Here is a 44,812-nt window from a genome sequence, read left to right as displayed (position 1 = left end):
GCTTTCTTTTTGGCATAATAAAGCACCCCACTTGTTATTCAGTATATCATACTGTCTAACAAATGGGGTGCAGTTCATCTTTGAGTGGCGGAGATTTTTCATGCTTTCATGTGGGAAGGCGCAAAAAACAAGAACTAGGAGAAAAAAACGGAACTTGAAAAAGCTTACAAAATTGCTTGAGGTTTTACCCAAAAAATTGGCGATTTTTCTGTGCGCCTAGACGAAAATATTCAAAATGCCGAAAAAACATTGTAAAGTTAACCGTAATTTTGTATGATACAACTCGAGTCCTTGGGTTGGGGAGCTTTTAGGATTCACCATTTTGATAGGAGGGCTGACATGAATTCACCGCGTATCAAACAATTTGGCAAAGTCCTGCTGGTCCTGTTTACACTATCCTGTATCCTGGCTACCGTGGCTTTTGCCGAAGGTGATACGGAGCATACCAGTCAACTCTGGGGCACCGTATTTTCCTTGCTCCCGCCTGTAGCGGCTATTGTTCTGGCACTGATTACCAAAGAAGTGTATTCGTCTCTGTTCCTGGGTATCATCGTGGGCTGCCTGCTGTACACCAACGGCAATCCCATTGACGCCCTCCAGGATTTCGTGTCCCGCCTGTGCAGCAACGCCGGCGGCAACATGGGCATCCTGATGTTCCTGGTCATTCTGGGCACCATGGTGGCCCTGATGATCCGGGCCGGCGGCTCCAAGGCCTATGGCGAGTGGGCCGTCAAACACATCAAGTCCAAGTCCGGCGCTCTGTGGGCCACCTTCATCCTGGCCATCGTGCTGGGCGTGGACGACTACTTCAACAACCTGACCACCGGTAACGTGATGCGCCCCGTGTCCGACGGCCACCACATCTCCCGGGCCAAGCTGGCCTACATGTGCGACGCCACCGCCGCTCCTGTGTGTATCATGATGCCCGTGTCCTCCTGGGCCGCGGCCGTCACCGGTATCATCGGCAACGATCAGCTGGGCTTCCAGATCTTCCTGAAGGCCATCCCGTATAACTACTACGCCATTCTCACCCTGGTGTTTATCGTGGTCATGACCAGCCTGAACATTGACTACGGTCCCATGAAGAAACATGAGGACAACGCCGCCAGGGGCGATCTGTACACCACCCCCGAGCGGCCCTTTGACGGCGCGGAGGAGATGAAGTTCAATCCCAACGGTAAGGTCATCGATCTGGTGATTCCCGTCATCGTGCTGGTGGCCTGCTGTGTGGGCGCCATGACCTATGTGGGCTATCAGTCCATTCAGGCTCAGAACGCGGAGGGCAGCCAGATTGCGGTAAACATCATCAATATGTTCGCCAACACCGACGCCTTCTCCGCCCTGCCTTTGGGCTCTCTCATTGCCTTGGTGTTCTCCATGATCTTCTTCATGGTGCGCCGCTCCATAAAGTTCTCTGAACTGATGGATTGCCTGCCCGGCGGCTTCAAGCAGATGGTGCCCGCCATCCTGATCCTCTGCCTGGCCTGGACCATCGGCGACGTGACCAAGGCCATGGGCGCCCCCCAGTTTGTGGCTGATATCGTGTCCGGCTTCGGTGAGAGCCTGCACAACTTCCTGCCCGCCGTGGTGTTTATCATCGCCGCGTTCCTGGGCTTTGCCACCGGTACCTCCTGGGGCACCTTTACCATCCTGCTGCCCATCGTGATCCCGGTATTCTCCGGCGGTGTGGCGGCGGCCGACCTGACCACCGATCTGATCAACGGCAATGACATGCTGATGATTGCCATCGCGGCCACTCTGGGCGGCGCGGTTATGGGCGACCACTGCTCTCCCATCTCCGACACCACCATCATGGCCTCCTCCGGCGCTCAGTGCTATCACCTGAATCACGTGGCTACCCAGCTGCCCTACGCGATCACTGTGGCGGCTGTCTGCTTCTTTAACTACATCCTGGCTGCTTTCTTGCAGAACATGGTGCTCAATCTGGTGATTGCCGTGGTTTCCATGGTCGTGGTGCTCTTCATCATCGGCAAGGTAAACCACTCCATGCACCTCCACTCTCAGCGCGACTGATTTACACAACAGAAAAGCCGGCCCCCGAATGGGGGCCGGCTTTTTGTGCCTTCTGGGTCAGCGGGTCATCCAGAACAGATTGGAATCGGTGACAAAGTTGGGCACGCTGTAGAGCACCAGCGCCTGGTCAATGTCGTTCTGCTGAATATAGTCCGACAGAGAAAGCTTGTAATAGCGCAGGTCGATGAGGTGGATCTCGGAGAAATGGGGGGTCAGGAAGGGCACCAGAGAGTCGGTATAGGAGTCCCGCAGAATGAGCAGCTTGGGCTTATCGGCATTGGGGGTCTTGACCACGCCAAGAGACTGGTTGCCGCCCAGGAACATGGAGTACTTGTCCTTCACAGAGAGGAAGGAGGTATCGTACAGGGCCCGGGGCTCCTCCACCGGATTGCCGCTGCTGTCATAGGTGTAGCTGGTGACGGTGATGCCGGTATCGGGCACATAGGTGGTAATGGTGTCGGGATTTACCCACCGCACGCCGGAGGAGGAAAACACCGTGCCGTAGAACTCAGTGGAACGGACGGTTTCGGTATAGGTATCCAGGGGCACCGGCGTATAGCCAAGAGCGTCGGCCAGAGCGGTATAGCCGTAATAGGCGCCCAGGCTGGTCCAGTGGTGATCGGTGCGGTAGAAGATATTCTCATCCTTGTGGGCCATGAGCGGGGTGTACAGGTCGGCCCAAGTGGCCCCGGGTACTGCGGCCTGCGCCTGCTCCAGCAGAGCGGTCTGGCTGGCGTTGGGGGCGCCCTCAGGCAGCCGGTCCGCCCAGATGCAGGCCTGGGTGGGGATCAGGGAGAAGGTCACAGGGATGTCCACATTTTCCACAAAGGTGTTCACATAGTTCAGGTTTTCCGTTACCTTGGCGGCGTCGGGCTGGTCAAAGCGGGTAATCAGGGTGTTCTGGTCGCAGAAATACACATTGTTGTTTTCTTTCTTGCCCAGAGCCCGCTCCGTGGAGGATTTCAGACCGATCCATGCGTCCCGGCCCACAAACTGGTCGGTGGTGTAGGTCTCAAAATTCTTCATGAATTCTCCGCTGAGCAGGGTATTCACCGAAAGGGTGGGCATCTGCTCCAGATTGCGGTTTTCCATTTCGGAGAATTCCCGGTCGGGGGCGGCGGCGTTGGCCACCAGGAACAGGCCGATGAAGGCACAGAACAACGTGGTGATAAAGATACAGTACTTTTTCGTCATGGTCATAACCTCCAATCAGAAGCGGAAGTAGAGGAAGGGGTTGTAAGTGGCATCCACCAGATAGGCGGTGGAGAAAATCAGCCCGGCCAGCAGCACCACAGGGAGCACTACCTTGACCGCCTTCACCGGCAGCTTGCGCCACAGGGCGGCTGCCAGCGGGGTAGAGGCGATGCAGCAGATGACGAGCATGGGGAGATAGGACGTGAAGTAATACCCCACGGATGGGTCAATCAGTCCGCCCTGCGCCATGCCGAACATGGCGCACAGATAGGCGCCCAGATGTCCGAAGTCCTCCACGGCGAAGATCGCCCAGCTGACCAGCACCAAAAACAGAGTATAGATGTGCTGCACCGCAGCGGGGAGCTGTTCCAACAGCTTGCCCAGGAAGGCCTTTTCCACAATCACCAGCACGGCGAAGTAGAGTCCCCAGATCAGAAAGTTCCAGCTGGCGCCGTGCCAGATGCCGGTGGCCGCCCACACGACCAGCAGGTTGAAAAACAGCCGGGGTTTGCTCACCCGGTTGCCGCCCAGGGGGATATACAGGTATTCCCGGAACCAGGAGCCCAGGGAGATGTGCCACCGCCGCCAGAACTCAGTGACCGACTTGGAGATATAGGGATAGTTAAAGTTGCGGAGGAACTCAAAGCCCAGCATCCGACCCAGGCCCACCGCCATATCGGAGTAGCCGGAGAAATCAAAGTACAGCTGGAGGGAGAAGGCCACCACGCCCAGCCAGGCTCCGGTGACAGTGAGCTGGTCGATGGGCAGGGCCAGGTATACGTCCCACAGCTTGCCGATGTTGTTGGCCAGCAGCACCTTTTTGGCCAGACCCACCGTAAATACCTGCACGCCGGAGGCAAACTGCTCCGGGGAGTGGGTGCGGTAGTTCATCTGGTCGGCCAGTTCCTTATATTTAATGATAGGACCGGCAATAAGCTGGGGGAAAAGGGTGACGAAGGTGCCGAAGCTGATGATGTTCTTGGGCAGCTCTGCGTCTCCCCGGTAGATATCCACCGGGTAGGTCATGGTCTGGAAGGTATAGAAGGAGATGCCGATGGGCAGGGTCAGGTTGAGCACCGGCATACCCACACCGAAGTGCTGGAAGGTGCGGGCCACCAGATCCCAGTACTTGAAGAAGAACAGAATGGCCAGGTTGAGCACCAGGGCCACCGCCATGGCGATTTTTGCGCCCCTGTCGTTCCCCTGTTTTTTGTACCGGGCTACCATCAGTCCAGCGAAGTAGTCCAGCACAATGGTAAAGATCATCAGCAGGATATACTTGGGCTCGCCCCAGCCGTAAAAGACCAGGTTAACCACCAGCAGCCACAGATTCCGCCACCGCAGCGGAGTGATATAATAGACAAGCAATACAATGGGTAAATAGAGAAACAAGAAATACAAACTGGAAAAGACCAACTGCTCACCTTCTCTTTTCAGAACTCAGGATCCAGGCGGAGCCTGTCCAACAAGGCCGGAGATAGACTGTCAGGGGGGCTTTCCCATCCAGTCAAAGATCGTTCGGCAATTTGACGCCCGGCAGGCTTGCGCTGCCGGGCGCTGACATGGGGTATTATAATCGCTGCCACGCCGGAGCGCAACTTCTATTCTGCCCAAAAATACTCATTTGGTATAACTATCGAAGATAGAAACGGCCTTGTCGGCATATTCGCTGATGGCAAACAGGACATAATTCCCATTGGTTACCAGCTTATAATTCTTTACCAGCTCATACTGATCGGGCAGATATTGGGACCACTGGGCATCCAGATCGGCCTGCCGCTTGGCAATGCCCGCCTTGACGGTGTCCATCTTGCCGTCCTTTACCTCGGCGATAAAGAACTCAGTGGAGTGGACCCCCATCAGGGGCATCATGCACACGTATTCCTCCAGATCAGAGGCGTTGATGCCATACATGGCGGAGAGCGTGGCGTCGTCCATGGCGGTCAGGTTGGGCAGAGACAGCTTGGAGATATCATCCCAGGTGGACTGAACGGCGTTGGTCTGGGGCTTGCTCTCCGGGGTAGGAGTGGGAGTGGGCTTAGCAGTGGGCTTGGGAGTAGCGGTGGGCTGTGTAGTGGGTTTGGCGGAAGCGGAGGGCTTGGCCGTGGGCGTGCTGGAGGGAGCGGCGCTCTCCTCCACCGGCGCGGAGGACTCAGGGCTGGCGTCAGGGCTTTCCTCCACGATGGGGGAGGTGCTTTCCGGGGCGGGGGTGGTGCTCTCCACAGCGGGGGGCGTGGTGACGGCGTCGGGGGTCTGGGAAATACCGTCGCCATTCCCGCCTCCACAGGCGGTCAGCAGGCCAAAGGTCATGGTCCCGGCCAAAGCCAGGGCGAGAAAACGGTGGTTCATAAGAACGCTCCTTTACATTTTTTTCTGAATCGCTCTATTGGACGGCAGTGCTTGCCAAAAAGTTCCCGTCTGTTTCTAAAAAAATATCCCCGCCGGAGCGGGGATAGATTAGGCAGTAGGCGGCGAAGCGGCCCCTGTCAACGGTTCCAAGGGGAGCACCAGAGTAAAACGAGTGCCCACCTCCGGCCAGGATACCACTTCAAACCAGCCTCCGTGGCGGTCGGCGATCCATTTGGCAATGGAGAGGCCCAGACCAGTGCCGCCGGTCTGGCGGGCCCGGCTCTCATCGGTGCGGTAAAAGCGTTCAAAAATATGAGGCAGGCTCTCAGCGTCAATGCCCTGTCCCTCGTCGGCCACCGTCAGCCGGGCCAAACGGTCCTGGCCCTGGACAGAGAGGGAGATCTTTCCCCCTTCCGGCGTGTATTTGACCGCGTTGTCCACCAAAATACGCAGGGCCTGTTTGATAAGTCCCTCATCAGCCACAACCGGCACCGCGCTCAGCCAATGGCCGGAAAAACGATGGGTGTGGTCCAGCATTTTGGTCTCCCGCAGCACTTCGGCGGCCAGCTCGGCCAAGTCGCACAGCTGGGGCTCAAAGCGCACAGAATCATTGTCTCCCCGGGCCAGGAAGAGAAGCTGCTCCACCAGGGCCTTCATGGCGTCTGCCTCCTGCCGGATGGCGTCGATGGCCTCCTGCCGGGTGGCTGGGTCATCCTTGCCCCACCGGTCCAACAGACTGGCATAGCCCTGAATCACGGCAATGGGGGTGCGCAGCTCATGACTGGCGTCTGAGACAAAGCGGGTCTGGGAGCGATAGGCCCCGTTGATCCGGTCCAGCATGGCGTTGATGGCCTGCGCCAGGGTCCTCAGCTCCTTTTGGGTGCCGGTTACTGGAATACGCCAGTCCAGATGGCTGGCGTTGATTTTATCCAGCCTCCCGGCCAAGGCTTGGAGTTCCTCGGGGGACATAGCGTTTCCCAACTGACTGGCGGCGGCGGCCAGCTCCTGAATGGGCCGGAGCGTGCGGCGGATGGTACCGGCATTCTGGAACAGATGGAGAACCAGACTGACCAGTTGCCAGATCAGCACCACGCGGGCGGCAAAGAAAAAGAGCCTGACAGGCAGGGTCAGATCCAGGGTCAGGGTGTAGAGTGTTCCATCTCGTTCCAGCTGGATGGTGTAGCAGGCAGGCTGCTGATGCTGGGAGGAAAGCGCCTGAACCAAGTCCCGAGTGCCTGGCTCAAAATACCGGGGAGCGTCTGGAGGGTCCAGCCGCCTGGTGATAAAAGAGGGCAGGGCAAAGCCTTGGTCGGGGGCGGAACCGTCGGTCAGGGTGAGGCCCGCCGTCTGGGTCCAGACCTTCTCCTCCAAATTGGGCAGGCCAACCGCCTCCACCTGGGCGGCGACTTGACCGGCCTGGGTTTCACACCACACCAGCAGTCCGCCGCAGGCCAGCACCAGCAGCAGCAAATCCAGAAAAAAATAGATCCCCAACAGCCGGAAGAAAAGGCGGATGTTGAGCCGGGCCACAATGGAGGAGCGGATGGGGCCGGCGGCGCGGCCTGATTTGGCGGCCATGGCGGGCCTATTTCCGGAGCCAGTCCATCACTGGCTCCAGCTGCTGGGCGCTTACCCAGTCGGCGCCCAGCTCTATGGCTTTCAGGGCCTCCCGGGATTGGGTGTCGGTCTTTTTGGACAAGATGGCCTTCATCATGGCCATCATAAGCCGATATCTGCCCCGAATACGAGCGGGCGCATAGCCGCCCCGCAGATAGTACAGGGGGAGGGACAGGCCCAGATCGTGGGCCAGCTTCTGGGCGTAACCCTGAGAGGGCGCCATGCCCACGGCGCACACACACCGGATGAAAAAACGGCCCATGGCCTTTTTCAGTCCCTGGATTTTTCCAGCGCACAGCCAGCCGAGAAAGAGAACCTCTGTGCCGGGGGCCAAGGCGGAAGAATCCTCCAGACGGAAAAGGGGTAGGCCGGTTTGATGGGCCAGCAGAGTGGCGTACTGTGCCGTGAAGCCGGTATTGCTGGTATAGACAATGGCGGAAGCCTTCATGATAACTCCTCCCGTATCACATATCCCACGCCACGGATGGTATGGATCAGCTTGATATGGAACCGCTCGTCCAGCTTGCTCCTGAGAAAGCGGATGTATACGTCCACCGTGTTGGTTTCGCCCACAAAGTCAAAGCCCCACACCTGTTCCAGCAGCGTTTCCCGGGAGAGGACCTTCTCTTTGTGCTCCAGCAGACAGTGCAGCAAATCAAATTCCTTCCGGGTCAGGGCCACGCTCTGGCCGTTTACCGCCACCTGATGCCGGTCTACGTCCATCACCAGGGGCCCGGCGGACAGACGGGCGTCTGACAGAGCCCGGTCGGGGCGCTTTCGCAGAGCGGCCCGGATGCGGGCCAGCAGCTCCTCGGTGGCAAAGGGCTTGGTCACATAATCATCCGCGCCCATGTCCAGACCGGACACCTTATCCACCACCGTGTCCCGGGCGGTCAGCATAATGACCGGGATCTGGCTTTCCCGCCGCAGGCGGCGCAGTACCTCCATACCGGAGAGGGCAGGGAGCATGATGTCCAGCAGAACCAGGTCAAACCGGCCGGACAGAGCCAGCTCCAGCCCTGTCCGGCCGTCAAAGGCCTTTTCCACCTGATAGCCCTCATAATTCAGCTCCAGCTCCACCATGCGGGCCAGCTTTTCCTCATCCTCCACCAGCAGGATATGCTCCTCCATGCTCTCACCTCATTGCTTGGATTGCCGCTGCCGGGCGGCCTGCTCGGCCTGGGCCTTGGCCCGGTCCACCGCGTCGCTGACGGTATCGGCGGCACGGTTGACCGCCTGGCTCACCTGGCTGTGGTCCAGGTCGGGCCCGGCAAAGCGATACCGGCACCCCAGAATCAGGCCTACAATCAGCAGGGGCACCGAGATCCAAAAGGCCAGCAGGATCAGCAGCACAAAAATAATCAGCGGGATGGAGGCCAGCAGCTCCCCCCACCGCCACACCTGAAAATGGTTGGATACCGAGCGGTGAAGCAGATCGGTAAACCATCCCCAAAAGCTGCCGCCGGTCTGGGCGGCGTCCGGCTCCTGGGGCGGCGGCGGGGCAGACTGACCGCCGGACTTGGTGGAGTAGTGGGCGCTGGCGCCGCCGTCGGGGCGGATTTTTCCCCGCTGCTCCAGCAGAATGAGGGCGGCCAACAGGTCGCCGCCGGTTTCCTCCAGCACAGCCCGGGCCTCCTCATAGGAGAGGTCGGCCCGTTTGCGCAGCTGTTCCACCAGCTCCAATGTAACGTCCATAGAAACACACCCTTTCATGAGGGCAGTATACGCAGCCAGGGGTAAAAATGGAATTGAACCAATCTTAAAATTGGATGAAAATATTATACCAGCCCTGGGAGCAGGGCGCAAGCGGCCGCTTTACCGCCTTTAAAAATCATGCTATAATGCCACCAGAAAGGGGGCGGATCCATGCGCTTGAAAAAAAGACTGCTGTCTCTGGTGTGCGTGGCGGCACTGGTACTGGGGACGGGATTAGCGGGAAAGGCCTGGGCGGATACGCCCCAGATCTGTCTGCTGGCGGAGAATAATAAAATGGTGAATCTGTCGGTGGAGGCCATGCCGGCCTGGATCAGCGGACAGCTGTACACACCTTATACTGCCTTTGACCGGTCGCTGACCGGAGTGAACCTGGGGGTGTCCTATGGGCTGGTCCGGGAGGAGGGTAAATCTCTCCTCACTTTGTACAGCCTGAATGAGACGCTTACCTTTGACCTCAATCAGGGCACCTGCACCGACCGGAACGGGGCGGACCAGAATATGCGGGCGGTGTCCCGCAATGGGCTGATCTTCCTGCCGACGGCGTCGGTGTGCTCCTATTTTGGCCTGCGCTACAGTTATATCCCCACGGACTATGGCGATCTGGTGCGGATTACAGACAGTTCAAGCCATCTTACCGACGATCAGTTTATCCAATACGCGGAAAACTCCATGCGGGACCGGTACAACAACTACCTCAAGGAGCTGGAAACGACTCAAAGCAGCCCTGCTCCCTCCCAGCCTGTGACCACCGCCCGGCCCACCGCTTCCCCCGATCAGGAGGACCAGCTGACGGTGTATCTGGCGGTGCAGTGTGAAACCGGCACAGCGGACCAGGTGGCAGACCAGCTGGAGGATGCGGGCGTTTACGGCCTGTTTCTGTTCCGCCCCCAGGACATTTTGGACCAGGCCCAGACCATCCGCCGCCTGGTAGGCAGAGGCCACGCTGTGGGGCTGTGGCTTACAGAGTCCACCCAGGAGGAGGTGGAGGAGGCTTTGGCGGCGGGCGGTGCTTTTTTGGAGCAGGTAGCCCATCTGCGGACCCACACCGTCTATCTGGAGGCCGCAGGCAGCGGGGTAGCTGGGGCGTTGCAGGCGGAGGGCTGGGTCTGCTGGACTCCCCAGCTGGACTATACCAGAGATGAGCGAAGCGACAGCGTCCTGTCCGCCGCCATGGTATCCGCTGTGAACCGGCGGGAGGGCTCGCTCCGCCTGATGGTGGATGACAGCGCCGCCGGTGCCCTGAGCCGTACCCTGACCCGGTTGGAGGACTGCCGGTTCCGGCTCCCGGTGGAAACGGAGATTTCATAGTTTTATATATTATAAGGTAGGAAGGAGGCGCGGCTATGGGCAGCGTCTATCTGGATAACGGGGCTACTTCATACCCCAAGGCCCCCGGTGTGGCGGAGGCCATATCTGATTTCATCACCAATGTGGGGTGCAACATTGGCCGGGGAGATTACCAAAAGGCCTACGACGCGGCGGGCCGGGTGCTGGAGGTACGGGAAAAGCTCAACACCCTGGTCCATGGTCCTGGTCCCCGGAATGTCATATTTACTGCCGGCGCCACAGCCGGGCTCAATCAGCTGCTGAAGGGCTTGCTGCGGCCGGGGGACAAGGTACTCACGTCTCCCATGGAGCACAATGCGGTACTTCGTCCCCTGGAGCAGCTGAAGCGGCAGGGGGTAGCGGTGGAGCTGCTGCCCTGCACCGACCAGGGAGAGCTGGTTCTGGACAGCCTGGAGGACAAGCTGGCCGGAGCGCGGGCGGTGATGCTGTGCCACGGCTCCAATGTGTCCGGTGGCCTGTTTCCCATTGAAAAAATAGGCCCTCTGTGCCGGGAGAGAGGGGTTTTCTTTCTGGTGGACGGGGCTCAGACTTTGGGAGCCGTTCCGGTGGATATGGAGGAAATGGGTATAGACGCTCTGGCTTTCCCCGGCCACAAGGGCCTGCTGGGTCCCCAGGGCATCGGCGGGCTGGTGGTCACCGACGCTCTGGCGGCGGAGCTGGAGCCCCTGATCTCCGGCGGCACCGGCAGTCAGTCCCAGTCTTTGGATATGCCAGCCTTTCTGCCCGACCGGTTTGAGGCAGGTACCCTGAATTTGCCTGGCATTTTTGGCCTGGGAGCGGCGCTGGACTACCTGGAAGGGGAGGGAGAGGCCCTCCGGGTCCGGGAGCGCAAGCTGGCCGGTCACCTGTGGGCCCGGCTCATGGAGCTGGAGGAGGACGGCCTGCGGGTGCTGGGGCCCCGGGACCCGTCCCGCCGCACCGGGGTGGTGTCGGTGGATTTCCTGCACGCCGACAACGCCGAAATGGCCTTCCGGTTGGAACAGGAGTATGGCATCCAGACCCGCTGCGGCCTCCACTGCGCGCCTCTGGCCCATCAGACCTTGGGCACCTATCCCCAGGGAGCGGTCCGATTTTCGGTTGGCCCCTTCAATACCTTTGAGCAGATCGATTACGTTCAGGGGGCGGTGTACGAACTTTTGCTGAAATCGTGAAACAGAACGGATTTGCGCAATATGCACAAAAAAAGGACTGCTTTATCCCGGTTTTCTTACGTATAACCCGTTGAGGGGCAGGGGGGAGGGGCCATTGGGCGCTCCACCCCTTTCCTCTGTGTCCACCCTCTGCCCGGAAGATTACGCTTATGTTACAAAACCGCCGGAGGTGTTGACGGAACGATTTTGATGGATTATGATAATGCCAGACTCGTGGAGAAGATGTTCCCTAATACTGTCATCTAATATTCACGGTCGAAAATAAATAAGGAGGAATTCCCAATGAGAAACCTCAAGCGGACTCTCAGTCTGGTTCTGGCTGCTCTCATGCTGATGGGCATGATGGTAGTCGGCGCCGGTGCTGCGGGTGTTGACGACTTCTCCGATAAGGACGAGATCGTCAACAAGGACGCCGTTTCCATGCTCACCATTCTGGGCGTGATCAACGGCAAGGAAGATGGGTCTTATTATGCCCCCAAGGATAATGTGACCCGTGCCGAGATGGCTAAGATGATTGCCACCATCCTGAACCAGGGTGCTGATGTCAATGATCTGTACGCCAACCTCGAGACTGGCCTGACTGACATCGACAACAGCTGGGCCAAGGGCTACATCAACTACTGCTACAGCCTGGGCATCATCGCCGGCCGTGGCAACGGCACCTTCGACCCCACTGCCCCTGTTACCGGCAATGAGGCCGCCAAGATGCTGCTGGTGGCTATCGGCTACGACCCCGAGGTTGAGGGTCTGACCGGTGCTTCCTGGGCCATCAAGACCACCTCTCTGGCTTCTACCCTGGGTATCTTTGATGACCTGACTGCTCCCACCGCTGAGAACCTGAACCGTGACAACGCTGCTCTGCTCATCTACAACGCTCTGGACGTTGAGATGATCCAGAAGTACGAGGACGGCTATGCCATGATCTTCGAGGATCACCGCACCCTGCTGTCCAACAAGTACGGCGTGTACAAGGTCGAGGGTATTGTGACCGCCAACGAGTGGGCTGAGCTGAATCAGACCAACTCCGAGGCCACTGCCAAGACTGGCAAGACCACCCTGGATCATGTCAAGGTGTACGCTTCCACCACCTCCAACACCACTGTTGCTGAGTACGTGGAGGAGAAGGAGCCTGTGACCTTCAACGTGTCCACCGACGTGAGCATGCTGGGTAAGGCTGTCACCATGTACATCAAGAAGACCACCGTTCTGGCCAACTCCACCGTGCTGGGCGTGACCGTGGACGACAAGGTCAACGTGATCGAGGGCACTGTGGCCAACAGCAGCAAGGTGACCGACCTGCTGAAGGGTACCGGCCTGTCCGTGAACGACAACACCGAGTACTATGTGAACTACGGCTACGAGAGCGCTTCCAGCGCTTCCGCTCTGATCAGCGACTATGACTGGAACTCCACCGCCAGCAAGTTCAACATGAACGGTGTTGACGTGAAGCTGATCGACAACAACAACGACGGCGAAGTGGAGTACGTGCTGTACATCCGCGAGACCCTGTCCAACGTTGTCCGCACCAACACCAAGGACGAGACCGTTACCATCAACGTACCTGTTGTGGGCGCTAACGGCCTCCTGCCCACCGTTACCACCAATAAGGCCAGCACCACTACTCAGGTTCTGGACAATGCCGACGTGGTGACCAGCATGGATCTGGCTGCTGACGACCTGATCCTGTATGTCCAGTACGGCGGTCGTACTTACATCACCGAGCCCACCATCGTGACCGGCACCATGACCCGTGTGGATCGCGATCAGGCTGATGAGCAGTACATCACCGTGGACGACGGCAACACCTACAAGATGTCCTACATCCGTGAGGTCGAGTCTCAGGTTGACGCCGACATCACCCGCTTCTACATCGAGAACGCCGGCAAGAACAACGGCGCTCAGTTCGACACCAAGTACGACTTCATCCTGGACTCCAACGGCTACATCGTGGCCTTCCGTCCCGCTGAGGATGTGGTTGCCAACTACGGTCTGGTCATCGGTTCCGCTTGGACTCAGAACGCTCTGAGCAAGGCTGGCGAGATCAAGATCCTGACCGCTGACTCCCTTGAGGTTACCTATGACATCGACTGGAGCGCTTCCGTCGGCAGCGACAAGGCTTTCGCTAACGATACCGCTCTGGAGACCTACCTGGGCACCCGCGACGTGAACCTGTACGGCAACACTCTGAATGCTGCTGTGGGCACCGTGATTGAGTACTCTCTGAATGAGAACAACGTTCTGACCATCAAGAACGTGCTCAACCTGAACGGCCTGCAGGCTAACGGCGATCTGAGCGTTTCCAGCAGCTCTGATCAGGACAACATCACCATTGATGACTCCCGCGAGGCTTATGCCTACATCGAGAATAGATACAATGCCACCAACCTGCAGTACACCCTGCAGAGCAAGTACGAGACCGGCGACGGTTACCTGAACGTGCTGGTGAACGGCAACCAGAAGACCTTTGCCGTTGACAAGAACACCATTGCCTTCTACTTCGACGACAAGGACAATGATGGTCTGGCTGATTCCGGCGAGTACGGCGTGGCCACTGGCTGGGAGAACATGGGCGATGTGAATGCCGGTGTGAAGGCTCAGGTCTACCCCGTCATCACCAAGTCCGGCGGTCAGTATGTTGCCTCTACTCTGGCTGACGTGGTTCTGTTCAACGCTGAGCTGACCAACAACTCCGCCAACTACATGCTGGTTCTGAACGCCAACGCTGTTGACTCCAAGAACCTGGAGCTGAACGTTGTCTTCGAGGACGGCACCACCTCCGTGATCACCGTCTCCAAGAGCGATTATAGCTACTTCAACAGCAATTCCTCCTTCATGAAGGCCTACAAGTACAGCGTCAACAGCAAGGGCGAGTACACCATCAACACCGCCAGCGCTGTGGCTCCTGTGGCTACCTCCCTGCTGCAGAACGGCACCGTGGATGCCGGCGGCAAGTACCTGACCATCGTGGGCAACACCAACATCTGGGATGTCACCGATGTTGACAGCGCCAAGGACGAGGTCACTACCGGCAGCTTCGACTATGTCAACGACAAGTGGGCTGTTGTGATCGACACCAACAGCGGCAAGACCCTGAAGACCGCTTGGGTGTGGGATATGGACGGCGACGGCAGCTTCGGCAGCACCTGTGCTTTCGACTGGAGCCTGTCCAACTACAGCGAGGTCTATCTGACTGGCAACGCTTTCTATGATCAGATGAACATTGTCCAGGCCCTGCAGGCCGGCAAGAACGTCATGGTCATGAACAACGGCCTGACCGCTTCCCTGAACTTCAACCTGGTGATTCCCGCTGGTCTCACCGTTCAGTTCCAGGGCAACCTGAACACCAACGGCTACACTGTTACCGGTGCTGGTAACCTGCGTGTCTACGGCGACTACACCGTGTCCAACGGCAACATCACTGTTCCCACTCAGGTCGGCGGCGCTCTCACCATCAGCGCTCCCACTACCATCATTAAGGACACTCATGTTGCTGGCAATATCAACGTGAATGCTGCCACCACCGTGAGCAATGGCGTCCATGTCTGCTCCAACGGCACTCTGTATGTTAACAGCACTCTGGACATCTATGGCCACGTGCAGGCTGCTAACGTTCAGGCCAATGCCAACATCAACATCTACAGCAACAACACTCTGCTGGTCTTCGGCAACCTGGAGATCAATGCTCCCGCTGCTGTGACCGTGGGCGGCGTTATTGGTAGCACTACCTACACTGGCGCTCTGACCATGGGCGGCGCTGGCACCATCAAGGGCAACGGCTCCCTGGTTGTGAACTACGGCACCCTGACCCTGAGCACTGCTTCCGACGTGAACATGACCGGTAGCTTCACCGTGAATGCCAACGGCGCTGTGACTCAGAACTACGCCTACAACAAGAACCTGTCCGCTAACACCATCTACATTGCTGGCTCCATCAACGTGCCCGGCAACGTGGCTGCTACCACCACCCTGACCGTTACCGGTACTGCTACCGGCAAGATCGGCGGCGTCTTCACCGAGGCCGGCGTGATTGAGACCTTCACCAACGTGTCCTCCGGCACTGGCAGCGGCACCGTGACTGGTCTGGCTCTGACCAGCCTGAAGGTCAAGGGCGTGTCCGCCAACCTGGTGGGCAACACCGCTTCCGTGAACCTGGCTTACAGCGTTGCTAACGACACCACTGTGAACAAGTTCGCCTTCACCTGCAACGATGCTGGTGCTACCGTGACCGTGCTGCAGAATGGCCAGACTGTCGCTAACGACACTACCGCTATCACCGCCGGCACCTACACCATCATCCTGTCCAAGGCTGGTTACAACTCCGTCACCTACACCCTGACCGTGACCACCAACGCTGCTGGCATCAGCACTGAGGTGAGCAGCGTTGCCGTGAAGGGTGCTGTGGCTACCAAGGATTCCAATGGTAACTACACCGTGTCCCTGACCTACAACCAGGCTAACGACACCACTGTCGACCAGCTGGTTGTGACTACCGCTGACGCGAATGCTACTGTGGTTATCACCGATGCCGGTACCACCGGTATTGTGGCTGACGGCAAGGGCACTGTTGCTGCTGGTACTGTGACCATCACTGTTAAGGCTGAGAATGGCACTACTAAGGACTACACCATCACCATCACCACCACCGATACTGGTAAGGTGAAGCTGGCTACTGGTTCTTCTGTCAATGCCAACGTGTACATCACCACTGGCGACACCGTCTCCAGCAACGACATCAAGTTCACCGCTCAGGCTGTTGAGGGCTACGAGGGTCTCGTGGTTTCCTATCAGATTGGTAACGGCAGCTGGATCGTTCTGCCCGCCAACGCTGATGGCTCCTACACCCTGACCAAGGCCATCCTGGCTCAGGCTGAGGGTCAGACTCTGACCGTTAAGGCCGAGGCTAAGACCGAGATGCTGAAGGTGAACCTGGCTGGCACCGCTACTTACTGGCTGTTTGTCAACGATCAGCAGGTTGTTCCCGCTGACGGCAAGGACTACATCTATGTGAGCACCGGTTCTACCATCAAGGTCCAGGTTGCTACTGGCACCAGCGTGACCTGCAAGGACGCTCAGAACGAGAACGTTGTTGTTGGTGCTCCTACTGCCGACGGCAACTTCTGGTACTACGAGCTGGCTTCCTTCAAGCTGAATGGCGCCACTCTGACCATCGGCTAAGCGATTTGTAACACAAATCAAAAGGCCCCCCGGATTTCCGGGGGGCCTTTTATTGCTATCTGTCACTCCGGTTTAACGCATAGCCAGATAGGCATATCTGACGCCGCTTTTATTTGGGGTGCCCTCATAAAGGGGGGAAAAGACGACATTGAAGCCAGTTGTGGTAAGCGTCAAGAGATTGGAACAGTTAGAGGCATCCACCAAACCTGTATAGTTCTGACCGTACACAAAGATGGCTTTGGCCTGAAAACCAATGGTGATGACCTGGGCCGGTGATACACCACCATTACCGGTATAGCTTCCATAGATAAATTCGGCCTTGCTGCTGGATAAGCTGTTGATCTGTCCCTGCTGGGCACTGATTTGGCTTTGCAGATTGGTAATGCTGTCAAGATTGGCTTTCCCGTTGATCTGCCCCTGCTGGGTGTTGATTTGATTTTGTAAATTGGTAATAGCGTCTAAATTAGGTTTGCTGTTGATCTGCTGCTGCTGGGCGTTGATCTGATTTTGCAGGTTGGCAACAGCATCGGAGTTTGGCAAATTGTTGATTTGCCCCTGCAAGTTAGTAATGGCGCTGTTGTCGGCCTTGCTGGCCAGAGCGGTGTCGATCTTGCTCAAGTCCTCGTTGAAATCGGTCCGCAGGAAATTGTCCTCCGGGTCCCACTGGTGCAGCTGATAATTTGGTGTAAATCTGCTCATCATATTCCTCCTTGTTTTTGACGAACGTTCCTTCCGAAAAGATTAGCCGTCCGTGTCTTATGGGCTGCCGTACTTGCCAAACTGTTGCACCGGTATAAAATAGATGCATATCATCACATCCTGACGAAAAGGGTGCGCTGCATTGAGCAGCGCGCCCTTTTCGTATATATAATGTTAAGATACAAAGCGAGCAGGAAAATGGCAGATTTATGGAAATATTATGGGAAAAACCCATGGTAACATTACGCTTGTGTTACAATCTCTGCAAAACGGTTGACGGTGGCGGTGAATCCGGTATCATGGATAATAAAAACCATCAGGAGCCAAGGCTCTATTCCAGAAACCCCAAAAGGAGGGATATTTTATGCGCAACCTGAAACGGCTTCTGGCGCTTACTCTGTCCACGCTGCTGTTGTCCGGCTCTCTGGTTCTGGGCGCTTCGGCGGCCAGCAGCGGGTTCACCGACAGCGATCAAATCATCCAGACCGAGGCGGTAGACGTTATGACCGGCCTGGGGGTGTTTACCGGCAGCAGCGACGGCGCTTTTCATCCTGACGATGTACTGACCCGGGAGCAGGCCGCCAAAATCATCTGCTCGATGATGGGGGTGCAGACCAATGCCGCTTTGCTTGAGGGCGGCAGCCAGCTGTTTACCGATGTGGAGGCAGACCGTTGGTCGGCTCCCTATATCGCCTACTGCGTGGAACATCAGATTCTGACAGGAAACGGAAACGGGCAGTTTTACCCCGAGCAGCCTCTGAGCGGGGCAGCCTTTGCCAAAATGCTGTTGGTGGCCTTGGGCTATGACCCGGAGGCAGAGGGATATACCGGCACCGACTGGCTGCTCAATGTGGCATCCGCCGCCATGGAGGTGGGAATCGCCACCCAGGATATGAACCTGATCGACCATGTGACCCGACAGGATGCTGCGCTGATGTGTTACCGTACCCTGACCTGCAACATGGTACACTATACCGGTGTTAACAACCTGACTAACCGCCTTTCGGCGGTGAAGGTGGACGGCTACTATGACCGGGACTACAACGGCAGCCAGGACGGCATCCAGCAGTTTTGTGAGGCCTACCTTCCCGATTTGCTGCTGGTTACCGACTATGACAGCTTTGGCCGCCCCGGCAGCAGCTGGTGCTATCAGGATGAGTCCATCTATTATAGCGCCCGCACCCCTGCCGCTGTGTTCTCCCTGAGCACCAGTGCCAAGCAAGTGGCCGACGCGCTGCCCTCCTGTTCCTTTAAAAATACCTACCTCTACGCTGCCGGTGAGCGCATTTCCGCCACCAAACGGGTCAGCTTTAACGCTGCGGCCAATTTGACTTTTGCAGGCTCAGAGGGCCGCTCCACCCAGTCCGCCTGCTGGATCGACAACCAGACCACCGCGGGCTTTCTGGCCGACCTGACCCAGAACGGCCGGCAGGTGGAGATCTACACCGGGGAAAAGAACGTCATCACCGACATCGTTGTGATTACTTACCAGGTGGACACCCTTTCCAGCGTTACCGCTGCCTCCGGCATGACCATCTACACCATCGGCGGCAAGGGCTATGCGGATTACCGCTATTCCTCTGACGACACAGCGGTGGTCTATGGCCCGGTGCAGGCGGGGGATACCGTTACCTACGCTGTGGCTGACGGTGTGGCCCATATCTACCCCACACGGCAAGTTACCGGTATCCTCACCAGCCTGGAAGAAGATCAGGTGATGATCTCCGGGGAAACCTATCCCCTGGGGACGGCGGTCTCCGGTCTGCCCGTGCTGACGGAAGGTACGGAAGGCGTGTTCAGCCTGGACCAGTCCGGCAGCGTGGTAGATGTCTGTACCAGTGAAATCAGCTCCGGCTATGCCCAGCTGTTGTCCATAGAGGGCAGCCTACAGCTGCCCGAGGTGCCGGAAGAGCCGGCAGAGGGGGAAACGGTGGTTGACGGGGACGAGGCAGAGCTGGCTCCGGTGGCAGAGAGTGCCCAGCCCCTGGTGACCGCTTCGCTGGTGCTTTCCGACGGCACGGTGGGGCAGTTCTCCGTGGCCCTGCAAACCCTGACCGATACCGACCTGGGCGCTGGCGGCCCCTATGGAAAAAACGGCGCTTTTGGCCCGGAATCTTCCAACAATCCCGCTGGAGTGACTGAAGGTGGGGCGGGCTATGTCAGCGAGAAGGCCGTTACCTTAGAGGATGGAGACGTGGTGATCCGTAATACCAACCTGTTGGTCTATGACGTCAGTGCCGACGGGACCGAAGCCAACGGCCAGAACACCAGCCAGTCGGTCAACGATGCCGCTGCACTGTCCGGTATCTGGGCCTATACCCGGCAGGGGGATACCGTGTCCCTTTATCCGTTATCTAATGTCTCCGGCGATATGACGGCCTGCAATGTGTATCTGGAGACCGGCCTGGATATCTCCTCTATGGGTGGCAATGAGCTCACCCACGGACATTATGTGTTGAGCATCGACAATAAAACCGTGTTTGTAGTCTATGACCCGGCTGTCCAGCAGGCGGTGTGCTACCAGGGCATTGCCAATCTGCCGGCTGCTGTGTCCGGCATGGAGGATGCCAGCGTAGTCATTCGGGCCCTTACCCCCAATTCCGGCGGGGCAGCCGTGGTCTTTGCCACCGTGGCACACTGAGGGAACAGACGAAAGGGGGCAGATACTCCCCCACAAAATTGGATACAGGAACCCCCTCTCTGTACAGGTCTATGATCTGTGCAGGGAGGGGGTTCTTTTGATATGGAGCTTTGGATCTTGGGGGATGTTTCCTTGACAAACCGTGCAGACATTCCCTGTGGCAAGCTCCCTTTCTTTTTCAGGATGGGTGTGATATAATACAAAAACCTACAAAATTCTTCTGTAAAAGAGGAGCGGAAAATGCCAAAAATCCTATTTACGGCATCTACATATTCCCATATTGTGCAGTTCCACCGTCCGTATCTGTCCGCCTTCCGCGCTCTGGGCTGGACGGTGGATGTGGCCTGCGGCGGCGCTCCCATGGAAATCCCGGAGGCCCACCGGACCATCCACCTGGATTTTGAAAAACAGATGCTCTCTCCGCGCAATGGCAGGGCTCTGCGCCAGCTTCGGCGTACCATGCGGGAGACTGCCTACGATGTGGTCAGCTGCCATACGGCGCTGGCGTCCTTTTTTACCAGATTGGCGGTAAATGGTGGAAAACAGCGGCCCAAAGTGGTTTGTATGGTACACGGGTATTTATTTGGAGAAAATAATCCCGCCGCCAAGGGGCTCATTCTTCAGGCTGCCGAAAAGCTGGTGGCTTCCAGGACCGACCTTCTGATGACCATGAACCGGTGGGATACCCAGTATGCCGCCGCCCATAGACTGGGCAAAAAAATGGTGGAGATTCCCGGCGTGGGACTAGACCCCAGCCGCCTGCCTCCCATCAGCCGGGAGGAGGCATCCGCTCTGCGCCGCCAGTGGGGGATTGAGGAGACGGATACCCTGCTTCTCTATGCGGCCGAGTTTTCCGGGCGAAAGAGCCAGCAGGTCCTTCTCCGGGCGCTGGCGCAGCTGCCGCTCCAGGTAAAGCTGGCTCTGCCCGGCCAGGGGGCGCTTCTGGAGGAGTGCGTTGCCCTGGCCCGCAGCCTGGGAATCGAGCAGCGGGTCATCTTCCCCGGCCAGGTCGCCCGTATGGCCCAGTGGTATGGGGCGGCGGATATTGCTGTCTCCGCCAGCCGCAGCGAAGGCCTGCCCTTTAATATCATGGAGGCTATGTATTACGGCCTGCCTGTGGTGGCCAGCGCGGTCAAGGGCCATACCGATCTGCTGGTCCCCGATACATGTGGTCTGCTCTACCCCTACGGCGATTGGCAGGCCTGCGCCGCCCAGCTCCAAAAATTGCTCCAATCCCCCGAAGAGCGGGAGCGTATGGGACGGCAGGGGCGGCAGAGCGTGGGGGTTTATTGTCTGGACCAGGTGCTGCCCATCATTATGGCTCAATATGAGGCATTGATCCCGCTGAGGGATGAGACAATAACCCATACCTGACGCGCTTATTCCCTCGTTCCCCTCTGGTGTAGGGGCCATTTGAGATAGAGGAGTCTGCTCGACCATGATTAAAGAAAACCAGCGTACGCTCAATTATATCAATGTGCTGCTGGATGCACTGATTCTCTTTCTTGCCATGCCGTTGGCCTTTGCCTTCCGATTTTATCTGTTGGACGGCGGCGTTGCCACCATTCCGCTGCGCGGCTATATGGGGCTGCTGCTTGTCCTGATCCCCGGTCACCTCATTACTTTTGCAACCATGGGTCTCTACGACTCCCTCCGTAAAAAGCCTGTGGGCTGGGAGATCAGTAAAGTGTTTTGGGGCTGTGTGCTGAACTTTATTCTCATTCAGACCCTGCTCTTTTTGTATAAGGTGGTCCATTTCTCCCGCTTTACCTTGGTAACCTTTTTCACACTGGCCTTTTTGGGCATGGCCACAAAGCGGGTCATTCTCCGCTATTTGCTGCGGTACTACCGTCAGCGGGGCTTTAACCAGAAACATATCCTTCTGGTGGGGGACAGCCACATGGCCGTCCGCTATGTCCAGGTGGTCCAACGCCAGAAGGCATACGGCTACCTGATTGACGGCTATCTTTCTGAGCACGATTCCATCCCCGGATTGACCTATCTGGGCAGTGTGATGGCGCTGGAAAAAGTGCTGGAGCGCCGCTCCCCGGACGAAGTGGTGGTGGCCCTTCCGGCAGAGGAGTTTCGCTTTACCCGCAATGTGATCGAGGCCTGCGAAAAGGAGGGGATCAAGCTCTCCATCATTCCGTTTTATGCGGAATATATCCCCTCCAATCCCCAGTTTGACAACATCGAGGGCATCCCGCTGATGAACATCCGCCACATTCCGCTGGACTGCTGGTTCCATAGCGCCTCCAAGCGGGCGCTGGATGTCATCGGCTCTTTGGTACTGATCGTCTGCACCTCTCCCATTATGCTCATCGCCGCCATCGGCGTACGGCTCTCATCTCCTGGGCCGGTGATCTTCAAGCAGGAGCGGGTGGGCCGCAACAACAAGACCTTCCAGATGTATAAATTCCGCTCCATGCGGGTCAACGCAGAGGAGGACACCGGATGGAGCAGGAACTCCGATCCCCGCAAGACCAAATTCGGCGCTCTGCTCCGAAAGTGTTCCATCGACGAGCTGCCCCAGCTGTTCAATGTCCTCAAGGGGGATATGAGCCTGGTGGGACCCCGGCCGGAGGTCCCCCACTATGTTCAGCAGTTTAAAGAAGAGATCCCGCTGTATATGGTGAAGCATCAGGTCCGTCCCGGTATCACCGGTTGGGCCCAGGTCAACGGCCTGCGGGGCGACACCTCTATTGAGGAGCGCATCCGCTATGACATTTACTATATTGAGAACTGGAATTTCTTTTTTGATATCAAAATCCTGCTGCTGACTGTGACCAAAGCCCTGATTAACCAGGAAAAACTGCATAATTAACCTCCATGCGTGTGGACTTAATTGGGAATCCGTGGTATACTAACATAGTTTCGGCTTTCTTTGACAACAGACGACGGACAGGTTGCCTGTCTTTTCACAAGTTTTGTCGAAACAGGAATTTGTAATCATTTGGGGAGGAGCATCATGTCGTCGCATAGAACACAGAAACAGAACGCGGCTATGACAGTGTTGGGCTGCAGTCCGAAACAGCTTGGCATCATGGCGGGACTGACAGTGGCCTATTTTCTGTTCATCTGCCTGAACAATCTCTCTACCGCCAAGGGGGTCGCCCTTTTTGTGACCTTGTGCGCGGTAGCCGCTCTGGTCATCCGGTACAAGCAGATCAGGGAGCGTTTGTCCATTCCCTTCCTGGCATTGAGTGCCTGGGTGATTTTGAATGGAATTTCCACCTTGTATGCCATTTCGGGAAAATTTGCCCTGAAATCCTTTGTGGTTCTTTTGGGGTCCTTTTGCTGTGTGGTGCTGCTGCTGGCCCTGGCCAAAGGCACAGGAAAAGAAATTGGGCGGGGCTTTGCCGCCATCCTGGAAGGGGCGGCGGCCATTTCCGGACTGGTAAGCATCGATCTGCTGTCCACCCACCTCATCAGCACCCCGGTGCTGGGGATTCTGGGGCTTTTTACTCCGGATTACAGCGCCCTCACGCCCGTGGAGGTAGGGGTGCGGATCAACTCCATCTTCACCAACCCCAATGTGTTTGCCGGGTGCATGGGAATCGGCGTGTTTCTCTCCCTGGGCCTGGCCCTGACCTCCACTCACAACACCCACAGAAAGTTCCATCTGGTGTGCCTCTATATCAACGCCCTTTCCTTCTTCCTGGCCTTCAGTATGGGCGGCAGCGCCACCATTGCGGTGGGCTTTCTGGTGTACCTGCTGCTGGAGCGCCGCGAGACCCGGGGTAGCCTGCTGGTGCTGATGGTGGAGACGCTGATCCTGGTCTGTGGGGCTGGATTCGCGGTGTCCGCCACTTCTCTGGTGGAGTGGACCGGCTTCCAGCCCATCCCCCTGCTCTGTATCGTAGTCGGCGCCGCTCTGCTCTGCGTGCTGGACCACTTTGTGGGCCAGCGGATAGGCAAGCTTTTGGGGCAGCACACCCGCGTGGTGCCCATTCTCATTGTCACTGCGGTGGCGGTTTTGGCGGTCTTTGCGTTTGTCGCCATGCAGCTGACCGGTTCCGCCTCTCTGAAGGCAGGGGAGAGCCTGCGCCGGGCTGCCTACCCCGAGGCGGGCAGCTATACCCTGTCTGTGGTCAGTGACGGTCCGGTGGAGATCACGCTGGAAAGCCAGAACCGGGAGGACACCATGATGCACACCAGCACGGTGCTCTATTCCGGACCGGCGGACGGCGCGGCCGTCACCGTACCGGAGGACAGCATTGTGGTGTATGCCAACATCACCGCGGGGGCGGACGTCACCGTGGAAGAGCTCTCCCTTCAGGGAGAGCGCGGCAGCGTCTCTTTCCCCCTGGGCTATACCCTGCTGCCTGAATTTGTGGCAAACCGTCTACAGGGCCTGTGGGCCAACCAGAACGCCATTCAGCGCCTGGTGTTCTTTGAGGACGGCATGAAGCTGTTCCAGCGCAGCCCCATCATTGGCCTGGGTATGGGCGCCTATGAGAACGGCATCATCAGCGTGCAGTCCTTCTACTATGAGACCAAATATGCCCACAATCACTATATCGAGTCTCTGGTGGAGACCGGTATTATCGGCCTGATCCTCTTTGTGGGGGTATTTGTGACCGCGTTTATCGCTGTCATCAAATCCCGCCGCCAGCCCCAGGAGCAGTCCCACCCCCTGGCCGCTGCGCTGGGCGGTGTATTGGTCTTTATGGCGGGGCACGCCGGGGTGGAAGTGGTATTCTCCTTCTTCGCCTATCTTCCCTTCGCACTGGGGGTGTTTGGTCTGGTGGCCCTGTGCTGTGGTCAGACCATGCCCCTGACCTTTGTCAAAGAGCGTATCCGCCAGGGCATCGGCTGGGTGCTGGCGGCGCTGCTGCTGATCTATGCCATTCTGCTGGGCTGCAATATGTACGCCAACGCCCTGGTGGAGCGGGAAAAGAGCTTTGACGCGGTGGAGCAGGCCATTGGGCTGGACCGGTTTGAATGGGCCGACCATATGCTCTCCTATGTGACCAGCAGCATGAGCGTGGACGCCCAGCAGACCGAGATCCACGAAACCGCGGCCAAGTACGCCCAGCGGCTGGAGAAGGTCCATTCCAATACCATCCCCATCTACCTGGCCCAGTATTATTTCAACCAGCAGAACGCGCCCAAGGCCTTTGAAATGATCAATCAGTATGTGGACTATATGGCGGCGGACAGCGATGCGTGGCAGACCTCCTTTGACCTCATTATGCAGGTCTACCAGGAGGACCCCACTTATCGCACGGCTGTCACCGAGCTGTATCAGAAAATGCTGGATTGGAACGCAACTCACATGGGTGAGATCGTCCTGCCTGAGCAGACCATGACCTGGCTGACCCAGCTGGGCATTGCGGCTGGCTGAGCGCGGATTTTGCAGAAAGTACGCCCCCTGTATGGAGCAAATGCTCCGTACAGGGGGCGTTTTTTCTGTGTGCAACAAAAATCCCATGCCAAAGGGGTCCTTGGGAAAAATCAAAAGTGGGGCAAAGGGCCTCACATACAGAGAAACAGAGGGAGGAATCGCATGGGTACATTCACACCAAATTATCAGCTGCACCAGTGGGACCCGCAGGACAATTTCCTGCGGACCGATTTCAACACCGACTTGAGCAAAATCGACACTGCTCTGGCCGGTAAGGCTGACAACAGCGCCATCACCAGCTTGCAGGGGCAGCTCAACAGCAGCATCGGCAATCTGCAAGGCCAGATCAACAATCTACCCAATCCAGACGCCATTTCCAATCTGCAAAATCAAATCAACACCCAGCAGCAGCAGATCAACAGCAAGCCCGGCTTCGATTCCATCACCAATTTGCAGAACCAAATCAACACCCAGCAGGGCCAGATCAATACCCAGCAGGGCCAAATCAACTCACTGTCCAGCGGCAAGGCGGAGTTTGTCCGGGGCAGCTATACTGGCAACGGCACGAGCAATATACCTTACAACCAAATTTCACAAACAATCAATTTGGGATTTCAGCCAAAGGCAGTTTTTGTTTCAGGCGGGAATTTTTATGGAATCGCCATTGGCAACAACCAAACCACTCTGCTCCGCATTGTTTCTACAGGCATGGAAGTCACATATGACTATGCGTATGGTGATACGCCAAACACAAGCGGAATCTCATACACATATCTGGCTTTGCGCTGAGAGCTTGCTTTTTACGGGCAGAGCTATAAATTGCATCAAACATAAAAAGGACCCCCGGGAAACCCGGGGGTCCTTTGATTGCAGTTTATCTACAATCAAGAGTCAGCAATTTTTAGCCAACAGTCAGAGAAGCATCGACAGTACCGAAGGTCACGTTGTAGATGTCGTAACCGTTCTCAGCCTTGACATACTGATAGGTAGCGCCGTTAAAGCTGACCTTCTCACCAGCCTTCACGCTGACAGTCGCAGTGCTGTTCTGAGAGACGTACAGAGAATTGCCGCTCACAGGCACATTGTTGACCATAACGTTGGTGCTGGACTTAACAGTGAACTGCACCATGGGAGTGGTAGCCTCAGCCTTCAGGACAATGGTCTTGCCCTCGGCCTGAGCCAGGATGGTGGTGGTCAGAGTGTAGGTGCCGTCGGGATTGGCAGGCAGCTCCACCCAAGCCTTCTCATCAGCAATGGCGCCGGCGCTAAGGATCTGATAGTAAACCTTCAGGCCCTCATAGCCAACATTGTTGAACTGCAGGAACATCTCCTTGTTGGAGACGGTCTCAATGTTGCCGGCAACAGCGGTAAACTTGGTATCGCCGGAAACCTTGTAGGCGCTCAGGGTCACATTGCTGGAGTCAACAGTGGTGTTCAGGGTGACCTTCTTGCTGTCATTCACCTTGACTTCCAGCTGGTAGAAAGTCTCATTCCGCTTGTCAGCCTTCACAGAGAAGGTTACAAAACCAGCGGCAACAGTACCAGTCTTGTCAGCGTCGGCATCGGTGATGTCCGCGATATTGGTGGTACCAGCCTTGAAGTTTGCCACGGTAGCAGAGGACTCCTTGGTTACGATGGACAGCTGAGTGGCCACAGTATCCCAAGCCAGGTTGTAGGTCAGCTCGACCTCATACTTGATGGGGTGCTCCTCGCTCCCGTTAGCAGTGCTATCGTCCACCTTGGAGGCGGTCACGCCCTTCACGGTGATGCTGGTCAGAGAAGTGTCTTTAATGGCATCGCCCACAGTGACATGCACTCTGTAGGTGACAGCATCAGCAGTGGGGCTGGACAGCACGATGGTGTAAACGCCGGTAGAAAGAGCGTTGGTGCCAGTGTTGCCCACGATTGCGTTGTTGTGCTCATCGCGGATGGACACAGTCACATTGGTGGTGTCATTGGCCAGGGAGTAAGCGAAGGCAACGCTGTTGGTGTTGTTGGCAGCAGCATAGCTCAGGTTGACATAGAGGTCGGAGCCGCTGACAGCAATGCTCTGGCCCTTCACGGTCAGGCTGCCCAGAGCCAGGCCGGTGCCGGGCTTGCCGCTCTCAGAGCCAGTCTCAACGGTAGCGCCGTCAGAGATGGAGACAACGCCGTTGGGGGCGCTGATGGTGCCGGTCACGGTCACATGGGAGTTAGCGCCGATGACCACGCTGCCAGTGCTGGCAACAATGCTGCCGGGCACGTTCACAGTACCGCCATTGATGGTGACAGAACCAGCGGTCAGGGTCTTGCCGGAAACATAGTTCTGGGAAATGGTGCCCTTGGCATCCACGATCACGCTGCCAGCCATGTTCACAGCGGAACCGGTGGTCAGGGTCACGTTGCCGTCCACAGTGCCAGCAGTACCAACCTGCAGAGTACCGTTACCGGAGATGGTACCGTTGCCAGCCATAACCAGGTTACCGGCAGCAGTCTTACCCACAGTCAGGGTACCGCTCTTGATGGTCAGGTTACCAAAGACGATCATAGTATTGGTGCTGTTGATCTCGCCGCCAACGTTGAGAATGGTATCGTTGGACTCATAGTGGCCGTTGATTACCAGGTAGTTCCAAGCGTCAACAGTGCCGTTGCGAGAGCAGAAGTGGACGCCGGTGTCAATGGTGTTGGTGGCAGTGTTGGTAACAGTAGCACCCAGAGTGGCGCTATTGTACACATGGGTATCAGCCTTGATGGAGATGTTATCAGCGGTCTCCAGAGCCAGAACCTGGGTGGGAACCACGATGTTGGAGTTGGCGTAGTAGGTGCCGTAGACGCGCAGGTTGCCCTGGCCAGTCACGTTGTTAGTAGCAGTAGTGGTCAGGTTGCCCTCCACCTGAACGGTGATACCAGCGGGGATGTTCAGGGGGTAGGTCAGGGTCAGGTTGCCAACCACACGGACGTTCTTGCCGCTGTTCAGAGCCTGAGCCAGCTGCATGTAGTCATAGATGGTACCGGTAGCCCAAACAGTCTCATAGTTGGTCAGGTTCCAGTCGAAGGTGCAGCTGGTGCCATAGATGTTGTCGCTGTCCATATCCCACACCCAAGCGGTCTTCATGGTCTTACCGCTGTTGGTGTCAACAACCACGGCCCACTTCTTGTTGACATAGTCGAAGCTGCCGGTGGTGACCTCATCATTGGCGCTGTCAACATCGGTGACATCCCAGATGTTGGTGTTGCCCAGGATGGTCAGGTAGGTGCCGTTCACATCCACAGTGCCGTTCTGCAGCAGGGCGGCGGGCTTAGCGGCAATAGCGCTGGTGGTGTCGATGGTGTACTTGCCGTTGCCGTCCACACCGTACTTGTAAGCCTTCATGAAGGAGGCGTTGGTACCGAAGGCAGTGCCATAGTCAGACTTAGAAACAGTGATAGCAGCGGTGGTGCCGTCTTCAAAGACAACGTTCAGCTCCAGGTTCTTGGAGTCAACAGCGTTGGCGTTCAGAACCAGCATGTAGTTGGCGGTGTTGGTGGTCAGCTCAGCGTTGAACAGAACCACGTCAGCCAGAGAGGAAGCAACATACTGGCCGCCGCTCTTGGTGATGACAGGATAGACCTGAGCATCCACATTGGCAGCCACATCGCCCATGTTCTCCCAGCCAGTGGCCACGCCATACTTCACGGTACCGTCGTCCTTCACGTCATAGTAGAAAGCGATGGTGTTCTTGTCAATGGCGAAGGTCTCCTGGACAGCGGTGCCCTTCACATTCACGTTCAGGTAGCCGTTGCCGTTCTCATACTTGCTGTTCAGATTGTACTGCAGGTTGGCGGGGAAATTGGGGTTGGAGGAGTCGATCTTGGCAACAGCCTTGCTGTTGTCGTCGATGGTGATCTTGCTCTGATCGCCGTTGCTGGCCACAGTCAGCTTACCAGCGGTCAGGCCGTTCAGGTTGAGGACGTTCTCAATGGTCAGGATGTTGTCCTCGGTCAGAGAGTACTCAATCACGGTACCGGCAGCATTGTTCAGGTTGTTGCCAGTGGTAGTACCGCCAATGTTATTGTTTACGTCGCGGGTGCCCAGATAGTTCTCCAGGCCAGTCTCGCCATTGGTGAAGCAGTCGTCAGAAGCCTTCCAGTCGATGGTGTAGGTCTGCTCCACGTTATCAGCACGCAGGATCTTGACCTCGCCAGCCTTGGTAAGAGCGTTCTGAGTCCAAGCGGAACCGATCACCAGGCCGTAGTTGGCAACCACATCCTCAGCAGGACGGAAGGCCACGATGTAGCCGTTGGAGTCCAGGATGAAGTCGTACTTGGTGTCGAACTTGGCGCCAGTGCTCTGGCCGGCGTTCTCGATGTAGAAGCGGGTGATGTCAGCGTCCACCTGAGACTCGACCTCACGGATGTAGGACATCTTGTAGGTCTCGCCGTCGTCCACGGTGATGTACAGCTCCTCAGCCTGGTCGCGATCCACACGGGTCATGGTGCCGGTCACGATGGTGGGCTCGGTGATGTAAGTACGGCCGCCGTACTGGACATACAGGATCAGGTCGTCAGCAGCCAGCTCCATGCTGGTCACCACGTCGGCGTTGTCCAGAACCTGAGTGGTGGTGCTGGCCTTGCTGGTAGTGGTGGTCAGAATGCCGTTGGCATCCACAACAGGCACGTTGATGGTGACGGTCTCGTCCTTGGTGTTGGTGCGGACAACGTTGGACAGGGTCTCGCGGATGTACAGCACGTACTCCACGTCGCCGTCGTTGTTGTTGTCGATCAGCTTCACGTCAACACCGTTCATGTTGAACTTGCTGGCAGTCTTGGTCCAATCGTAGTCGCTGATGAGCTCAGCGGCCTTGGAAGCAGTCTCATAGCCGTAGTTCACATAGTACTCGGTGTCGTCGGTCACGGACAGGCCGGTGCCCTTCAGCAGGTCGGTCACCTTGCTGCTGTTGGCCACAGTGCCCTCGATCACGTTGACCTTGTCGTCCACGGTCACGCCCAGCACGGTGGAGTTGGCCAGAACGGTGGTCTTCTTGATGTACATGGTGACAGCCTTACCCAGCATGCTCACGTCGGTGGACACGTTGAAGGTCACAGGCTCCTTCTCCTCCACGTACTCAGCAACAGTGGTGTTGGAGGTGGTGGAAGCGTACACCTTGACATGATCCAGGGTGGTCTTGCCAGTCTTGGCAGTGGCCTCGGAGTTGGTCTGATTCAGCTCAGCCCACTCGTTGGCGGTCACAATACCCTCGACCTTGTACACGCCGTACTTGTTGGACAGCAGGGTGCGGTGATCCTCGAAGATCATGGCATAGCCGTCCTCGTACTTCTGGATCATCTCAACGTCCAGAGCGTTGTAGATGAGCAGAGCAGCGTTGTCACGGTTCAGGTTCTCAGCGGTGGGAGCAGTCAGGTCATCAAAGATACCCAGGGTAGAAGCCAGAGAGGTGGTCTTGATGGCCCAGGAAGCACCGGTCAGACCCTCAACCTCGGGGTCGTAGCCGATAGCCACCAGCAGCATCTTGGCGGCCTCATTGCCGGTAACAGGGGCAGTGGGGTCGAAGGTGCCGTTGCCACGGCCGGCGATGATGCCCAGGCTGTAGCAGTAGTTGATGTAGCCCTTGGCCCAGCTGTTGTCGATGTCAGTCAGGCCAGTCTCGAGGTTGGCGTACAGATCATTGACATCAGCACCCTGGTTCAGGATGGTGGCAATCATCTTAGCCATCTCGGCACGGGTCACATTATCCTTGGGGGCATAATAAGACCCATCTTCCTTGCCGTTGATCACGCCCAGAATGGTGAGCATGGAAACGGCGTCCTTGTTGACGATCTCATCCTTATCGGAGAAGTCGTCAACACCCGCAGCACCGGCGCCGACTACCATCATGCCCATCAGCATGAGAGCGGCCAGAACCAGACTGAGAGTCCGCTTGAGGTTTCTCATTGGGAATTCCTCCTTATTTTTTTTCGACCCTGGTCTAGATGAGGGAACATACTCTTAGAAAAATGAAAACCTGTTGTACAGCAAGGGATTACCGGGATGGAGCTGGCTACCGGTAGCCAGCAGGTAGCCATTTTTCAAGGAAAAGTGGGGGGAGGGGGGCATTGACGGTAGAGAAAAACCCTGACAGAATAGGCAGTAAGTTCAAATTCGACCAATTACGACAAGGGGAGGGCTAACCATGGCACGAAAGACAATCAAAAAAAATTTAGCTTATGACGATCAGAAAAATTTATATTATGCGGTGTTTAATTACGGCACAAATTCCAGGGGCCGCCGGGACAGACGGGTGCGCACCTTTGTAGATCAGGAGTCGGCAGAGGCCGCCCTGGAGCGGTTTCAGAGGGGCAACAGCACCGAACTGCCCCGGGACTGCCGGCTGCTGACCGTAGAAGAGTGGCTGAACTACTGGTTGGAGGAGATTGTGGCACCCAATCGAGCCTATACCACCTATTACTGCTATCGGGGGATCATCAAAAACCACATCAACCCCATCCTGGGGGATCTCCGGGTTCAGCAGCTGGAGGCCTGGCATATTCAAAAATATTACGCCCACAAGCTGCGGGAGGGAAAATTGGACCCCAACAGCATCCATAAGCACCATATTCTGCTCCACACCGCCCTTCAGATGGCTTACCGGCAGCATATTTTGCAGGAAAATCCCGTCGCCCGGGTGGAGCCGCCCAAGGAGCACCCAACCAAGCAGTTTTTCTACACCCCGGAGCAGTTGCGGGACCTGTTTCGGGCGGTGGAGGGCTGTTGGCTGGAGCCGGTGGTCAAGCTGGGCGCCTATCTGGGCCTGCGCCGGGGGGAAATCTGCGGCCTACGCTGGAAAGATGTGGATTTTGAGCACTGGGTCATCCGCATCCGCGTGACCCGCACCACCGCTGGGGAGCGAGTGGTGGAAAAGGAGCCCAAGACTCAGAATTCCATTCGCACCCTGGGTATCGCAGGGCTGGATGATTTGATCCAGCTGCTCCGGGCTACCCGGGCCAAACAGCTGAAGCAAGCCGCTGAGTGCCCCGACTATGTGGACAGCGGTTATGTCCTCACCGACAACAAAGGCGCCCCCAGGCATCCCAACATGGTGACTGTGGCCTTCCGGGCGTTTGTGGAGGAGCATGATCTGCCCCCGATCACCGTCCACGGCCTGCGCCACACCTTTGCCAGCGTGGCCAACAGCGCCAGAGTACCTTTGGTGGATATTGGAAAAGCTCTGGGCCACAAGGATGTGTCCATTACCGGGCGGGTGTACACCCACATTTTTGACCAGACTCACCAGGAAGTGCTTAACACTGTGGCTGCCCAGATCCAGGCGGGGTAACCCCTTTTGATTGTCTCTTGACAAGAGGAGAATATAAGCATAAGATTAGTATATAGATAAATGCTTAGGAGGTGCCCCATGACCCAGCGGGAACGGCAGATCCTCAAATGGATCGAGGAAAATCCCATGATCTCCCAGCAGGAGCTGGCCGACAAGGCCGGTATCACCCGGTCGTCGGTTGCGGTCCACATCTCCAACCTGATGAAGCAGGGACACATTGCCGGCAAGGGCTATATTGTCCGCACCGCCCCTTATGCAGTGGTGGTGGGCGGGGTCAACCTGGATATTGGCGGGCGGTCTCTGGGCGAGCTGGTGCCGGAGGACTCCAACCCGGGACAGGTGCGTACCAGCCTGGGGGGCGTGGGCCGGAATATTGCCCACAATATGGCTCTGCTGGGGGTAGATGTGCGGCTGCTCACCGCCTTTGGAGACGATCTCAACGCCCAGCGCATCGCCGCCAGCTGCGGAGAGCTGGGTATTGACATCAGCCAGTGTCTGACAGTGCCGGGAGGTGCTACCTCCACCTATTTGTTTATCGCGGACCACAAGGGGGATATGGCTTTAGCCGTCAGCGATATGGAGATTTATGACCATATAACCCCCGCTTTTCTGACAGGGCGGTCCCGGCTGCTGCAAAATGCCCAGCTGCTGGTGGTAGATACCAACATTCCGGCCCAGTCCATTGCCTGGCTGGCCGACAATATCCGGCTGCCCATCTTTGCCGACCCGGTGTCTACTGCCAAAGCGGAAAAGCTGCGGCCGGTGTTGGGCAAGCTCCATACCCTCAAGCCCAACCGTCTGGAGGCCCAGCTGCTCTCCGGCATCACCATCACCGACGAGGCCAGCCTGCATGCGGCGGCCGACGCCCTGCTGGAAACCGGCCTGCGGCGGGTGTTTATCAGCCTGGGGGGAGATGGAATGCTGGCTGCTGACCACCATCAGCGGCTCCACGTGCCCTGCTGTCCCGGCCGGATGGTCAACACCACCGGCTGCGGGGACGCGGGTATGGCGGCCATTGCCTGGGCCTATCTGGAAGGTACCGACCTGGAGGGCACCGCCAGGGCCGCCATGGCGGCGGGTGCCATCGCCATGGAGAGCGGCGAGACCATCAATCCGTCCATGAGCGCCCAACTGCTCAAAAAACGAATGGAAGCGTAATACAGGATACCGATTACAATCAATTTGGAGGGAAGCAACATGAATCTCAACAAGTATCTGGACGTAGCCCCTGAAGTGGCCCAGGCTGTGGCGGAGGGCCGCCCGGTGGTGGCCCTGGAATCCACCATCATTTCCCACGGTATGCCCTATCCTCAGAACGTGGAGACCGCCCTGAAGGTGGAGCAGATCATCCGGGAGAACGACGCGGTGCCCGCCACCATCGCCATTCTGGGTGGACGGCTGAAGGCCGGACTGACCGTGGAGGAGATCGAGTATCTGGGCAAGCAGGGCCAGGCGGTGACCAAGGCCAGCCGTCGGGACCTGGCGGTGCTGGTGGCTCAAAAGGCTGACGGCGCCACCACCGTTACCACCACTATGATGATCGCCCACATGGCGGGCATCCAGATTTTCGCCACCGGCGGCATTGGCGGCGTCCACCGTGGGGCCGAGACCACCATGGACATCTCCGCCGATCTGGAGGAGCTGGCCTCCACCCCCGTCATGGTGGTGTGCGCTGGCGCCAAGTCCATCCTGGACCTGGGCTTGACCCTGGAGTATTTGGAGACCCACGGCGTGCCCGTCATCGGCTACGGCACCAAGGAGCTGCCCGCCTTCTATACCCGGAAGAGCGGCTTTGAGGTGGACTACCGCATGGACACCCCGGAGGAGCTGGCCGCCGCCTTCCACGTCTCCCAGACGTTGGGCCTCAAGGGTGGTATGCTGGTGACCAACCCCATCCCCGAGGAGTTTGCCATGGACCATGACATTATCAACAAGGCCATCGACGAGGCCATTGCCCAGGCCAATGCCCAGGGCATCCACGGGAAGGCCACCACCCCCTTCCTGCTGGCCAAGGTAAAGGAGCTCACCGGCGGGGACAGCCTGGACTCCAATATCCAGCTGGTGTTCAACAACGCCCGTCTGGCCGCCAAGACGGCCGCCGCCCTGTGTCAGCTGGGCTGAGCGGGCAAACCTGAAGATCAAACCAAATGCAAAGCCGCCGTGGGAGCCGAATCAAGTCGGTTTTCCACGGCGGCTTTCCAGTTTCACAAAAGGGTAAGAGGGTATTTAGAAATTTTTAAGATGGATCTGGTATGCTATATACAATCTGAGAAGGAGGCATACAGATGGAGCAGATCCTGAAAGTAGAGGGCCTTTGCCGGGACTATGGCAAAGGCACGGTCACCCATGCGGTGGACCATGTGGATTTTTCGGTGGAAAAGGGGGAATTTGTAGGCATTATGGGCCCGTCGGGCAGCGGAAAAACCACGCTGCTCAACTGCATTTCCACCATTGATACCCCTACGGCGGGGCATATCTGGGTGGAGGGCAGGGACATTACCACCCTGAAGCAGAAGGGACTCTCCCGGTTCCGGCGGGAACGGCTGGGCTTTGTGTTCCAGGACTGCAACCTGCTGGACACCCTCACTGCCTATGAAAATATCGCTCTGGCCCTGACCATCCGCAAGACCCCGGCCCAAAAGGTGGACGCCCTGGTGCGGGAGACCGCCCAGCTGTTGGAGATCACCGACTGTCTGAACAAATACCCCTACCAGATGTCAGGCGGCCAGCAGCAGCGGACGGCGGCGGCCCGGGCCATCGTTACCGAGCCTGCCCTGGTGCTGGCTGACGAGCCCACCGGCGCTTTGGATTCCAAATCCGCCCGGCTGCTGCTGGAACGGTTTGAGCTGATGAATCAGCTCCGGCAGGCCACCATTCTCATGGTGACCCACGACGCCTTTACCGCCAGCTATTGCCACCGGATTCTGTTCCTGCAGGATGGGTCCCTTTTTGCCCAGGTGGAACGGGGGAACCAGGACCGCAAGGACTTTTTCCGGCAGATCATCGGCGTGGTGACCCAGCTGGGAGGTGACCAGAGCGATGTTCTCTAAGCTGGCGGTCAAAAATGTGGGGCGCAGCTTCCGGGACTATGGGGTGTATTTCCTCACTGTGGCCTTCGGCGTGTGCCTGTTTTATGTGTTCAACGCCCTGGAGACCCAGACGGTCATCCGCTATCTGTCATCCCATCAGCGGCAGGAGCTGGTGGGGGCCATTCAGCAGCTCATCGGGGTGCTGTCTGTCTTTGTGTGGTTCGTGCTGGCCTTTTTGATTCTCTATGCCTCCGGCTTTCTGGTCCGCCGCCGGTCCAGAGAGATGGGCACCTATCTGATGCTGGGTATGGAGCGGTGGCAGGTGGCCCGGCTGCTGCTGGCCGAGACGGCGGTTACCGCCCTGGTGGCCCTGGCGGTGGGACTGGCCCTGGGCGTGGTGCTGTCCCAGGCGTTGTCGGTCTTTACCGCTGGGCTGTTTGCCGTTCCCCAGACAGAGTTTCAATTCAGCGTATCTCTGCCCGCCTTGCTCCGTACCATCCTGGCCTTTGTGGGGATCTTCCTGCTGGTGATGCTCTATCACGCCTTTACCGTCTCCCGGCGGAAGCTCATTGACCTGCTGCGGGCCCGGCGGGTCAATCAGGAGCTGAAGGTCCGCAGCCTGGGGATGTCGGTGGTCCTCTTTCTGGTGGGGTGCGCCCTGCTGGTGGTGGCCTATGCCATGCTCCTCACCCGGGGGCTGCTGCGGGTGGACGGCCTGTTTTGGGTGATGATCGGCCTGGGCAGCCTGGGGACCCTGCTGTTTTTCCGGGCCCTGTCCGGTTTTCTGCTGCGGCTGTGCCAGAGCAATAAAAAGCTCTACTATAAAAATCTGAACATGTTTATTCTGCGGCAGTTCAACGCCAGCATCAACACCACCTATCGGTCTATGACGGTGATCTGCCTGATGCTGCTGCTGGCCATCGGCATCACCGCCACCTCGGTGGGCCTGAATAACACCGTGAGCCAGATGGCAGATCAGACCATCTTCCAGGATGTGGAGCTTGTTGCCTGGCCGGAGGAAGAGGGAGACACCCTGGATTTGGCCGCCGCACTGGAGGCAGGCGGCTTTGACCCGGAACAGCAGTGCAGCAGCTGGACCACCTTTCCCCTGTACCAGAACGAGGCGGGAGAACCCTGTCTGCTCCAGCAGGATTACGATGCCTACGTGTCCGCCTGGGGGCAGGAGCCGGCCGACGCCTTTCTGGAGAGCTGGGGCGCCCGGATCGTAGACGGAGAGGGGGCGGGGCTGACCGCGCTCCGGTGGTACTTTTTGGCCGACTATGCCGGAGATCCCAATGAGGCAGAGCAGCTGTTTCTCCAGGCGGCGGGCTACATTCCCGATACCGGCGGCTATCAGTACACCACCAAGCAGTCCATCTGGATGGACCTGATGGGTACGAAAGTGCTGGTGCTATTCATCGGCCTCTATCTGGGGGTGGTGTTTCTGGTGGCTTCGGCGGCAGTGCTGGCCCTTCAGCAGCTCAGCCAGGCCGCCGACAGCGCCGGGCGCTATCAGGTCCTCTCCCGGCTGGGAGTTTCGGAAAAAATGCGGGGCCGGTCGGTGGATATCCAAGTCTTTCTGGCCTTTTTCCTGCCCCTGGCTCTGGCCCTGGTCCACGCCGTGGTAGGCATGACCGCCGCCAACGCCGTCATCGCGGAGGTGGGCCGGGTGGACGCCGCCGCCTCAAGCGCCGTGACTGCTCTGCTGCTGGTGGCGGTGTACGGAGGCTATTTCCTGGCTACCTGCTGGGGAAGCCGCCGAATCCTGCGGGCAGCGGCGTAAAAAATACAAAAAGCCCTTGCAATCGGCCTTCATCTGTGCTATTATTTCTCTTACGTGTAAGAGACGGCGCGGCTTTCGTGCGCCCAAACATAGCGTGGAGATTGCCCCGTCCCCGGGGCCGAAAGGACGATGTAGCGTGATTCCGAAGCTGATCCTGAGCATTATCGACGTGGCAGCTTGCCTGTTCCTCATCGCCGTGGTGCTGCTCCAGTCCGGCAAGAGCGCCGGTCTGTCCGGCGCCATCGCCGGTGTGGCCGACACCTTCCTGGCCAAGAACAAGGCCAAGAGCTGGGACGCCAAGCTGGCCAAGATGACCAAGTGGGTGGCCATCGGGTTTATGATCCTGACCTTTGTCATCTGCCTGCTCTGAGAAAGCGAATAAAAACGCCCTTCCGGTTTTCGGAAGGGCGTTTTTTGTTGTGAAAAAGGCGAATGCAACCGGCAGTTGTCAAATTGTATCTCACTTTAGGTTGCGCTGCCGGCTGTAGTTTGCTATGCTGGACTCCGTCAAGGGCCATTGACCATTCTTTGTTTCGGAGGGTTGGAAATGGAATTTCAGCAGCGGCTCTATGAGTTGAGGAAAAAAACCGGACTGTCCCAGGAAGGGCTGGCAGAGCTTTTAGGGGTATCCCGGCAAGCAGTGCAGAAGTGGGAGACAGGCGCCTCACGGCCCGACCTGGACAACCTGGCCGCCCTGGCCCGGTACTTCAATGTGTCGCTGGATTACCTGGTCACCGGGCAGGAGCGTCAGACTGCCCCGGAACAGCCTCCCACCACCATCGTCAACAACTACTATACCTGCTATCAGTATGAGTACAAGAGCAAGCGTACCCTTTTCGGACTGCCCCTGGTCCATATCCGCTTTGGACACCGTGGGATTGGGATTGCCAAGGGCATTCTGGCCGTGGGCAACTATGCGGTGGGCGTGGTGGCGCTGGGCGGTGTTTCCTTTGGACTGTTCAGCGTGGGTGGATTGTCTCTGGGCCTGCTCTTTGCGCTGGGGGGCTGGGCTGTGGGCGGCCTAGCCATCGGGGGGCTTGCCATGGGGCTCATTGCCCTGGGCGGCGGGGCCGTGGGCCTGTTTGCCATGGGGGGCGGCGCCTTGGGCATGTACGCCGCCGGGGGCGGGGCGATTGCCTCGGAAATCGCCATCGGCGGTTCGGCCCATGCCCCGCTGGCCATCGGCCAGGCGGCGGAGGGTGCCCTTACCTTTGGGCCGAATGCAGACCCGGCGGCAGTGGAAGCCGCCATCCGGGCGGCGGCTTCCGGCGCACCCCGGTTTCTCCAGAATCTTCTTGTCTTTCTGGCACAGAACTGGTAGGAAAACAGGGCTGTCGGAGGGTTCTTATCTTTTGTTGAGAAGAACGGAAAAAGGGGGTATAATAATCGAAAGTGAACACAGAAAGGAATCATCTATGAAAGAATTACAAGAATTGATTGGTATTTACCAGGCCAGCGGCCGGGGATTCGGTTTCTTGATCCCGGAGGAGGGAGAGGACTGCTTCGTCCCGCCCCGGGCCAACGGCGGGGCCTGGAATGGAGATAAGGTGGCTGCCAGCGTCATTGAGGAGGATCGGTCGGCGGGCCGCCGGGTGGCCAAGGTGACGCAGGTGCTGGAGCGGGCCAACAAGACGGTCACCGGCGTGCTGGAGCGAAAGGACCACACCCTCTGGCTGCGGCCCGACAATGACAAGCTGCCCGGCCCCATTCAGGTCTTTACCAAACGGAAAGGAGTGCGGGCGGGGGAGCGAGCCGCCGTGGCTATGACCAGCTTCGGCGGCGGCAAGACTGTCCCTATGGGCACCCTGCAGGAGCGATTCGGCCCCGCGGACCGGCGGGAGAGCGCTGTGGAGGCCATCCTCTACACCCACGATATCGAACGGGCCTTTCCGCCCGCCGTGCTGGCGGAGGTGGAACGGGTGCCCCAGGCAGTGGAGCCCTCCGCCCTGGCAGGGCGGCTGGACCTGCGGGACAAGACTATTATTACCATCGATGGGGCATCCTCCAAGGACTTTGACGATGCGGTGAGTCTGGAGCGGGATGGGCAGGGCCGCTGGGTGTTGGGGGTGCATATCGCCGATGTGAGCCACTATGTCAGGGAGGGCTCCCAGCTGGACTTGGAGGCCTTCGAGCGGGGGACCTCGGTCTATTTTGCCGACCAGGTGGTGCCCATGCTGCCGGTGGAGCTGTCCAACGGCATCTGTTCCCTGAATCCCCAGGTGGACCGGCTGGCTCTGTCCTGTATTTTGACCCTCAACCCCGATGGAACGGTGGCAGACTACACCATCCAGAAGTCGGCGATTTGCTCCGCTGAACGAATGACCTATGAGGACTGCAACGTGCTGTTAGCCGGAGAGGACCCGGCATTGGCGGAGCGGTATGGCCACATTCTGCCCATGTTGCAGGACATGGCCGCCCTGGCCAAAGTATTGGAACGGCGGCGGAAAAGCCGGGGGGCCCTGGACCTGGAGACCCGCGAGAGCTATGTGATCTGCGACGGGGAGGGCAAGCCGGTGGCTGTGGCCCTGCGGCAGCAGGGGGAGAGCGAGAAGCTCATTGAATCCTTTATGCTGGCGGCCAATGAGTGCGTGGCGGAGCACCTGAACAAGCTGCAAAAGCCCTGTGTCTACCGGGTCCACGAAAAGCCCTCCAATGATAAGAGCGAGGCCCTGCGTACCCTGGTGGCCCCCTTGGGCTATGATCTGAAGGAGACCGACAGCCACGCCCTTCAGAAGCTGCTGGACTGGGCCAAGGGGCGACCAGAGGAGGGGGCGGTGTCCATGATGGTGCTCCGCTCCCTGATGAAGGCCCGGTATGACGGGGAAAACCTGGGCCACTTTGGCCTGGCGGCCCCATACTACTGCCATTTCACCTCCCCCATCCGCCGCTACCCCGACCTGATGGTCCACCGTATCCTCACCGCCCTGCTGGACGGTACCCTGGACAGACAGGAGAAGAAACTGACCGCCGCTGTCCAGCGGGCCGCCGTCCACTCCTCCCAGCGGGAGCTGGCTGCCCAGGAGGCCGAGCGGGAGATCGAAAAGCGCTACCTGGCCGAGTTTATGGCGGGCCATGTGGGAGAGATCTTCGCCGGTGTGGTCACCGGAGTCACCCGGTTTGGCCTTTTCGTGTCGGTGGCCGGTGGGGTGGAAGGCCTGTTGCCTGCGGAGGCCCTGCCCGGCGGCCCCTGGCATTTTGATGAGGCCCACCTCACCCTGTTGGAGGACAACGGCAGCGGCCGGTACACCTTCGGCATGGCCTTGGAGGTGGAATGTGCCGCCGCCGACCCGGTCAGCGGACAGGTGGACTTTATCCTGCCCGGCGGTACGACGGTACCCCAGCGGGAGCGCCCCAGAGAGAAGGAGCAGACCGAACAGCCCCGGAGAAAAGGGGGCAAACGGCGGGCCATGCATGTGCCCAAACGGCGGAAGGGAGGCCGGAAACGGTGAAAAGACGGATATTTGCTCTGGTACTGTCCTTTGTTGTATTGGCTTTGGGGGCGGGGTGCGCACAGAACGCCCCCGCCGCCGTGACCCCAACCCCAGCGGCCGCGCCCAGCGCCGCCCCAACCGCTACCCCGGAACCCACCCCCACCCCGGACCCGGTGGCGGAGCAGATGGAGACTATGACCACCGAGCAGAAGGTGGGCCAGCTGCTGGTGACAGGGATGGAAGGGACCCAGCCGGGGGAGGACGCCGTTCAGGCCATCCAGACAGCCCAGGTAGGGGGAATCATCCTCTTTGGCCGGAATGTGGAGAGCGCCAGTCAGCTGGTGGAGCTGACCAACGGCCTGAAGGAGCTGAATGGCGATGCGGTGCCCCTCTTCCTGGGGGTGGATCAGGAGGGGGGACGGGTAGACCGGATGCCCCCGGAGGTTGACCGCACCCCCAGCGCCGGACAGGTGGGACAGAGCGAAAACTGGAACGAGATGGGGGCGGCCTATGGCACGCTGCTGTCGGCGGAGTGCGCCGCCTTCGGGTTCAATCTGGACTTTGCCCCCTGTCTGGATATCTGGTCCAACCCGGAGAATACAGTCATCGGGGACCGGGCCTTTGGCGGAGACTGGGAGACGGTGAGCGACTTTGGCTTCTACGCGGTACAGGCCATGGAGGAGGCGGGGAACGTAGTGCCGGTGGTCAAGCACTTCCCCGGCCATGGGGATACCAACACCGACTCCCATGTGGACCTGCCGGTGGTGGACAAGACCCTGGATGATCTGCGGCAGGGCGAGCTGGTCCCCTTCGATATGGCCCTTTCGGGGGAATACTGGGGGGAACCCAAGATGGACCCCGCCCCCGCCGTTATGGTGGCCCATATTCTTATGACCCAGATCGACCCGGACCTGCCCGCCTCTCTGTCTCCCAAGGTGGTTACCGGCCTGCTGCGGCAGGAGATGGGGTATGAGGGGATGGTGTGTACCGACGATCTGACCATGGGGGCCATTTCCAATACATACGGTATGGGGGAGGCCGCCGTCATGGCGGTAGAGGCCGGGTGCGACCTGCTGCTGGTGTGCCATGGGGCGGACAACCTGACGGCCGCCCGGGACGCCCTGCTGGAGGCGGTGGAGACCGGCCGCATTTCCCAGGAGCGGCTGGACGAGAGCGTCTACCGCATCCTGTCGGTCAAGCAGAGCTACGGCCTCACCAGCGACCCGGTGCCGGAGCCTGACCTGGAGGCCCTCAACGCTCAGATCCAGGGGTTTTTGTCCCAATAAGCAGGGGGAAGGGAGTATAGAGACATGGAACGACCGAAAAGCCGGTCCATCAGCTTTTTCGGCCTGGTGGCCATGGGCATCGGCTGTATGCTGGGTACCAGCTGGCTGCTGCTCACCGGTACCTGGCTGGACACGGCGGGAGGCCCTCTGAACCTGGCGGTGGCCTTCCTTCTGTGCGTTGTCATTGAGCTGCCCTTTGCCTTTGCCTACATGGAGGCCATTCCCATGTTTCCCCTGCCGGGAGGCGAAGTGGTATACTCCTACGCCGCCTTCGGCCCCAGGGGCGGCTTCGCCGTGGGCTGGGCAGGTATTTTAATGAATACCATTGTGTTCTGTTGGGTGGATCTGGCGGCCATCTCTCTGTTGGACGAGCTGTTCCCCGTGCTGAAAGAGACGGCGGTGCTCTACCATGTGGGGGAATTTCCGGTGACCCTGCCTAACCTGGTCCTCCAGCTGGCTCTGGCGGGAGCCATTTTGTGGGTCCAGATCAAGGGGGCCAACGTGTGCGCATCCCTGGCCAAAATCGCTACCGTGGTGCTGCTGGTCATGTGCGCCATCGGTCTGGCGGTGTGCTTTGTCCACTTTGACCCGGCAATATACGCCTCTGACGGGGGCATGGAGTTTGATTTTGCCGGCTCGGCCTCTCTGCTGTCTCTGCTGGTGTTCTCGGTGGCCGGGTGGGAGACGGTGTCCAAAGCCGCCGCCGACGCTACCGGCCCCGCCGCCAGAAAGGCGGGGGCGGCCCTTATCACCTGTCTGGTGCTGGTCACCGGCATTTTGTGCCTGGTGTCTACCGCCGTGGCGGGCTGTATGCCTTGGCGGGAGGCGGTGGGCCGTACCGCACCCTTTGCCGATGTGCTGGTGGCTATCACCGGCCTGCCCTGGGTGCGGCTTTTGTTCCTGGTCACCGCCTTTGTAGGGGCGGTGGGGGTGATGAACTCCACCCTCTATTCCTCGGCCCAAATGCTGTATGGCTTGGCCCGGTTTGCCCTGGTGTCCCCCAAATTTGCCGTTCTCCACCCCAAGTACGGCACACCGGTGCGGTGTATCTGCTTTACCGCCGCCTTTGTGGTGCTCACCCCCTTTACCGGCAAGCTGTTTTTCATTCCCTTTATCAACGTGGCCTCCCTTACCACCATCGTCATGTGGGTCATATCCTTCGGAGCGGTGCTGTGGCTGCGGCGGACCCGCGCCGACCTGCGCCGCCCGGTTTCCATGCCCGGCGGACGGGTGACGGCGGTACTGGGGGTGCTGGCCTCGGTGTTTCTGGCGGGAAACATCCTGATTCCAGTCAGCCCCGGCGCCCTCAGCGGTCTGGAATATGCCCTGGCCGCCGCTCTGGCGGCCCTGGGCTGGGGGCTCTACCAGTTCCGGGACCGGTCGGTGAGCCCCGCAGAGCGGCAAAAACGGGTCTTTGGGGAGCTGCTGCCGGGGGAATTGCCTGCAACCCCTTGCAAAACCAGCAAAAAATGATATACTATTGCCCACTGAGACCAATTTTTACGAATCGAGGAATGAGAACATGGAACGCACCAAGATCGCACAGATTTTCGCGGACCAGGAGCAGTTCGGCGGCAAGGAGATCACCGTCTGCGGCTGGGCCCGTACCATCCGGGATATGAAGACCTTCGGCTTTGTGGAGCTCAACGACGGTTCCTGCTTCAAGAACTTGCAGGTGGTCCTGGACGCCAACGTGCTGGACAACTATAAGGAGATCGCCGGGCAGAATGTGGGGGCCGCCCTCATTGTCACCGGCACCGTGGTCCTCACCCCCGAGGCCAAGCAGCCCCTGGAGATCAAGGCCGCCCAGGTCCAGGTGGAGGGTACCTCCACCCCCGACTACCCCTTGCAGAAAAAGCGCCACAGTGTGGAGTACCTGCGGACCATCCAGCACCTGCGGCCCCGCACCAATCTGTTTTCCGCCACCTTCCGGGTGCGCTCTGTGGCCGCCCATGCCATCCACTGCTTTTTCCAGGACCGGGGCTTTGTGTACGCCCAGACCCCGCTGATTACCGCTTCCGACTGCGAGGGCGCCGGCGAGATGTTCCAGGTCACCACCTTGGATTTGAACAACGTGCCCAAGACTGAGGATGGCCAGGTGGACTACTCCAAGGACTTCTTTGGCAAAAAGGCCAACCTTACCGTGTCCGGCCAGCTGAACGCCGAGAACTTTGCTATGGCCTTTGGCAATGTGTATACCTTTGGCCCCACCTTCCGGGCGGAGAACTCCAACACTCAGCGCCACGCCGCTGAGTTCTGGATGATCGAGCCCGAGATGGCTTTTGCCGATCTCAACGACTATATGGATACCGCCGAGGCCATGATTAAGTATATCATCAACACGGTGATGGAGAAGTGCCCCGATGAGATGAACTTCTTCTCCTCCTTTGTGGATAAGGGCCTGAAGGAGCGGCTGGAGCATGTGGCCACCTCCGACTTCGGCCGGGTGACTTACACCGAGGCAGTGGAGCTGCTCAAGCAGAACAACGACAAGTTCGACTACAAGGTGGAGTGGGGCTGTGACCTCCAGACCGAGCACGAGCGCTACCTCACCGAGCAGATTTTCAAGCGTCCCGTGTTCGTCACCGACTACCCCAAGGAGATCAAGGCCTTCTATATGCGCCTCAACGACGACGGCAAGACGGTGGCCGCCGCCGACTGCCTGGTGCCCGGCATCGGCGAGATCATCGGCGGCTCCCAGCGTGAGGAGCGGCTGGACCT

The 44,812-nt window shown here is 58.4% G+C and carries 29 protein-coding genes; 20 read left to right on the top strand and 9 right to left on the bottom strand.

Annotation, left to right across the window (positions count from 1 at the left end; translation table 11 throughout):
• The first annotated feature begins 339 nt into the window (after window positions 1-339).
• Window positions 340-2,034, top strand: coding sequence for a Na+/H+ antiporter NhaC family protein (locus Q0J75_RS06585; RefSeq protein ID WP_297198485.1), 1,695 nt, complete (start codon window positions 340-342; stop codon window positions 2,032-2,034).
• A gap of 57 nt (window positions 2,035-2,091) precedes the next feature.
• Here the strand turns inward: Q0J75_RS06585 and Q0J75_RS06580 are convergent, their stop codons facing one another.
• The 7 genes from Q0J75_RS06580 to Q0J75_RS06550 all read right to left on the bottom strand — a co-directional run bounded on the left by Q0J75_RS06580 (window position 2,092) and on the right by Q0J75_RS06550 (window position 8,889).
• A complete protein-coding gene (locus Q0J75_RS06580; RefSeq protein ID WP_297198483.1) occupies window positions 2,092-3,228 on the bottom strand; it encodes a DHHW family protein in 1,137 nt (378 codons plus the stop codon).
• A gap of 15 nt (window positions 3,229-3,243) precedes the next feature.
• Window positions 3,244-4,644 (bottom strand): MBOAT family O-acyltransferase, encoded by a 1,401-nt coding sequence (locus Q0J75_RS06575; protein WP_297198479.1) that lies wholly within the window; start codon window positions 4,642-4,644, stop codon window positions 3,244-3,246.
• 204 nt (window positions 4,645-4,848) lie between these two features.
• A complete protein-coding gene (locus Q0J75_RS06570; protein WP_297198476.1) occupies window positions 4,849-5,577 on the bottom strand; it encodes a DUF4358 domain-containing protein in 729 nt (242 codons plus the stop codon).
• Between the two features lie 108 nt (window positions 5,578-5,685).
• Window positions 5,686-7,155 carry a HAMP domain-containing sensor histidine kinase gene (locus Q0J75_RS06565; protein WP_297198473.1) on the bottom strand — a complete coding sequence of 490 codons (1,470 nt, stop codon included), beginning with the start codon at window positions 7,153-7,155 and terminating at the stop codon, window positions 5,686-5,688.
• Window positions 7,156-7,162: 7 nt separating this feature from the next.
• Window positions 7,163-7,642 (bottom strand): hypothetical protein, encoded by a 480-nt coding sequence (locus tag Q0J75_RS06560; protein WP_297198471.1) that lies wholly within the window; start codon window positions 7,640-7,642, stop codon window positions 7,163-7,165.
• Entirely contained in the window at window positions 7,639-8,325 is a 687-nt protein-coding gene (locus Q0J75_RS06555) for a response regulator transcription factor (RefSeq protein ID WP_297198468.1), read from the bottom strand. The genes Q0J75_RS06560 and Q0J75_RS06555 overlap by 4 nt, the downstream gene beginning before the upstream one ends.
• A gap of 9 nt (window positions 8,326-8,334) precedes the next feature.
• Window positions 8,335-8,889 carry a ubiquitin gene (locus Q0J75_RS06550; RefSeq protein WP_297198465.1) on the bottom strand — a complete coding sequence of 185 codons (555 nt, stop codon included), beginning with the start codon at window positions 8,887-8,889 and terminating at the stop codon, window positions 8,335-8,337.
• 171 nt (window positions 8,890-9,060) lie between these two features.
• Here Q0J75_RS06550 and Q0J75_RS06545 point away from each other — a divergent pair, with 171 nt between their 5' ends.
• From Q0J75_RS06545 to Q0J75_RS06535, 3 genes are all read left to right on the top strand, one after another.
• Entirely contained in the window at window positions 9,061-10,218 is a 1,158-nt protein-coding gene (locus Q0J75_RS06545; RefSeq protein ID WP_297198462.1) for a hypothetical protein, read from the top strand.
• A gap of 35 nt (window positions 10,219-10,253) precedes the next feature.
• Window positions 10,254-11,408: an aminotransferase class V-fold PLP-dependent enzyme gene (locus Q0J75_RS06540; RefSeq protein WP_297198459.1), complete on the top strand. Its 1,155-nt coding sequence runs from the start codon at window positions 10,254-10,256 to the stop codon at window positions 11,406-11,408.
• A 282-nt stretch (window positions 11,409-11,690) separates the two neighbouring features.
• Complete coding sequence (locus tag Q0J75_RS06535; RefSeq protein ID WP_297198457.1) at window positions 11,691-16,583, top strand: S-layer homology domain-containing protein; 4,893 nt, start codon at window positions 11,691-11,693, stop codon at window positions 16,581-16,583.
• A 72-nt stretch (window positions 16,584-16,655) separates the two neighbouring features.
• On the opposite strand, the gene Q0J75_RS06530 is transcribed toward Q0J75_RS06535, so the two are convergent.
• Window positions 16,656-17,282 (bottom strand): hypothetical protein, encoded by a 627-nt coding sequence (locus tag Q0J75_RS06530; RefSeq protein ID WP_297198495.1) that lies wholly within the window; start codon window positions 17,280-17,282, stop codon window positions 16,656-16,658.
• 364 nt (window positions 17,283-17,646) lie between these two features.
• On the opposite strand from Q0J75_RS06530, the gene Q0J75_RS06525 reads away from it, so the two are divergent.
• From Q0J75_RS06525 to Q0J75_RS06505, 5 genes are all read left to right on the top strand, one after another.
• Window positions 17,647-19,923 carry an S-layer homology domain-containing protein gene (locus Q0J75_RS06525; protein WP_297198454.1) on the top strand — a complete coding sequence of 759 codons (2,277 nt, stop codon included), beginning with the start codon at window positions 17,647-17,649 and terminating at the stop codon, window positions 19,921-19,923.
• A 240-nt stretch (window positions 19,924-20,163) separates the two neighbouring features.
• Window positions 20,164-21,297, top strand: coding sequence for a glycosyltransferase (locus Q0J75_RS06520; protein ID WP_297198451.1), 1,134 nt, complete (start codon window positions 20,164-20,166; stop codon window positions 21,295-21,297).
• Window positions 21,298-21,361: 64 nt separating this feature from the next.
• Window positions 21,362-22,747, top strand: a complete 1,386-nt coding sequence (locus Q0J75_RS06515) for an undecaprenyl-phosphate glucose phosphotransferase (RefSeq protein ID WP_297198448.1) — start codon at window positions 21,362-21,364, stop codon at window positions 22,745-22,747.
• 144 nt (window positions 22,748-22,891) lie between these two features.
• Complete coding sequence (locus Q0J75_RS06510; protein ID WP_297198445.1) at window positions 22,892-25,270, top strand: O-antigen ligase family protein; 2,379 nt, start codon at window positions 22,892-22,894, stop codon at window positions 25,268-25,270.
• 162 nt (window positions 25,271-25,432) lie between these two features.
• Window positions 25,433-26,059, top strand: coding sequence for a hypothetical protein (locus Q0J75_RS06505; RefSeq protein ID WP_297198442.1), 627 nt, complete (start codon window positions 25,433-25,435; stop codon window positions 26,057-26,059).
• A 112-nt stretch (window positions 26,060-26,171) separates the two neighbouring features.
• On the opposite strand, the gene Q0J75_RS06500 is transcribed toward Q0J75_RS06505, so the two are convergent.
• Entirely contained in the window at window positions 26,172-31,181 is a 5,010-nt protein-coding gene (locus Q0J75_RS06500; RefSeq protein WP_297198439.1) for an S-layer homology domain-containing protein, read from the bottom strand.
• 238 nt (window positions 31,182-31,419) lie between these two features.
• Here Q0J75_RS06500 and Q0J75_RS06495 point away from each other — a divergent pair, with 238 nt between their 5' ends.
• From Q0J75_RS06495 to asnS, 11 genes are all read left to right on the top strand, one after another.
• The gene (locus tag Q0J75_RS06495; RefSeq protein ID WP_297198436.1) at window positions 31,420-32,562 is read left to right on the top strand and encodes a tyrosine-type recombinase/integrase; all 1,143 of its coding nucleotides are present in this window, start codon (window positions 31,420-31,422) and stop codon (window positions 32,560-32,562) included.
• 78 nt (window positions 32,563-32,640) lie between these two features.
• Complete coding sequence (locus Q0J75_RS06490; protein WP_297198433.1) at window positions 32,641-33,720, top strand: PfkB family carbohydrate kinase; 1,080 nt, start codon at window positions 32,641-32,643, stop codon at window positions 33,718-33,720.
• Window positions 33,721-33,759: 39 nt separating this feature from the next.
• Window positions 33,760-34,683, top strand: coding sequence for a pseudouridine-5'-phosphate glycosidase (locus tag Q0J75_RS06485; protein ID WP_297198430.1), 924 nt, complete (start codon window positions 33,760-33,762; stop codon window positions 34,681-34,683).
• A 164-nt stretch (window positions 34,684-34,847) separates the two neighbouring features.
• Window positions 34,848-35,612 (top strand): ABC transporter ATP-binding protein, encoded by a 765-nt coding sequence (locus Q0J75_RS06480; protein WP_297198427.1) that lies wholly within the window; start codon window positions 34,848-34,850, stop codon window positions 35,610-35,612.
• Window positions 35,602-37,374, top strand: coding sequence for an ABC transporter permease (locus Q0J75_RS06475; protein WP_297198424.1), 1,773 nt, complete (start codon window positions 35,602-35,604; stop codon window positions 37,372-37,374). The genes Q0J75_RS06480 and Q0J75_RS06475 overlap by 11 nt, the downstream gene beginning before the upstream one ends.
• Window positions 37,375-37,513: 139 nt before the next feature.
• Entirely contained in the window at window positions 37,514-37,744 is a 231-nt protein-coding gene (secG, locus tag Q0J75_RS06470) for a preprotein translocase subunit SecG (RefSeq protein ID WP_297198492.1), read from the top strand.
• Between the two features lie 177 nt (window positions 37,745-37,921).
• On the top strand, window positions 37,922-38,695 hold the full coding sequence (locus tag Q0J75_RS06465) for a helix-turn-helix domain-containing protein (RefSeq protein ID WP_297198419.1): 774 nt from the start codon (window positions 37,922-37,924) through the stop codon (window positions 38,693-38,695).
• A complete protein-coding gene (rnr, locus tag Q0J75_RS06460; protein ID WP_297198488.1) occupies window positions 38,595-40,823 on the top strand; it encodes a ribonuclease R in 2,229 nt (742 codons plus the stop codon). The genes Q0J75_RS06465 and rnr overlap by 101 nt, the downstream gene beginning before the upstream one ends.
• Entirely contained in the window at window positions 40,820-42,091 is a 1,272-nt protein-coding gene (gene nagZ, locus Q0J75_RS06455) for a beta-N-acetylhexosaminidase (protein ID WP_297198416.1), read from the top strand. The genes rnr and nagZ overlap by 4 nt, the downstream gene beginning before the upstream one ends.
• 24 nt (window positions 42,092-42,115) lie before the next feature.
• Window positions 42,116-43,564 (top strand): APC family permease, encoded by a 1,449-nt coding sequence (locus Q0J75_RS06450; RefSeq protein WP_297198413.1) that lies wholly within the window; start codon window positions 42,116-42,118, stop codon window positions 43,562-43,564.
• Between the two features lie 49 nt (window positions 43,565-43,613).
• Window positions 43,614-44,812, top strand: a 1,199-nt coding sequence (gene asnS / locus Q0J75_RS06445; protein WP_297198410.1) for an asparagine--tRNA ligase, incomplete at its 3' end; no start/stop codon positions are given.

The sequence above is a fragment of the uncultured Flavonifractor sp. genome (assembly GCF_944385615.1).
Lineage (GTDB): Bacteria > Bacillota > Clostridia > Oscillospirales > Oscillospiraceae > Flavonifractor.
Note: the sequence above shows the minus strand (reverse complement) of the source record. Positions and strands in the feature narration are given on the sequence as shown.

Excerpts from the sequence above, each read along its gene's own strand:
- Q0J75_RS06585 (WP_297198485.1), top strand. The coding sequence starts at position 340 with ATGAATTCACCGCGTATCAAACAATTTGGCAAAGTCCTGCTGGTCCTG.
- Q0J75_RS06580 (WP_297198483.1), bottom strand. The coding sequence starts at position 3,228 with ATGACGAAAAAGTACTGTATCTTTATCACCACGTTGTTCTGTGCCTTC.
- Q0J75_RS06570 (WP_297198476.1), bottom strand. The coding sequence starts at position 5,577 with ATGAACCACCGTTTTCTCGCCCTGGCTTTGGCCGGGACCATGACCTTT.
- Q0J75_RS06565 (WP_297198473.1), bottom strand. The coding sequence starts at position 7,155 with ATGGCCGCCAAATCAGGCCGCGCCGCCGGCCCCATCCGCTCCTCCATT.
- Q0J75_RS06560 (WP_297198471.1), bottom strand. The coding sequence starts at position 7,642 with ATGAAGGCTTCCGCCATTGTCTATACCAGCAATACCGGCTTCACGGCA.
- Q0J75_RS06555 (WP_297198468.1), bottom strand. The coding sequence starts at position 8,325 with ATGGAGGAGCATATCCTGCTGGTGGAGGATGAGGAAAAGCTGGCCCGC.
- Q0J75_RS06550 (WP_297198465.1), bottom strand. The coding sequence starts at position 8,889 with ATGGACGTTACATTGGAGCTGGTGGAACAGCTGCGCAAACGGGCCGAC.
- Q0J75_RS06545 (WP_297198462.1), top strand. The coding sequence starts at position 9,061 with ATGCGCTTGAAAAAAAGACTGCTGTCTCTGGTGTGCGTGGCGGCACTG.
- Q0J75_RS06540 (WP_297198459.1), top strand. The coding sequence starts at position 10,254 with ATGGGCAGCGTCTATCTGGATAACGGGGCTACTTCATACCCCAAGGCC.
- Q0J75_RS06535 (WP_297198457.1), top strand. The coding sequence starts at position 11,691 with ATGAGAAACCTCAAGCGGACTCTCAGTCTGGTTCTGGCTGCTCTCATG.
- Q0J75_RS06530 (WP_297198495.1), bottom strand. The coding sequence starts at position 17,282 with ATGAGCAGATTTACACCAAATTATCAGCTGCACCAGTGGGACCCGGAG.
- Q0J75_RS06525 (WP_297198454.1), top strand. The coding sequence starts at position 17,647 with ATGCGCAACCTGAAACGGCTTCTGGCGCTTACTCTGTCCACGCTGCTG.
- Q0J75_RS06520 (WP_297198451.1), top strand. The coding sequence starts at position 20,164 with ATGCCAAAAATCCTATTTACGGCATCTACATATTCCCATATTGTGCAG.
- Q0J75_RS06515 (WP_297198448.1), top strand. The coding sequence starts at position 21,362 with ATGATTAAAGAAAACCAGCGTACGCTCAATTATATCAATGTGCTGCTG.
- Q0J75_RS06510 (WP_297198445.1), top strand. The coding sequence starts at position 22,892 with ATGTCGTCGCATAGAACACAGAAACAGAACGCGGCTATGACAGTGTTG.
- Q0J75_RS06505 (WP_297198442.1), top strand. The coding sequence starts at position 25,433 with ATGGGTACATTCACACCAAATTATCAGCTGCACCAGTGGGACCCGCAG.
- Q0J75_RS06500 (WP_297198439.1), bottom strand. The coding sequence starts at position 31,181 with ATGAGAAACCTCAAGCGGACTCTCAGTCTGGTTCTGGCCGCTCTCATG.
- Q0J75_RS06495 (WP_297198436.1), top strand. The coding sequence starts at position 31,420 with ATGGCACGAAAGACAATCAAAAAAAATTTAGCTTATGACGATCAGAAA.
- Q0J75_RS06490 (WP_297198433.1), top strand. The coding sequence starts at position 32,641 with ATGACCCAGCGGGAACGGCAGATCCTCAAATGGATCGAGGAAAATCCC.
- Q0J75_RS06485 (WP_297198430.1), top strand. The coding sequence starts at position 33,760 with ATGAATCTCAACAAGTATCTGGACGTAGCCCCTGAAGTGGCCCAGGCT.
- Q0J75_RS06480 (WP_297198427.1), top strand. The coding sequence starts at position 34,848 with ATGGAGCAGATCCTGAAAGTAGAGGGCCTTTGCCGGGACTATGGCAAA.
- Q0J75_RS06475 (WP_297198424.1), top strand. The coding sequence starts at position 35,602 with ATGTTCTCTAAGCTGGCGGTCAAAAATGTGGGGCGCAGCTTCCGGGAC.
- Q0J75_RS06465 (WP_297198419.1), top strand. The coding sequence starts at position 37,922 with ATGGAATTTCAGCAGCGGCTCTATGAGTTGAGGAAAAAAACCGGACTG.
- rnr (WP_297198488.1), top strand. The coding sequence starts at position 38,595 with ATGCAGACCCGGCGGCAGTGGAAGCCGCCATCCGGGCGGCGGCTTCCG.
- Q0J75_RS06450 (WP_297198413.1), top strand. The coding sequence starts at position 42,116 with ATGGAACGACCGAAAAGCCGGTCCATCAGCTTTTTCGGCCTGGTGGCC.